Source organism: Micromonospora mangrovicola, from assembly GCF_047200535.1.
In the GTDB taxonomy this organism is placed as follows: Bacteria; Actinomycetota; Actinomycetes; order Mycobacteriales; family Micromonosporaceae; genus Micromonospora.
Map to the genome: position 1 here is coordinate 1 of NZ_JBJZOG010000059.1, position 42,618 is coordinate 42,618.

A 42,618-nucleotide genomic window follows, 5' to 3' on the forward strand; every position below is an offset into this window, starting at 1 on the left:
TGAACGCTGAAGAGTGACCCCCAGGGGTAGTAGCAACGCCTCGAGGTGGGATGCACTCTTCTCGGCTAGCTCAGGATGCTGCCGGTCCCACGGGCCAGTCACCGAGTGTGACCGCGGTCGAGCGGCCCGCGCAGACAGCGGCAAAGAGTGCTTGCCCGCGCGGGAGTTGTCATGGCAAGCGCCGGAGGCGCGGTGTCAGGCACACTTTTCGAGTGGTGTTCGACTTCGGAATCGCTGGGTATCAGCCATGTTGGCTCAACGGGGTCAACGAGGTCGCCAACCGTCACGGTCGCCGGCTGCGCGGGCTCGTTGGCCGCCGGCTGACGGGTACGTGGGTCGTGTGGGATGCCGATGACGACGAGTGGTTTGCTGACTGTCCGGTGGTGCTTGACTTCGCCGGGGAGCGCCTGGAAGTCAATCATCAGAAGTTCGATGATCTGTCGATTACGTGGAACTCGGTAGACGTGACCAGGGCGCCGGCGTGGCCGACATCGGACGGCTTGCGGCTGGTCTGGCGCGACGACGTTCCCGCCGTGTTGGCTGCCCGGCGCGGGCAGTGCCTTGCGGCGGTGGAGCTTCTCGAATGGGCTGGCGGCGACCTGGCGGACGGTGGCGTCGCCCTTGGCCTCCGATTCGCCGACGGCTGGCTGACCCTGTACAACGCCTTGGACGAGAACGGAGTCGCGTTCGGCCAACTCGACCCGCAGTACCGCCGACAGCACCGCCTGCGCGGGACGTCTACGGAGAGTGACGGGAGTTGCTGCCTTCCGGCGCGCCCGCTCGGCGGCAGATCAGTGCACCGGACCAGGCACGACCGAGGGGCGGCGTGAGAGTACGCCGGATCGTGAGCCTGACGGCGTTCCCGGACGTTGGTGTTCAGTCCACGCGCTGCGGGTTTCCCGACGGAAGAATCCGAGTTGGGTCGCTAGCGGGAGGGAAGAAGCCGAGGGAGCTCGGATCGTTGTCTCGCCCGTCGTCTTCAAGCCAGCCGACAGCACTGGTGACAACGTAGTCGAAGTTCCCCGCCGTCTCGATCACAAGAACTCGCAGGGCCTCTCCGGCCAGTCCGGACGACGCAAGAATGCGGTCACGCTCGGCAACGGTCCCACACCGGATGACCAGCCCCTCGTACTCCGTCCGCAGCTTCATGGCCTCGACAGGCTTGAACAAGATGTCGATACGCGGCTGCCCATCAGCCACTCGGGCGCGTAGCAGAAGCTGGCTACGGCTGACGGCGAACGCCCACACAGCGAAGTCGCGCTGCGAGCGGAAGATTTCTCGCCCGGGTACGAACTGGCTGTCGTGGTTCAGCCATGCTGCATCCTGTCATCCTGACATCATGCAACTGCGACCGATGTCTCGCATCCCGCTTACCGTGTGACCCCATCACCGAAGCGCAGGCGCAACTACACGAGCGCCATCAGCGGCATGAGCGATCATCCATGCAGCTCAACCCACCGGGCGGCCGCGTCGAACGTGTCCGCCGGCGTGGCGTTGAATGCGATCGCCGCGTCGGGCGCGCGCCGCCGCACCAGATTGACCACCAGCTCGAACAGTTCCGGCTGGTTGCGCACCCCGCCGCCAATGACGACGCACTCCCAAGGTTGGGCGCAAAGGGCAGTGGTGACGACCGCTTCCACATCGTCGCTGCCGTCGAGGCCGAACAGGCAGAACTCAGCCCCCAGGCCGTGATCGACGAATCGGGCCCGCCCGACTTCGATGCCGTCTGCGACTGGCTTGGGGTCCCACGGCCCCGGCACCCGATACGGATCCAATCCGATCACCAGCACGCGGGGGGTGAGGGCGGTCGTGTCCACTGTTGAAGACTACGTCGCGCGGTGCACGGTCATCGGCAAGGTCGCGCCCCGAGCGTCGCCTGTTACTCAACGTGACGCCCCGACCGGCGGCAGATCCGTGCACGCGATCTCATTGAGTGCCGGGGCGGTGGGCGAGCCGCCGGTGGCGCTGTTACGTGGTCAGCGGTCCTCGGTGTTGAGAGCCGCGATCAGCTCGGCAGCCGGGGTGCTGCGTGGCCGGTCGCTGACCTGGCCGTCGCCGATCTCGACGATTCGCCACCGACCATCGTCACGCAGTGCGAAGTCCGCCGTCACGAACGGCAGGTCCAAGGCCCGCACCGAGGCTTCCACGGCCGCCAGGTCGAACGCAGCGGCTGGCTGGTGTGCCGGGGTATCCGGGTGCGCGGTGACCAGGCGGCAGGAACCCTCGACCCACCAGGTCCGCACCTCCGCCCCGACGAACGACTCGAAGCGGCGCAGGACAAAGCCTCCGGCGTAGTCGTCACCACGCAACTGCCGAAACCGGCTGGCCACCCGCCATGCCGGGTCGCGATCAGCCACGTCCGGGATGAACGACGCCTCATGCCAAGACCCCTCTGGACATCTCACATCCTCCGCCGCTGTTGTCGATCTCTAGATCATGGCGGGTACCTCAAAGTCGTTGTTTGCCCCTAGCATCCGGATGATGCACAGGACTGGGCCAGCGGTTCGGCCGGCGAGCATGGCGGATGTTCCTTCGTTGGTGGACTTACGCCTGGCCAACGCCGTGGCTCATCTCGCCCTCGATCCGCACACCTATCGCGTTCCGCAGCGTGAGGCGGTGGTTCGCCACTTCACCGCAGCGTTGGCCGATGAGTCGGGGCGGAGCGCGGTTCTTGTTGCTGAGGCTCAGGATGGCCGGGTGGTCGGAATGGTCGAGGTGTTGCGGCGCCCCGACCCGCCCGAGCACCAGATCCTGCGCCCTGAGCCGTCGGCGGAGGTGCACACGGTGGTGCTGCCCGATGTCCGGGGGCTCGGGGTGGGATCAGCGTTGCTGCGGGCCGCCCAGCGGTGGGCAACCGACCGGGGGATCAGGTATCTGTCGGCCGGTATCCACCATCGCAACGTCGACGCGGTGCGCTTCTATCGCAGGCACGGCCACACCGATGCTGGTCTTTCGCTGGGCAGGCGCCTGGATCAGGGCCCGTGGGACCGGTCATCGGAGCCAGATGACGGCGGCGCTGAGCCCGGGCTCGCCCGATAGCGGGACGTTCCTCCGGCGTGTCGGACGGCCAGCGCGGTCACCGCCACGCCGGGTCGTTCGGTCCGCCGCGACGCACCACCGGCACATCGTCGACGACCGTCACGGGACGGGCAGGGCAGGCCCTAGTCTCGGTGGATGACCGTGCTGGACTGGTTGCTCGACTCCGATCCGTCGGTCCGGTGGCAGGTGTTGCGTGATCTCGAGGGCGCGCCGGCGGAGGTCGTGGCGGCGGAGCGGGCGCGGGTGGCCACCGAGGGGTGGGGCGCCCGGCTGCTGACCGTGCAGGGCGTCGACGGCCAGTGGGCGGGTGGTGCGTACTTCCCGGCAGGGAGCGGGCCGGCCGAAGACGGGAGCCAGCCGTGGACCGCCACCGCGTACAGTCTCCTGTTGCTACGCGAGCTCGGCGTTGACCCGCGGGATCGCCGGGTGCGCCGGGCGGTGGCGCTGGTCCGCGAGCACTGCCGCTGGGAGGAGGGCGGGCAGCCGTTCTTCGCCGGCGAGGTCGAGCCCTGCATCAACGGCATGACCGTAGCGCTCGGCGCGTACTTCGGCCAGGACGTCGCGGGCGTGGTGGACCGGCTGCTCGGTGAGCAGCTCGCGGACGGCGGGTGGAACTGCTGGGCGGCGTACGGGTCGGTCCGCTCATCGTTCGCGACCACCATCAACGTGCTGGAGGGGTTGCTGGCGCACGAACGCGCGACCGGCGGCACGGCGGAGGCGGTCGCGGCGCGCCGTCGGGGCGAGCAGTACCTGCTCGAACGGCGACTGTTCCGGCGCCGGAGCACGGGCGAGGTGGTCGACCCGGCGTGGCTGTCGTTCTCCTTCCCGACCCGCTGGCACTACGACGTGCTCCGGGCGCTGGAGTACTTCCGCGCCGCGGGCGAGCCGGCGGACCCGCGGGTCGACGAGGCGGTCGGGCTGCTCCGCGACAAGCGGCGGCCCGACGGCCGCTGGCTGTTGGAGCACACCCACCCCGGCGACGTCCACTTCGCGATGGAGGACGGCGACGGCTGGCCCAGCCGGTGGAACACGTTGCGGGCGCTGCGCGTCCTGCGCTGGCACGAGGGATCAGCGGACTGAGACCGGCCGCGCGGTCGGCGGCCGGGGCGGCGGGGCCACCGCTTCTGCGGGCCCGTGTGAGACTCACCGGATGGTGACGGCGGAACGGGTCCGCGAGGCGCGGTCGGTGATCGGCGCGGTGGCCGGGTGGGCGGCGGGGCGCCCCGACGTGCGGGGCGTGGTCGTCGTCGGCTCGTGGGCCCGCGACGCCGCGCGGATGGACTCCGACGTCGACGTCGTGGTCGTCGCCGACAACCCGGGGTACGCGGAGCCCGACGTCTGGACCGGCCTGCTCGGCGGCGAGGTGATCCGGTTGGCCGAGTGGGGACCGCTTCGGGAGGTCCGCCTCCGCTGTCCCTCCGGGTTCGAGGTCGAGCTGGGCGTGGCTCCGGTGAGCTGGGCCGCCATCGACCCGGTCGATCCGGGCACCCGCCGCGTGATCAGCGACGGGCACCAGGTCGTCCACGATCCGGCCGGTCTGCTGGCCGCGCTGTCGGCCGCCTGCCGGTGACCCGCCGCCGGTCCGTACCGGCCGGGCGCCTGGTCAGAGCCCTCGGGTGAGGTCGGCGATGATCTCCGCCGCCGGGGCGGCGCGGGCGGCACGCCAGCCGGTGCCCGCCCACAGGTGCAGCCGCTCGGCGTCACCGGCCCGGCTGGCGGCGGTACGCAGCGGCCGGGTCAGGTGGTGCAGCGCGGGATAGCCCAGCGGGGCGGCGGCGTCGTACCGGTCGATGAAGGCGTTGCGCAGGGCGCGGGCCGGTCGCCCGGTGAACGCCCGGGTGACCACCGTCCGGTCCCGTCCGGGGTCGGCCAGTGCGTCCCGGTGGGTGCGGCTGGTGCCGCTCTCCGCCGCCCGCAGCAGCAGCGTGCCGACCAGGACGGCGGTCGCGCCGGCGGCGAGCGCGGCCTGCACCTCGGCCGAACCGCCGACGCCTCCGGCGCCGAGGACGGGCAGCCCGGTCCGGCCGGCGACGAGGCCGACGAGGTCGGGCAGCGGGCGAAGCGGCGGCGGGGTGGCCGGCGTGAACGTTCCGAAGTGGCCGCCGCCGTGGCCGCTCTGCGCGACCAGCCCGTCGACGCCGAGGTCGGCGGCGGCCGCGGCCTCCGCCGCGTCGGTCACCGTGACCAGCACCCGGCTGCCGGCGCGGCGCAGGTCCCGGACGACGCTTGCCGGCGGGAGGCCGAAGGTGAAGCTGACCACCGGCACCGGGTCGCGGACGAGCAGGTCCAGCTTCGCCGCCCAGTGGTCGTCGTCCTCGATGCGGGCGGCGTCCGCCAGGTCGAGCCCGTAGGGCGCGCCCTCGGCGGCGATCCGGCCCGCGTACCGGCGGAACTCCGACTCCCCGACGGGGACCGGGGTGGGTACGAAGACGTTCACGCCGAACGGCAGGCCGCCGACCCGTGCCGCAGCGATCTCCGCGGCCATCGCGGCCGGTGTCTTGTAGCCGGCCGCCAGGAACGCGAAAGCGCCGGCCGCGCCCACCGCCGCGACCAGCGTGCCGGTGGTCGGTCCTCCGGCCATCGGCGCCGCGACGACCGGCGCGTCCACCCCGAGCAGTTCCCCACGTCGCCTGTCCACGCCCCCAGTCTGCCGTGCGCCGGCGGCACCCGACCGGTGGCGTCCGGAACCGCCGGCGGCGCGACCACCGGTGGACCGGGCGCCGGCGGTGCTGAACGGCCCGAACGGTGCGATCGAAGTCCCGGCGGGGAGGTGCTGGGCGGTCTACGGTGCTGAAAAGCCCGAGCAGTCGATCATCCCACCCAGCCTCCTAGGACGCCGTACGGGTGGTGACCGGGTACCCCGGGCACCGGTCGGGCCGCCGCCGTGGCCTGGCGCAGGCCGCCGCGGACGTGGCCGGTCCGGTCAGCCCGATCCTCGATTTCTCGTGGCCGGCGGCACCTCGTGGGCGGCGACCGCCGGCGACAGCGCCCACGTCACCGCCTGAGGTACGGCCGCGTCGCGCCCGGCTCGCGACCGCGTACGGGACAGTGGGCGGCGCCGATGTCTGGCAGCATCAGGCCGTATCGACGACCGAAGGAGTCAACCGTGCTCGTGGTGCGAGAGGCGACCCTGGCGGATCTGGACGGCGTCGTCGACATCCACCACCGGGCCCGCATCGCCTACTACGGAGCCGGCGGTGTCCCGGTCGGCTCCGTCGAGGCGGCGTCCCAGGATCTGCGAGCACGGTGGACCAGGTCGCTGGAGGCAGCCGAGAAGCGGGTGCGGTGCGCGGTGGCGGACGGTGAGGTGGTCGGCATCGCCGCGATGGGTCCGCCGCTGGCGGCGGACGTCGACGCTCGCGAGGTCGGACAGCTCTACCAGATCCACGTCGTGCCGGGCAGGTGGCGTCGCGGCATCGGGAGCCGCCTGCACTCCGCCTTCCTGCGGTATCTGGCGGAATCGTCCCTGCGCACCGGCCTGCTCGAGGTCTGGGAGCGAAACCGGAGTGCCCAGGCCTTCTACGCCCGGCACGGCTGGCAGCCGGACGGCCGGCGCCGGCCCGGCGGGCCGGACGACACCGACTACGTCTACCTGCGGCTGGAGGTCGCGGGGTAGCGGCGTCGCCCGGGTGCGGTCACCGGTCGGCCGGCGACGGGTGGCCTCGTGCGCGCTCCGTGCCGGCTGACGGGACGGTGTCCGCGGTGAACCGGTCGGTGCGCACGATCGTCACCGGGCGCCTCGGAGCCCTTCGACGTCGGCGAAGACGGCGTCGTGGGCGCTGAGCCGCGCCTCGGCCTCGGGATGACTGCCGGCCCCGCCCCGGAGCCACACCCCACCGGTTGGCCAGCAGCGCGTCGAGGCTGGTTCGTCGGCCGTCAACGACGAGCGGGGCATCGGGCAGCTGCCGGGTGCCGGCCGCGCGGGCGGCACCTAACCGCGCGCGGTGGTCCGAAGGTCGCGGATGGTCACCTGGCCCGGGGCCGCCGCTGCGGCGCTGAGCCACCTTTCCGGGCCGAGCAGCGACCCGTGGTTGCCCGGGCCGGGCTCGCCCGCACCGTCCCAGGGCGCGGACTGATCGTCCTCCACGGTAAAGGCGAGGTCGGCGTGGATCTGCGCGGTGACCCGTGGGGTGTGCGCCGGAGCGACCGAGGTGTCCGGATGGAGGGCATGACCGAGCACCGCGGACAGCACACGGGTTGGGAGTTCCGGATTGGTCCGCGCCACTCCGAAGTGGCCTGGCACGTACGGACTCGTCGAACTCCCGCACCTCGACGTCTTCGGCGCGGTAGGTCGGGATCCTCGCCATGGCTGGCACGTTACCGTCGTCGAGCCCGGGCAGGCTTCCTCTGAGTCACCTACGGCTGCCGCTGCTGACCATGTGGCCGATGACCGCCGAGCCGATGGCCAGAGCCGTGGCGGCGGCGAAGACCCACGGGTAGCCGGCCAGCGCGATCATTCCGGCCAGGAGTCCGGCCGCGCCGAGGCCGAGATCCCAGAACGACGTGTACGCGCCCAGCGCCGCGCCCCGTTCTGCCTCGTCGGCCCGGCCAATCACCACCAACGCCAGCGCGGGATAGAGCAACGTCAGTCCGCCGCCCATCGCCAACGCGCCGATCGCCGCCTGCCACCAGGTGGGTGCGGTGGTGAGAAGGAGCAGTCCCAGCGCTTCGACAGCGCCGCAGAAGATGACGACGCGACCGGGCCCGACACGATCGGGCAGCCGCCCGAACAGGATCCGGACCACCACGTAGGCCCCGCCGAACAGGCTCACCATCGCCGCTCCGTCATGGATGCCGCGAGCGCCCAGGTGCAGCGCGACGAAACCCGTCAGCGCCGCGTACCCGAACGCCGCCATGGCCAGGGCGACGCCGGGCAGCAACACCGCCTTTGGGATCAGCCGCCGGGACACCGCGCCGCCTGTCGCGGGCTGCGGACCGAGCAGGAGCAGCACCCCGACGGCGACCAGTGGCGCGAGTCCGGCGAGCCACCAGACCGACGGCATACCCAGCAGTAGGCCGAGTATCGGTCCCACCGTCCAGCCCGTCCACATCGACAAGCCGTAGTAGCCGACGATCTCGCCGCGCCGGGCTTCGGGGGCGAGCGTGACAACCCACACGGATCCCGCCGTGAACACCATCGCCTCGGCGACACCGGCCAGCAGGCGGGTCGCCACCAGTCCCGGGATGCCGACCGGCAACGCGTACAACCCGCCGGTGACCATCGCGATCAGGCATCCGCCGATCATGATGGTCCGGCTGCCGAAGCGCTGCGCGAGCTGTCCCGCGTAGGGCCGGGCGATCAGCGTGGCGACCCCCGAGGCCGCGAAGGCGAGGCCGACGGCAAAGGCGTTGCCGCCGAGCCGTTCGGTGACCAGCACCGGCAGGACGGGGATGACCACGCCGAACGCCACGAACGGGACGAGCACCGCCACCAGCAGTCCGGCGATCCGCCCGGCCGGGCTGGCAGGGGCGTGCCCGGCGACCGGACCCGGCCGTCGGGGTGCCCGGAAGCGCAGTGTCATCCGATGCCTTTCGTCGCGCCGCCGTCGACCAGCAGGCACGTGCCCGTGATGAACGAGGCGTAGGTGCTGGCGAAGAAGGCCACCACGGCGCCGAAGTCGGCGGCATCGCCGACCCGGCCGACGGGGATGTGGCGGCCGATGTCCGCCAACCGGTCGTCCGCCTCGTCGCCGAGGGAACGCCGCAGACCACCGGTGTCGTGGTAGCCAGGGGCCAGCACGTTCACGGTGATCCCGGAGCTGCCGAGCGAGTGCACGAGGCTGCGGGCGAAGCCGAGCAGGGCCGGCCGCATCGTGCTCGACAGGCCGTACCGGGGGATCGGCTGACGGGCCGTCTCCGAGCCGACCAGCAGTATCCGTCCCCATCCGGCCGCCCGCATGTGCGGCATCGCCGCCAGTGCCAGGCCGATGTGCGGCAGCGTCGACGCCTCGGCCGCCGCCCGATAGTCGTCCAGCGTCATCGCGTCCACCGGCCCGGGCGGGGGACTGCCGCCGTTGGCGACCACGATCTGCGGCGCGGTGTCGTCCACGAACGATGCGAGGGTCCGGCTGTCGGTGATGTCCAGGGCGCGAGTGAGCACGGGACGCCCGCTGAGGACGCTCAACTCCTCGGCGGTCGAGTCCAGCCGCTCGGCGTCGCGGGCGCAGATCGCCAGCGCGCACCCCTCGGCCGCCAGGGACCGGGCGGCGGCCCGGCCCAGACCACTTGTCGCGCCGGTCACCAGCGCGGTGCGTCCCGCGATGCCTAGGTCCATGACGCGTACCCGTATCGGCGCAGAAGTGGCAGCGCGACGGTGGTGGCGCCGAGTCGCGGCAGCAGGGGCAGTTCCGCGCGCCAGGTGTCGTCCGGGGTGAGCGTGATGCGGCCGCGGCGGAGCCGGTCGGGGTTGCCGGTGACGGTGTGGTTGACGCCCAGGGTCACCTGCCCGGCCCGATCGACCGGCGGTTCGTCGGGCAGGTCGCACAGGTCGAGAACGGCGCGCAGGGTCGCCTGCGGATCCGTGACGAAGTCCTCGTAGCGCAGTCGTAGATATCGCCCGCGCGCCTCCTGAGCGATGCGGTCGGACGCGGCGTTGAAGGCCACCCAGTAGGCGGTGCTGCGGATTGCGCCCATCGCCGGGATGTAGGCCTTGGCGCGACGCCACGAGTGTGCCGTCGCCCGCGGGTCCCGCACCATGTGCAGCACTCTCAGGTCGATGTCGGGCCGGTGCAGCAGTGCGGCGGCCTCGGCCGGGTACTTGGAGCCGTCGATGATGAGGCGGGAGCCGGTGACGGCGGCGATGGCCTGATACGTGGCAGCCAGCCGCTCCACCGCCCGGCCTGCGGGACTCGGCAGCCCCTTCAGCCTGCGCCAGGTGTGCCGGGTGCGCAGGCCGCCCGCGAGATCGGCGGTCGCGGAGCGGGCGAACGCGACGGGATCGTCCCCCGCCACCTTGGTCAGGACGTCGCTCCACAAGGGGCAGCGGGCGACGGCGTCGCCGCAGCCGCACGTGCTGTTGGTGCCGCTGTCCAGCACGCCGTTGCGCCACAGGTAGTGCAGTTCGCCGACGTGGACGACGCCGGGCAGCTCGCCGAGGACGTTGCCGAGCACGGTGGTGCCGCTGCGGCACCAGCCGGTGATGTAGAGCACCCTGGTCATGCCGTTTCCACCAGGAGAAGGTGCTGTGGCAGGTGCACTGCCAGGCCCAACCGGACGGTCGCTTCGATGACGCCGTCGCGTAGCGCCAACGTGGACCGTCCCGGCTCCAGCAACGTGACTGCGGCCCGGAAGTCACCGAACAGCAGTTGGTCGGGGCGGACCATCCGGGTGCGGCTGACCCGCACCCCCACCTCGCCCAGCCGGGTCAGCAGGCCGCTGCGGACCATGTCCCAGTACCGCTGGGGATGGGTGACGATGCCGTCGCAGGAGCCACCCATCTCCTCGACCTGCGCGGCGCTGTCGGTGACGATCAGGTCCAGCGGCTCGGCTCGGTCGGCCTTCTGCCGCCGCAGTCCGGGGAGCTGGAGCAGGCCGGTCACCTCGTGATCCGCGCTGCCGTGCAGCAGCGCCTCGTTCTCGACCGTGCAGAGCCGCACCACGACGCGGTGATCGACGAACGCCGCCAGCAGGGCGGGGTCGTCGGGGAGGCCGGCCGGGGCGGGCACGGTAGCCCGCACGGTCGTCAGGCCGGCCTTCGTCAGGGAGGGGCTGAAGTGGGCCTCGGGGGTGCCGGCGTACCGGTCGCCGCTCGACTCGAGCGCACCGACCGCCTCGGACACCACCGAGACCGGTTCCTCGGTCACCGTCGCGGTCTTGAGCAGGTGCCGCACGGTGTACCGGGGTCGGTGCGCCGCAAGTGGGAAGGTGGTGGGCAGCGAGACGGCGAGATCGACGCGTACGTCGGCACCGCGCGAGCCTGCCACGACGCGGGCGAACTCCTCGCCGGGGCTGCGTGTGGTCAGGGCGGGATCAGACAGCAGATAGCGCAACGGGAATCACCTTGTTCACGGCCGTGATGAGCTGGTCACAGTCGGCCTGCGTGAGGTTGGCCGACAGCGGGATGTCGATGGCTTCGTCGAGGTAGGTGGCTGTCTGCGGGTATCGCGCTCGTGCCGCCCGCGCGTCCGGTCCGACGAGGAACCGCCAGTTCCAGAAGACGCGTACGTTGCGGTCGGCCGGGTCGGCCAGGGCCCGCGCACCGATTCCTTCGGCGCGCAGCGCCCCGGCGATCCAGGCCGTCCGCTCGGCGTCGACGCCGGGCACCCGGAACACGAGCGCTTCGCCGAGATATGCCCCGGGCGCGACGGGGCGCCGCAGTGCGATCCCGTCGACGTCGGCCAGTCTGTCGGCCACATGGTCGTAGTTGCGCCGGTGGGCGGCGAGCCGGTCGGGAAGTCGATCCATGAGGGATTCGGCCAGGGCGGCGCGAATCTCGTCCATCCGCATGCTGAAGATCGGGTGGTCCAGGTCGTTGATCGGCGGCCGGCCGTTCGGGAAGTGCCGGGCCAGGCGGCCCTCGTAGGCGCCGCTGTAGACCACGGCCCGGGCGAACAGTTCCTCGTCGTTGGTGAGCAGGAAGCCGCCTTCCCCGGTGTTGAGCGACTTGTCCGACTGGGTGGAGAAGCCTCCCGCTCGGCCCCATGTTCCCGCGGGCCGTCCGTTCAGCACGGCGCCGAGTGCCGGCACGGCGTCCTCGATCACCGGTACCCCGAGGTCGTCGGCGAGCGCGCAGATCGAGGGCATGTCGTCGATGAGTCCCCGCATGTGAACGACCACGATCGCGTCGACGCCCGCCGAGAGCACCTGTCGCAGATTTTCGAGATCCAGGCGCAGGTCCTCCTGGCACTCCACGAGGACGGGGGCGCACCCGGCGAGTTGGATGGCGCTGGGTGTCGCGGCGAAGGTGAAGGCCGGGCAGGCGACCTTGGCGTCGCGGGGCAACTGCATACCGAGCAGCGCCAGGGTGATCGCTGCCGTGCCGCTGCTGCACGCGAGGGCGTACTCCGTGCCGAAATAGCTTTTCAGGCGCTTTTCGAAGCGGCCGGTATAGGTTTTATCGAATGGGCGGTAATCGTACCTGAAGTAAAGGCGCTGCCGTATCGCCTCCAGTGCCGCCTCCTCATCCTGTCTGGACAGCCAAACGTCACCCAGGTCGTAGGCGGGCCAAGGCTCACTTCGCACCGGACGGCCGCCGAGTGCTGCGGGCACACCGGTGGGAGCAGGCAGAGTCACGACGGCTCCTATATAACGATGGATCTACACATCACTCGGCAGACTCTAACCTATTTCAATCTATGAATACCAGGTTCGATGGGCAGGTCATCCCGCGACGTGCTGACAACCGTGTGTAGCCGCCGACGCCGCCAGGATGGCGCGGGGAGCGTCGGATACGACGGGTGGTAAAGAGCCGGACCCCTATCCGAAGGCGGTCCTCCACTGATCAGGTTCATGCTCGTGCGTTGATGACGAGTGTCCGCGGGCGGCTGAGGTGACGGTCGGCACGCCTTCCCCGGCACCGAGTGTCCGACCACTGCGGCCCGACCGGGGTGAGCCGGACCGGGCGCTGCCGCGGCCCGCCGGGTGCGGCATGATCATCGCAGGGGCTTCGAGGGGGGAGACGGACGGATGACCGTGGCGGTGCCGCACGGCGGCAGGGTGCTCTTCATCGGCGACAGCATCACCGACGCCGGACGCGACCGGGCCTGCGGCGACGACCTCGGCACCGGGTACGCGATGATGGCCGGCGCGTGGTTCACCGCCCGCCACCCCGGCCACCGGGTGGGCTTCGTCAACCGGGGAGTGAGCGGCGACCGGGTGCGTGACCTGCGCGCCCGCTGGGAGATCGACTGCCTGGCCCTCGCCCCGAACGTGGTGTCGATCCTGATCGGCGTCAACGACACGTGGCGGCGGTACGACCGGGACGACCCGACCAGTGCCCCCGGGTTCGCCCGCGACTACCGGCACATCCTGGAGTCCACCCGCCGGCTGGGCGCGCGGCTCGTCCTGGTCGAGCCCTTCCTCGTCCCGCTCGACGACGGGCAGCGGGGCTGGCGGGCCGACCTCGACCCGAAGGTCGACGTGGTCCGCCGGCTCGCCGCCGAGTTCGACGCGACGCTGGTCGCGGTGGACGAGCTGTTCCAGGCCGCTGGCGTCGACGGCCGGGTGTGGACCCGCGACGGGGTGCACCCCACCCCGTTCGGGCACGCGCTGATCGCCCAGGCCTGGCTGCGCGCGGTCACCCCGGCAACGTGAGGACCGCCCCGGATGTCCGCGCCCTGCGGCTTCGGTCGGTGGGGAATCTCGCCTGACGGCACGTTGGAGGCGTTGATTTCCGGGTTGCGGAAGCAGTAGGCGTCGCGGGCGACGGTCTTGATGGCGCGGCTCAGACCAGGGACAGGCGGGTGCGGGCGGACAGGCTCGCGCCGAGGGTCACGAGCCAGACGGTCAGAACGAGCTGGCAGCCGGTCACGGCGGCTACTGGAAACAGCCACGGGAACGCGACCAGCAGCTGGGTGATGCCCGCGGCGAGGCCCAGCGCGCCCAGCAGGGTGTTCCGGGCCCGGTCGCAGATCATGCCGGCTCCGATGGCGAGGCCGGCGACGGCCAGGATGAGACTCACCGCGTGGGCTCCCCCGGCCCAGGTGGTGATGACGAGCGCCAGTGCCTGCGGGTCGCCGGCGACGTCGATGCCGTACGCGGGGTAGGTCAACCGGCCGTAGATGACACCGTCGACGACGCTCACTGGCGCGGACAACGCCATCAGCGCGACTCCCGCGGCGGCCCACGGCCGGCTGCGGGCGTTCAGGCCCTGCCACATCCCGACAACCCCCACGGCGAGCAGCGCCGCGCCGATGACCAGGCACTCGTCTATCAGGGCGAGAGTCGCATGATGGGCATCGACCCACATCGGCAGTCCGGCGGATGTCGAGGGCGGCCAAGCAGTGGCCTGAAGCACAGCCGCAGCCCCGGCGAGGAGCCCGGACAGCACCAGGGCGAAGCCGGAGAGGCGGAGGATCCCCGCCCCTCCGAGCGATGAGTCAGCAGCCGAGCCGTGGCCGGCGAGCGGAGTGGCCGAGGGTGGGATCTTGGTCATGGAGTTCGCTCCTGACGTGCGTGGCGGGTCGGCGTCCGATGCCCGCCGGGATGCCGGCCTCATCCGATGTTTCGGTACTAGCGGTTTCTTTTACGGTACTCCGAGTGCCATATCTGGCACTACCCGCCTGCTACGGTGGTCCGGTGCCGCGCCGACGCATGAACGACCGGGAGACCGAGCAACGGATCCTCGATGCCGCCGTCGCGCTCGTGCACGAGCGAGGAATCTCTACGGGTCTGGAGGGGATCGCGTTCGAGGAGGTTGTCCGGCGGGCAGAAGTGTCACGGACGTCCGCGTACCGCCGGTGGCCCCAGCGCGACCGGTTCCACGGCGACGTGCTCCTCAAACTCGCCAGCGGCACCACACTCCCCGCGTCGGACGCGAGCATCATCGGACCCACGGCCGCGGTCGTGGTCGACCGTGCCCAGCGGCTGGGCTCACCTCAGGAACGCCGCAACCTGGTGGTGGAACTGCTCCGCGTGTCCATCGGCAGGGACTTCGAAGTGCTCAGCACGGCTCCCGAGTGGCGTACCTTCACCAGCCTGCTGGCCAGCCATCAGGGCATCGGCGACGCCGGCTTGCGCGCGGCGGTCGCCGCCGAACTGGTCGCCACCCAGCGCCGCTCCGACCAGACCCGAGCGCGCGCGTATGCGCAGTTCACCGCGTTGCTCGGCTACCGTCTCGTCCCGCCGCTGGCCGGGCCCGACGGCTACGAACTCATGAGCCTCGCGGCCGGGGCGACCATGACCGGACTGCTGACCAGGCTCAGCCTCGACGATCCGTCCCTACAGGCTCCACGACGGATGCGAGCCTTCGGCAGCACCGAGCCCGCGGAGTGGACGGCCGCCGTTTACATGATCGCCTCGACGGTCATCGGCTACGTCGAACCCGATCCGAGTATCACCTGGAGTCCCGAACGCGTTGACGACCTGCTGACCGGCATCACCGGATTTACGTCGCAGGCGCCTTGACCGCACCTGTACTCCCGCCCTGGGCCGCGGGCGAGTGCGCAGCGAGTCCTTCGCCGCGGACCTGCGCCTGCCCGACGTGTTCGCGCCGCCCGAGCGGCAACGCGGCTACGAGCCTGGCTCGCGGCCACCGACAGCCCCGCCTCCGCGAACCGGCCGCGACCTGAGCGAGCTGGAACACTTGCGACTGCGGTGGCTGTCGTCGGGTTTAGCCATAGCCACGTCCCTCGACGCGTTGAGCGTCGAGACTCTCCGCGTGCGGTTCGACCCGAAGGCGATGGCGTCCGCGGACATCTACCCAGCGATCTTCCGGCTTCATCGAGTTGCTGCGGGGCCGCTACCCGCGCATGCGGACCGGCGCCTGAGGGCCGGACGGTGCCTCGCCCGACCCCCACGCCGGCCTCAACGGGTCAGGTCGAGCTGGCAGGTGGCGATCTCCCACGCCCGCAGCGGCAGCCGCACCGAGCCGTCACCGTCGACGGGCAGCGCCTCGCCCGGCCGCCCGAGCAGGTCCGCCCGGCACGCGGCGCGTACGGCCCGGCCGGCGCCGATCACCGCCTCGGTGTCCCGGTCCGCCACCACCCGCGCCTCGATCCGGCCGTCCCGGTCCCGGACGCTGGTCAGCGTGACGCCGTCCCCGTCGATGGTCAGCCCGGTCACCGGTGCCGGCAGGCCGGTCGACGGGTCGCCGCCGCCCGGGAAGGCCAGCAGCTCGTGCCGGTACGCCTCGGCCGCCGGCGCCACCCCGGCGGACGCCCGGTCGCCCCGAAACGGCAGCACGGCGAGGTCGACGGTGCGCTCGCCCCGGCACTGCGCCTGCGGCGTGGGCAGCTGCGGGCCGGCGGGCTCGTCGCGCAGGGCGTGCCGGTTGCGCGACAGCATCCCGATCGACCGCAGCACGGTGATCGCCAGTTCCCGGCCGTCGTCGGTCAGCTCGTACTCCGTGGGCTGGGTCAGCAGGACGGCGAGGGACCCGTCGGCGCCACCGGCGGCGACGAACCCGTTGGCGGGGAACGTCGGCAGCGGCAGCTCCCCGCCGCCACCCTCCGCCGTCAGCCCGCGCTCGACGACCGCGAACTGACCCTCCGCTTGCGACGAGCGGGCCGGGGAGGGCAGCGGCAGGTGCAGGCGTACCCGGTGGTCGTCGCAGCGGTTGTCGAACCCGAGCCGCAGCCGGGCGAACGGCTCGCCGGCCCGGACCTCCACCCGGGTGGTGACGACGGTGGTCTCCCGCTCCACCCGGCGCGAGCCGGCGTCCACGTCGGCGCCGACCGGCCAGCGGTACTCGCGGACGACGTCGAGCACGGCGACCACCGGGCCGTCGTGCACCGCCACGGTCCGCACCGCGCGAGGCTTGTCGACCAGCTCGTCGGCGGCCGGCGGGGCGTAGTTGTAGCTGTCGCCGACATCGCCACCGTCGACCAGCCGGCCGATCCCGTCGACGCGCAGCCCGTCCGGGGTGGACAGCCGCAGCGTGCCGTCCTCGGCGACCTCGACGCGGAGCAGCCCGTTGTCGACGCACCGGTCGGTCACCGTGACCGGCGTCGGCGGCGCCGCGACGGCCTCGGGCAGGGCCACCGGCCGGACCGCGGTCAGACCGAGCGCCGGGACCGTGACCCGCGCGGCGACGGTCACCCGTGGCGCGGCGACGATGCGGACCCGCCACCGGTCCGGTCCGGCCGCGGCGGCCAGCGCCAGCCGGACGTCCTCGACGTCGAACGTCGGGTCGCCGTGCCGGGCCACCCGGAAGGTGAGCGTGGCGTCGGCGGGCGACACCGACCAGGCGGTGATCTCCTGCCCGTACAGCTCGGTGCCGTGCACCCGGGTGAGGATCTCCGGCAGCTCGGCCGCCGTCACCAGGTCGTCGGCGAGCAGCGTGCGGGACCGGTCGAGGACCTGGCCGCCGGCGATCCCGCCGCCGGCGTCGACCAGGCCCACCGGCCCGTCCGCCGGGGCCTCGACGTCCAACCGGACCACGGCCGTGCGGGTCGCCGGGGTGGGGTTGAACAGCAGGTACCCGTCGCGCGGCACGTCGGCTGCCAGTCTCGCCCCGACCAGGTCGCAGACCGCCCGGCCGAGCTGGTCCGCCTCGGCCAGCCGGGCGGCCACCTGCTCGGCGGTCTCGTCGCAGCCGCACCCGGTGACCGAGTCGTGGCAGCTCGCGTCGATCAGCCGGGTCCACGCCATGTCCAGGAACCGCTGGACGGACCGGTCGTGGAACAGTGCGGCGAGCGGTTCGGCGTACCGTTCGACGCGCCGCTCGGCCCGCCCCATCGCCTGCTTCAGGTGGGCGCGTACGGAGATCACGCCGGGCAGGATGTTGGCCCGGGCGTGCGAGCGCAGCTCGCCGTCGACCACGGGCAGGCCGGCCACGTCGGTCGGCTGGGTGGCGAAGTACTCGGCGAGGGTGCCCAGCCGCAGGCGCACCCCGTCCACCCCGGCGGCGGCGAGCAGGTCGGGGGAGTCGGGTGCGGGCGCGGCGTGGTCCGCGCCGTACATCGCCAGCACTGGGCTGTCCTCGCCGTCGAGGCGCCAGCCGGTCAGCCGCTCGGCCAGGTCGGCGGCCCGGCGGGTGACCAGGCGCGGGTCGTCCATCAGCCCGGCCGCGTTGCCGTAGCCGCCGGGCAGGTACTCGGTGCGGATCGTGGTGCCGTCCGGGGCGCGCCAGGCGAAGCTGTGCGACCGGACCCGCTGCGGTACGCCCCGGAACACGCAGGCGTGCGCCAGCCCGGCGCCCGCCAGGAGCTGCGGCATCTGCGCGATGTGGCCGAACATGTCGGGCAGGTAGCCGACCGGCATCGCGCCGCCCAGTTGCGTGCTGCGGGCCAGCCCGCGCTCCAGGTTGCGGACGATGTTCTCGCCGGAGCAGAGGAACTCGTCGAGCAGGATCTGCCACGGCCCGATCGCCAGCCGGCCGGCCCGGACCAGCGCCTCGACCTGCTCCCGGCGTTCGGGCCGCACCTCCAGGTAGTCGTCGACGGCGGCCAGCTGACCGTCCAGGGTGAACCGCTGGCGCTCGTCGGCCGCCATCCGGTCGAACACCTCGTCGAGCAGGGCCACCAGGCGCAGCCGGAACCGCTGGAACGGCTCGTACCACTCCCGGTCCCAGTGGGTGTGCGGCACCACGATGATCTCCGTCGGCATCAGTTCCCCGCCTCTCCGCCGATCGCCACCCCGGTCAGCTCCCCGTAGCGGCGTACCATCTGTTGGCTGGTGCGTAGGTCCGCGGCGCCCTCGGCGACGCCGGTCAGTGGGTGTGCGCCCGCGGTCACCATCACGTGGAAGGCGACCAGTTCCTGCTCGAACGCCTCGGTCACCGACCGGAACGCGGTGCGCCGCTCGCCCCCGTCGTGCCGGTCCACCGCGGTCAGCGTGGTCGGCGCGTTGAGCAGGTACGGCGACGGGAAGACCAGCTCCAGCGCGCCCCGGGCGTGGTGCAGGGTCACCGTCTCCCGGTAGGCGGGTACGTCGGGCAGGTTCAGCCAGCGGATGCCGTACCGGCCGCCGGACGGGAGCCGGCCGGAGATCTCCACCGACGGCTCGGCCGGCCCGGCCGGGGCCAGCGGCCAGGTCGCCACATGGTCCACCGTGGCCGGCGCCCCGGTGAACAGCCGCAGCAGGGACAGGTCGTGCGAGATGCTGTTGATCAGGATCTGGTAGAGGGTGCGGGCGCCGGGGTCGGTGCCCACCGCGGCGTCGAGCAGCCGCTCGTCGACCTCCCGCAGCCGGGCCACCGCCCCGGCCGGCAGATCCCGGGGCGCCGGGGGAAGGTTGGCGAAGGTGAGCTGCTGATCCCCGGCGGCGTGCAGGACGGTCACCTCGACCGCGTGCACCGCGGCCGCGCCGCCGAGCCCGTCCAGCAGCCGGGCGGCCTCGGCCACCGCCGGGTCGTACTGCTTCATGTAGCCGACCATCAGCCCGGCGTCGGTCCCGGCCAGCCGCTGCGCCTCGGCGAGGGTGTAGGCGAGCGGCTTCTCGCAGAGCACCGGCAGTCCCTGCCGCAGCGCGGTCGCGGCGAGCTCACCGTGCGAGCCGGAGGTGGCCAGCAGGACGGCGTCGCAGCCGCCTGCGTGGAGCATCGCCGCCGCGTCGGTGTGCCGGCGGGCCGGTTCGACGCCGTACCGGTCGCCGAGCTCCGTCAGCCGGGTCGGCGACAGGTCGCTGAGCGCGACGACGTCGAACAGGTCGGCGCGGCGTTGCAGCAGCGGCAGGTGCACGGTGCGGGCGATGACGCCCAGCCCGGCCACCGCGATCCGGATCCGCTTGCCTGGTTCGGTCATCGCAGCGCCTCCTCGAGCCGGCGCAGGTTGGCGCTCTGGTCGGCGCGGATCCGGGCCAGGTCCCGGCCCTGCGCGGGCGCGTCCTGCTCGATCACCAGCCAGCCGGTGTAGCCGGTTTCGTCCAGGGCCCGGAGCACCCCGGTGAGGTCCACGTCGCCGCTGCCCAGGTCGCAGAACCCGCCGGCCGCGACCACCTCGGTGAGGCCGCCGCCGGCGTCCCGGACCCGGTGGTGCGTGGCCAGGTCGGCGCCCTTGAGGTGCACCTGGCCGATCCGCCCGGACCATTTGTAGGCCGCCGCGACCGGGTCGCCGCCGGCCAGGGCCAGGTGCCCGGTGTCCAGGCAGATCGCCACGTCGGTGAGTTCCAGCAACCGGTCCGCCTCCGCCTCGGTCTCCACCACGGTGCCCAGGTGGTAGTGGAACACCGGTTCCAGGCCCCGGCCGCGGCAGCGGTCGACCGCCTGCTGCACCCGGGCGGCGAAGTCCGGCCAGGCGCTCGCCGGCAGCGCGGCGGCCAGGTCCGGCGGGGTGCCGGGCCGCGCCATCCGGGCCGGGTCGCCCGGGCAGGCCAGGGTCGGGCGGGGCGCGAAGCGCGGGTCGTCGACGGTGACGGCGGTGAACACGTCCAGCGCCGCGTCGAGCTGGGCCAGGTCGGCGGCGAAGCCGTCCGGGTCGGCGAAGCGCAGGTCGACCCAGCCGCCGGCCAGGCCGATCCCGGTCGCGGTGAGCCGCCGGTCCAGCAGCTCGCCGGTGCCGAGGTAGCCGATCGGTCCGGAGTCCACGCCGGTGTAGCCGTCCGCCGCCAGCGAGGCGAGCAGGTCCTCGGGCCCGACCTCCGGGTCGGCCGGCTGGTAGATGCCGTAGTTGACCGGGGCTCCGGCCACTCTGGTACGTCCGCTCAGCTGCACAGTGCGATCACCTCCATGCGGTGGGATTCGAGGATGTGCAGTCCGTCGCCGGCCGGCAGCCGGCACCGGTCCCCCCGGACGACCCGGTGCCGCCCGTCCGGGTAGCCGAGCAACGCGCCGTCCGCGTCCAGGGCCAGCAGCTCGTCGCCGAGCCGCAGCAGCAGGGGCGCGTCGGGGGCGGCGGAGATCGCGGTGCGACCGGCGGCCAGGGCGTCGCGGACCGTGGCCTCGTCGCTCGGGTCGCCGTCGGTGAGGACCCAGGTGGTCGGGGCGCCGGGCAGCGCGTCCGCGCCGGGCCGGTGGAAGTCGCTGCCCCCGACCGGTACGACGTCCGGCCGCCACGCCTGCGCCCAGGCGAGCGGAGCCCCCCAGGTGCGGTCCCACCAGCCGGAGTGCCACACCTCGGCGAGCCGGGTCCGGGTGGTCAGCGGCTGCCGCCAGGCGCAGTCACCACCGAGCGGATGGTTGACCGACATCAGGCCGCCGGCCCGCTGCGCCGCGGCGAGCCAGTGGTCGGCCGGTTCCCGGAAGTCGATCCAGCCCACCGGCCCGAACACGTTGGCGTGCCCCCGGTCGGTGGTCACCTCCTGCCCGGGTACCAGCGTGATGCCGTAACGGCCGGCCGACGCGGGCAGGTGGGAGTGGTGGCTGACCGTGTTGTGGTCGGTGACGGCGAGGAAGTCCAGGCCGCGGGAGACGGCGAGGGCGGCCAGCTCGTCCACGGTGTACGCGCCGTCGCTGTGCACGGTGTGCGCGTGCAGGTCACCGGCGAGCCACCGCCGCCCGTCCAGCTCGGGCAGCTGCGGACGCGGCGGACGCTGCGGCCGGGGCGGCGCGGCCGGTACCGGCGGTGGCGCGGGTGCGGTGGTGGCGGTGGCGGCGGTGACCTCGTAGGGCAGCCCGTCGGGCGGGACCCGGTGCAGCCGCAGCAGTACCTGCCACTCGCCGGGCTCCAGCTCACCGGGGAGGTAGCCGGGGGTGGCCCACCCGGCGGTGATGGTGTATTCGTCGCGGGCGCCACCGGACCAGCCGCGGAAGCCGGCCGGGCCGAGGCAGCCGAGGTCGAGCACGCCCGCGTCGCGGGGATGCTGGAGTCGTACGGTGAGCGCGGCGGTGCCCGGGGGCACGGTGACCGGCAGGGTCCGCAGGATGCTCTCCGCGCGGTCCCGCGGCGTCCAGCTGCCCCGGTGCGTGACCATGCTCAGGCGTCCGCCCCGACGCCGGTACGTGGCGCCGGCACCGGCGGGGCGGCGGTGGCGGTGACCAGTTCGCCGTCGCGGTAGATCAGGGAGCGGCCGGGGCGGGGGACCACCCAGCCGGTGTCGCCGGGCTCCGGTTCCCGGCCCTCCGGCACCACCACCTGCACGCTGGTGGACGCGCCGTCCTCGGCGGGCAGGTCCAGCGACACCAGGGAGAAGCTGCCGAGGTTCTCCACCACGACCACCCGGCCGGTGAGCGCCCCGGGCGCCGGTTCGGGGGAGTAGTCGAGGTACTCGGGCCGGACGCCGTAGACCACGTCCTCCGCGTCGGCGAGGCGGCCGCGCACCTCCTCGGGCACGGGCAGCCGCACCCCGGCAAGGGCGAGGTCGTCGCCGTGCACCCGGGCCGGGACGAGGTTCATCGGGGTGGAGCCGATGAACCCGGCGACGAACGTGTTGGCCGGGCGGCGGAACACCTCGGTGGGGCTGCCCACCTGGCGGATCCGGCCGCCCTCCATGACCGCGATCCGGTCGGCGAGGGCGAGCGCCTCCGCCTGGTCGTGGGTGACGAAGACGGTGGTGACGCCCAGTTCGCGTTGCAGCCGCTTGAGGAACGTGCGCGCCTCCAGCCGCAGCCGCGCGTCGAGGTTGGACAGCGGCTCGTCGAGCAGGAAGACCTGCGGACGGCAGGCCATCGCCCGGGCCAGCGCGACCCGCTGCTGCTGGCCGCCGGAGAGCTGTCCGGGCCGGCGGTCCAGCAGCGCGGACAGGCCCAGCTCGTCGGCGGTGGCCGCCGCCTTGTCGTGCCGGGCGGACCGGCCGACCTTCTTGATCCGCAGCGGATACGCGATGTTGTCCCGCACGGTCATGTGCGGGAACAGCGCGTAGTCCTGGAAGACCATCGCCACGTCCCGCTGTCCGGGGGGCAGGTTCGTCACCGCCCGGTCGCCGATGTGCACGCTGCCGCCCGAGGCGAGTTCCAGGCCGGCGATGGTGCGCAGCAGGGTGGTCTTGCCGCAGCCGGAGGGGCCCAGCAGGGCGAAGAACTCGCCGTCGGCGATCTCCAGGTCGAGGGCGTCCAGGGCGCGTACCCCGTTGGGGTAGACCTTGGTCAGCTCGCGCAGGGTGATGGCGGACATCAGCGCTTGATCCCTCCGTGGAAGCGGAAGCCGTACCTGCTGCTGACGAAGACGAACATCAGCGCCACCGGCAGCGAGTAGAGCAGCGAGAAGGTGGAGAGCAGCCGCAGGTCGGCCTGGCCGCCCTCCGTGTAGAGGGTGTACATGATCACCGCGGCGGGTGCCTTGTCCGGGCCGCGCAGCAGCAGGAACGGCACCAGGAAGTTGCCCCACACGTTCGCCACCGCCCACACCCCGACGGTGGCCAGCCCGGGCCGGACCACCGGCACCACGATGTGCCGCATGATCTGCAGCGGGCCGGCGCCGAACACCCGCGCCGACTCCTCGTACGAGGTCGGGGTGGCGTCCATGAAGTCCTTGAGGATGAAGATGGCCGCCGGCAGCAGGCCGCCGGTGAGGACCAGGATCACGCCGAGCCGGGAGTCGATCAGGTTGAGCCGGAACGCCAGCTCGAACAGCGGCACCATGGTGGCGGTGCCGGTGACGATCGACGACAGCAGCAGCAGGCCGTAGAGGAGCGCGTCGCGGCCCGGCACCCGGACCCGGCTCAGCGCGTACGCGGCCAGCGCGGCGAACACCACCACGAGCAGCGCGGTTCCGCCGGCCAGCCAGACCGAGTTGACCAGTGAGGTCAGCGCGTACGGGTTGTCGAGCAGGGTGCGGAAGTTGTCCAGGGTGAACTTCGGCAGCGATATGCCGATCGTTGGGGTGTCGTCGAACGGCGCGGTGGCCAGCCAGAGCAGCGGCAGGGCGAAGAAGGCGAGCACGAGGCAGAGGAAGACGTACCGGCCGACCCGGGCCAGCACGTGCCGCACGGCCGCCCGGGCCGCCTGGTCGGTCCCGACCCGGTCCGTCACGGTGCTCACGGCGTCACCTTCGTTCGCGACTGCGGGGCTCGCAGGGTCGGCTCACTCCTCGCGCTCACGGCGTCACCTTCGTTCGCGACTGCGGTGCTCGCAGGGTCGGCTCACTCCTCGCGCTCACGCCCGCTCCTTCCGCTGGCCCAGCATGCGCAGGTAGATCAGTGCGATGACCAGGTTGATCAGCAGCATGATGAACGAGATTGCCGCGCCGAAGCCCAGCTCGCCGCCGGAGAGCGCCACCTTGTAGACGTAGACCGCGAGGATCTCCGAGCGCTGCTCGGGCCCGCCCGCCGTGATCAGGAACGGCGTGAAGTCGTTGAACGTCCAGAGGCTGATCAGCAGCAGGTTGGTCAGCACGTGCCCGCGGATGCGCGGGAACACCACGTCGCGCAGCTGCTGCCAGGTGGAGGCGCCGGCCAGCCGCGCGGTCTCCAGGTGGGAGCGGGGCACGTTCTCCAGCGCCGCGGCGTAGAGCATCATCGAGAACGCGGTGCCCCGCCAGGTGTTGAAGATGATGATCGACAGCATCGGGTGATCGAGCAGCCAGGCCATGCCCGGTGTGCCGAGCAGCGCGTTGAGCGTGCCGCCGTCCCGGTCGAGCAACGCGATCCACAGGAACGCGACCACCGAGCTGGGCAGGATCCAGGACAGCAGCACGAACGCCTCGACCACCCGGCGCAGCGGTCCGCGCTTGTCGCGCAGCGCGAACGCGATCGTGAAACCGAGGCCGGCCTGGCCGATCACGGCCGAGCCGAGCACGAACTGCAGCGTCAGCAGCAGTGAGGTGCGGAACCGCTCGTCGCCCAGCGCGGTGGTGTAGTTGTCCAGCCCGACGACCTCGGGATGGGCCGCGGCCAGGCCGGTGAGCCGGTAGTTGGTGACGCCGAGGTAGATCGTCCAGGCAGCCGGCAGCACGAGGAAGAGCAGGATCAGCACCATGCTCGGGACGAGGAACCCGGCGGCCCGGGCCCGGCCCAGCCCGGCCGCGTCGGGGGCCGGGGAGGCGCCCGTTTCCGGGCGCGCTCCCTCGACCGTCTCGTCAGGACGAGACGTTACCTGGACCACCGACGATCCCCTCGACCTTCTTCTGGTACGCCGAGGCCGCCTCGTCGACGCTCTTGCCCGACGCCGCCGCCGCGGTCGCCTCCTGCAGCGCGACCGACACCTGCGGGTAGACGGCCAGCGGCGGCCGGTACGCCGTCAGCGGCAGCACCTTGTCGGCGACGAAGCTGAGCATCGGGTCGCCCGCGAGGACCTCCTTGTTGACGTCGTTGCGGGAGGTGATCCGTGCCGCCCCGGCGAGCTGGGCCTTGGTGGCCTCCGCCGAGTGCATGAACGCCAGCAGCTCGAACGCCTGGGACGGGTACTTCGAGTTGGGGTTGAGCACGTCGACGCCGCCGCCGGACATGCTCACGAAGTCCTGCCCGCGGATGCCCGCGCCGGGCTGCTTGGCCGGGATCATCGCGTACCCGACGGTGCTGTCCCGGTCGGCCATCTTGGCGGTGCCGTCCGTCGGGTTGATGACGCTGCGCCAGAAGTAGTCGCCCTCGGCCAGAATGCCGATCTTGCCGGCGGCGAACTCCTCGAAGGACTTGTCCCGCCCCTTGGCCTCCTGCTGCAGCTTCGGGTCGCCGAGGCCGCCGCCGTAGACCTTGGTGTAGAAGTCGAGCATGTTCTTGACCGGCTGGTTGGCGCCGGCCCACTTGCCGTCCTTCCAGATCTCCCCGCCGGCACCGACCAGCAGCGGCAACGCGCCCTGCATGGTGGTCGCCTCGCCCATCGCCGTACCGGCGTTGATCTGGATCGGGGTCACCCCGGGCAGCGCCTTCAGCTTGGCGCCGGCGTCGAGGATCTCCTGCCAGCTCTTGGGCTGCCAGTCGGCCGGCAGGCCGGCCTGGGCGAAGAGCTTCTTGTTGAAGTAGAGCACCCGGCCGTCGGTGCCCTGCGGGATGCCGTACCGCTTGTCCTCGAACGTGCCCAGGCCCTGCACGCTCTCCGGGATCTGGGACCAGCCGTCCCACTTGTCGGCCTGGTCACCGGCCACGTCGGACAGCGGCTTGAGGTAGCCGGCCTGCACGAACTCGCCGACCCAGATGCCGTCGATCGACATCACGTCGGCGCCGCCCTTGGAGCGCAGGTCCAGGGCCAGTTTGGTCTTGTACTGCTCGTCGTCGACCCCGCTGGCCACGAACGACACCTTGGCGGTGACGCCCTTGGCCTTCTGGGCCTCGACGAACCGGGGGATGACCCATTTCTCGATCCACTCGGCGCCGGCGGAGTTCTTACCGCCGGCGATGGCGTTGGAGGCGATGGTGAGGGTGATGTTCTTGGCGTCCTTGCCGGCGGGCTCGTCGGAGCCACCGCAGGCCGTGGCGGCGAGGGTGACGGCGGTGAGTGCGGCGAGCACGCCTGTGACGCGTCTCGGCGTGACTGACATGGGCTGTTCCCTTCGCAAGAGATGACTTCGAAGAGACTCGCGGGTCGACCGCCGGCCGCAGGTCGATGCCGGCGGTGCTTGTCGGACACAATGTCATGACAGCCTGACGACGTAAATACCTGTCACTGAAATCGACGCGAAACATCCACCGTCACCGCTCGGCGACGGTCACCTCCAGCGCGTACCGGGAGGCACGGTAGATGTGCTCGCCGTGTTCGACGTGCCGACCCTCGTCGTCGTACGCGGTGCGGGACATGGTGAGCAGCGGTGCGTTGCGCCGCTCGCCGAGCATCTGCGCCTCGGCGGCGGTGGCCGCCCGCGCACCGATCCGCTGGTGGGCGCTGCGCACCCGGACGCCGGCCGCGCGCAGGATGGCGTAGAGGCCCCGGGCCTGCAGGGACTCCAGGGAGAGCCGGACCGGGACCGGCGGCAGCCAGTTCTCCATCACCGCGAGGGGCTCGCCGTCGGCGAACCGCAGCCGGCGCAGGTGCTGCACCGGGCTGCCGGCATCCACCCCGAGCGCCGCGGCGACCTTCGCCGGGCACTCCACGGTGGCCAGCTCCAGCACCGAGGTGGACGGTTGCCGCCCGGCCCGGGCCAGGTCGTCGTGCAGGCTGGTCAGTTCGACCCCGCGGCGGACCTCACCCCGCACCACCTGGGTGCCGACGCCCCGGCGGCGCACGATCAGCCCCTTGTCGACCAGGTGCTGGATGGCCTGGCGGACGGTGGGGCGGGACAGTCCCAGCCGGTCGGCGAGGTGCAACTCGCTGTCCAGCCGGTCGCCGGGCACCAGGTCACCGCGCTGGATCGCGGCGGCGAACTGCTCGGCGACCTGGAAGTAGAGCGGGACCGGGCTGCTCCGGTCGACGACGATCTCGGGGCCGGTCACGGGGACCTCCTCGTACGGATGCCGGGGTCGGGGGCACGGTGGATGGGCGCCACTGTACCGAAGCGGTTACCGAACAGAGTCTCCGAATGTCAGGACAACACATTGACACAACCCACGGCCACTGTTACCAATCAATGACCAGGTTCGAGCCGGCGGGGACGCCGTCGCCGGCCCGGCGGAAGGACGCCGCATGCTCGACGTGCTCACCATCGGCCGGGTCGGGGTGGACATCTATCCGCTGCAGATCGCCACGCCGTTGGCCGAGGTCGAGACGTTCGGCAAGTTCCTCGGCGGCAGCCCCACCAACGTCGCGGTCGCCGCCGCCCGGTACGGCCTGCGCGCCGCGGTGGTCACCCGCACCGGCGCCGACGCCTTCGGTGAGTACGTGCACCGGGCGTTGCGCGACTTCGGCGTCGACGACAGCCAGGTACGCCCGGTCGCCGGGCTGCCCACCCCGGTGACGTTCTGCGAGATCTTCCCGCCGGACCACTTCCCGATCTGGTTCTACCGCACCCCGACCGCACCGGACCTGCAGATCCACCCCGACGAGTTGGACCTCGACGCGGTCACCACCGCGCGGATTTTCTGGATCACCGGCACCGGGCTGTGCCAGCGGCCCAGCCGGGACGCGCACGCCACCGCGCTGGCCGCCCGCGCCGGGCGCCCGCACACCGTTCTGGACCTGGACTACCGGCCGATGTTCTGGCCCGGGCCGGCCGCCGCCACGGCCGCGTACGCCGAGGCGCTGCCGCAGGTCACCGCCGCCGTCGGCAACCTCGACGAGGTCGAGGTGGCGGTCGGCAGCCGGGACCCGGAACGCGCCGCCCGGCTGCTGCTCGACCGCGGCCCCCGGCTGGCCGTGGTCAAACTCGGGCCGGACGGCGTGCTGGCCGCCACCGCCGAGGAGACGGTCCGGGTGCCGCCGGTGCCGGTGGAGGTGGTCAACGGGCTCGGCGCCGGGGACGCCTTCGGCGGCGCGCTCTGCCTGGGCCTGCTGCGTGGCTGGCCGCTGGCGCGGACGCTCCGGTTCGCCAACGCGGCCGGTGCCGTCGTCGCCGGCCGGCTGGCGTGCTCGTCCGCGATGCCCGACGAGGCCGAGACCGAGGCGCTGCTGGCCCGCGCGGAGCCGGCCGCAGCGACGGAAGGAGACTGGTGAGCACCGAGTACGAGGCGCTGACCTTCACCCGCGCGCACCGGCCGCAGGCGATCGCCGAGGCCGCCGCCCGGCGGACCCGGCGGCCGTGGCCCGACCGCGGCCGGCCGTTGTTCGTCATCGCCGCCGACCACCCGGCGCGGGCCGCCCTCGGCGTACGGGACCGGCCGATGGCGATGGCCGGCCGGGTGGACCTGCTGGACCGGCTGCGCCTCGCCCTGTCCCGGCCCGGCGTCGACGGGGTGCTCGGCACCCCGGACATCCTGGAGGACCTGCTGCTGCTGGGCGCCCTGGAGGACCGGCTGGCGATCGGCTCGATGAACCGGGGCGGCCTGTCCGGCGCCGCGTTCGAGCTGGACGACCGGTTCACCGCGTACGACGCGGACACCATCGCCGCGATGGGCTACGACGGCGGCAAGATGCTCTGCCGCATCGACCCGGCCGACCACGGCACCGCCTCCACCCTGCAGGCCTGCGCCCGCGCGGTCAGCGCGCTCGCCGCGCGTCGTACGGTGGCGTTGGTCGAGCCGCTGTGGGTCAGCCGCGCCGACGGCCGGGTCCACGTCGACCTGACGCCGGAGGCGGTGATCAAGAGTGTGAGCGTCGGGCAGGCGCTCGGCACGACCTCGGCGTACACCTGGCTGAAGCTGCCGGCGATCGACGAGATGGCGCGGGTGATGGCCGCGACCACCCTGCCGGCGCTGCTGCTCGGCGGCGATCCGACCGAGACCCCGGACGTGGTCTACGCCCGCTGGCAGCGGGCGTTGCGGGTGCCGGGCGTGCGCGGCCTGGTGGTCGGTCGGGCGCTGCTGTACCCACCGGACGACGACGTGGCCGCGGCGGTCGACCTGGCCCACTCGCTGCTGCCCACGAGGCAGGAAGCGTGACGGGCCGGGCGTACCTGCCCTGGGGGGCGACGGCCCGGCAGCCCTGGGCGCTGGAGGTCACCCCGGAGCGGGCCGGCTGGACGTACGCGGGACTGCGGGTGCTGGACCTGCCGGCCGGCGGGCAGGTCACCTTCGCCACCGGCGAGGAGGAGATGCTGGTGCTGCCCCTCGCCGGGTCCGCCGCCGTGCGCTGCGACGGGATCACCCTGGCGCTGGCCGGGCGGTCCTCGGTCTTCGCCGCCGTCACCGACTTCGCCTACCTGCCCCGCGACGCCACCGTCACCGTCGAGGGACAGGGGCGCTTCGCCCTGCCGTCCGCCCGCGCCCGGCGCCGGCTGTCGCCGCGCTACGGCGCGGCCCGGGACGTGCCGGTGGAACTGCGCGGCGCCGGGTCGGCCAGCCGGCAGGTCAACAACTTCTGCGCGCCGGAGGTCTTCGACTGCGACCGCCTCGTGGCCGTCGAGGTGCTCACCCCCGACGGGAACTGGTCGTCGTACCCCCCGCACAAGCACGAGGACGACCGGGTGCACGACGACGGCCGGGTCGAGGCCCGGCTGGAGGAGATCTACTACTTCGAGGTGGCGGGCGGGACGCCGGGCGACGACGACGCGGTCGGCTACCAGCGGGTTTACGGCACCGGCGAGCGGCCGATCGACGTGCTCGCGGAGGTGCGCACCGGGGACGTGGTGCTCGTCCCGTACGGCTACCACGGGCCGTCGATGGCCCCACCCGGCCATCACCTGTACTACCTGAACGTGCTGGCCGGACCCGGCCCGGTCCGCTCCATGGCGTTCGTGGACGATCCGCGGCACGGCTGGATCCGGGACAGCTGGGCCGGGCAGCCGGTGGGCCCGCGGCTGCCGCTGACCCGGGCGGGAGGCGACCGATGCCCAGACTGACGGTGGCGCAGGCGCTGGTGGCGTTCCTGGCCCGGCAGTGGTCCGAACGCGACGGGCAGCGCCGCCGGCTGATCCCGGCCTGCTTCGGCATCTTCGGCCACGGCAACGTCGCCGGACTCGGCGAGGCCCTCGCCGGCGCCGCGGCGGCGGGGGTGGACCTGCCGTACCGGTTGTGTCGCAACGAGCAGGGGATGGTGCACACCGCCGCCGCGTACGCCCGGATGACCGACCGGCTGAGCACCCTGGCCTGCACCACCTCCATCGGGCCGGGCGCCACCAACCTGGTCACCGGCGCCGCCGGGGCCACCATCAACCGGTTGCCGGTGCTGCTGCTGCCCGGCGACATCTTCGCCACCCGGCCGGCCAGCCCGGTGCTGCAGGAGCTGGAGGACGCCCGCTCGTACGACGTGAGCGTCACCGACGCGCTGCGGCCGGTGTCCCGGTACTGGGACCGGATCAACCGGCCCGAGCAACTGCCGGCGGCGCTGCTGGCCGCGATGCGGGTGCTCACCGACCCGGTGGAGACCGGCGCGGTCACCCTGGCCCTGCCGCAGGACGTGCAGGCCGAGGCGTACGACTGGCCGGAGGAGTTGTTCGTCGACCGTACCTGGCACGTGCCCCGCCCCCGGCCGGACGACGCGGCGGTGCGGCGGGCGGCGGAGATCGTCCGCTCGGCCCGCCGGCCGGTGCTGGTGGCCGGCGGCGGGGTGATCTACAGCGGGGCCACCGAGGTGCTGCGCGAGTTCGCCGAGCGGCACGGCGTACCGGTGGTGGAGACCCAGGCCGGCAAGGGCGCGCTGCCGCACGACCATCCGCTCTGCCTCGGTGCGGTCGGGGTGACCGGCACCTCCGCCGCGAACGCGGTGGCCGCCGACGCCGACGTGGTGCTCGGGGTCGGCACCCGCTACAGCGACTTCACCACCGCCTCCGGCACCCTCTTCGGCGACGCCCGCTTCGTGAACCTGAACATCACCGGCTTCGACGCGGCCAAGCTGTCGGGCACTCAGGTGGTCGGCGACGCCCGGGCGAGCCTCGCCGCGCTGGACGTGGCCTGTGGCGACTGGGCCGTCCCGGCGGCGTACCGGTCGACGGTCGCGGAGCAGGCCGCCCGGTGGACGGCCGTGGTGGACCGCGCCCGGCACGGCGAGCCGGACGCCGCCCCGACGCAGGCGGCGGTGATCGGCGCGGTCAACGACGCGGCCGGCCCGCGCGACGTGGTGGTCTGCGCGGCCGGGTCGATGCCGGGTGACCTGCACAAGCTGTGGCGCAGCACCGATCCCAAGGCGTACCACGTCGAGTACGGCTACTCCTGCATGGGCTACGAGATCCCCGGCGGTATCGGGGTGAAGCTGGCGGCGCCGGAGCGGGAGGTGTTCGTCCTGGTCGGCGACGGTTCCTACCTGATGCTGCCGAGCGAGCTGGTCACCGCGGTCGCCGAGGGCGTCAAGCTGGTCGTGGTGCTGGTCGACAACCAGGGTTTCGCCTCGATCGGTCGGCTGTCGGAGAGCGTCGGCGCGCAGCGGCTCGGCACCGCCTACCGGGACCGGGCCGGGGATCCGCTGCCGGTCGACCTGGCGGCGAACGCGGCGAGCCTGGGCGCCGAGGTGATCCGCGCGGGCACCATGGCCGAGCTGCGCGCCGGGCTGGCCGCCGCGAAGGCCGCCGACCGGACCACCGTCGTCCACGTCGCGACCGACCCGCTGGAGCCGGGGCCGGACGGCGGGGCGTGGTGGGACGTGCCGGTAGCCGAGGTGTCCACGGTGGCCGCGACCCGGGCGGCCCGGGCGGCGTACGAGGAGGGCCGCAAGGCACGCCGGAGCCGCCTGCACCCCTCCTGATCAGGCGGGGTGCAGCGGGCGACCACCGGTCAGGGTGAGTTCGGCCTGCCCCTCGCTCGTGCCGGTGAGGACACACGTCTCGCGGGTGTCGAGCAGCCAGCCGATCGGACGACAGCTTCTGCCGTTCTCGGGTGGTGGCCAGCCCTGCTCCGTCAGGTGGTCCCACATCCGGCGGACCACCTCGTCGGACCGCTCGCCCGGCCGGCAGACCAGCCGGTAGCCCACCGCGCAGCCACCGAAACCGCACTCGGTGTCGCCCGCCGCGTCCGGCACGGTGATGTCGTCCGGCAAGGGGCCCAGGTCCGCCACCGACGGGAGGTATCCGTCATCGTTGCCGTCCCACGCCGCCGCCGGCAGGCAGCAGCATGCGATGAAGAGGGCCGAGCCGACCGCGAGGCGCCACGGCCAGGGCCAAGCTGCCGGTTTCTCCGCCTCGCCGCCCTCGCGGAGCCTGCGCCGCTGCACCGACCGCGCGACGAGCAGCACCACGGCGGTTCCGAGGAAGAGCAGCACGTGCGCCTCGACCGCCGCCCGGGGCTGCCAGGCGGCGAGGGCGACGGTGCCGACCGCGAGCACGATCAACACCACCAGTACGGCGCTGGTCAGCCACCGGGCCCGGGCGACGGGCAACCAGGCCAGGTACGCCAGCACGGCGACGACGACCGAGGTGATGAGCACGTGACGATGATCTCTCGCGCTGACCGGGCGCGTTGACCCCGCCGGCCGGGAGCGGTGCCCCGCGAGGTGGTGCGGCGGCCCTACGCTGCGCACGTGTCGATGAAACGTGCTCGCATCCTCGCCCTGCCCGTCGGGTTGCTGGCGTTCGCGCTGCGGTTGGCGGCGATGTTCTGGGTGAGCCCGCTGACCTGGCAGATGCGGCCGGCGGGCGTGAGTCTGCTGGTCTGGGTCGCGGGTCTCGCGGTCAGCCTGGCGGTTCCCGTCGGGCTGTACCAGCTGACCGTCCTCAGAGCCGTCCCGCGCCGCCCCGCGTCGTTCCAGCTCGACGCCGGCGCGTTCGTCGCCCCGGCCGCCCCGCACGACCTCGGTACGGCAGCCATCATCGTGCTGTGGGTCGCGGCGGGCGCGGTGCTGACCGAGCGCGTGCCCGACGGCGACCGGCTGCGGCTGGCCGAGTTCGATGAGGCGGCACTGATCTCGATCGTCATCGTGGGTCTGCTGTCCGTGCTGGCCGTGGCGCTGCTGCTGGTCAGGCGGCCGTGGGTGGCGCTGACCCCGGACGGGATCACGGTGCAGCGGATGACGTCCCGCCGGAGCATCGGCTGGCACGAGCTGGCTCCGGGTGGGCCGCCGCCACCGAGCGGTCGCCGACCCCGCAACCTGTGGCTCTACCGGCGAAACGGCCCCACTCTGGGTGGCCGGCCGAGGCCGGACCTGCTGCCCGTCGGTCAGTTGCAGGTGGATCCCGCGTTCCTGGCGAACACGATTCGCAGCTACCTGGAGCAGCCCGGCCGGCGCCCCGACATCGGCACCGAAGCCGAACTCGCCCGGCTGCGCGGGCGGGTCGGCAGCCAAAGATATGACGAGGCTCCGGCCACGAGTTGACGTCCGGCCGGGGCCGGGCCGTAGGGGTGCGGGCAGCCGGACGTTCGGGACGGTGGTCAAAAGCAGGCCATCAACGTCGCGGTTCTCGGTCACTGTTGAGTGTTCCGGCGGGTGTCGAGGCGAGTTCGACGAGGGTCGGGCGCAGTCGCCCGGCCAGTCCCGGATCCGTGCGGGCGAGTTCGGTGGCGAGAGCTGTCGTGGCGGCGTGCAGCGCGCGGCGTAGCTCCACCTCGTGGAGCGAGCGGACCAGGGTGGTTTCGAGCGCCTCGGTCAGGTCGGGCGGAAGCAGGTGCGCGCCCTTGGCGTAGCTGGTGGGTGGCCCAGGCGTCGGCAGGACAACGCGAGGATCTGGGTGCGGAGGGCTCCAATCCACTGCTCGGCCTGCCACCACCTGCGCCGCTCGATGCTGACTCGGGCGTGCAGGGCGTGGTGCCACGCCAGTCCGGCCAGGTCGGCGTGTCCGGGCGGCGCGGCCGGCTTCGCCGGTGCGGGCTGCCCGAACACGAGGCGCCAACTCGGACCACGTGCCCCGAAGGCGGACGCCGGGCTGAACGCGACGTCGACTTCCAGGCAGCCGGGAAGCAAGAAGACCCGATAGACGGTGGCACCGGTCCGCAGGTCCCAGTGGTGGACCGCGGCGAAGTCGGCGTACAGCCGCTGCGTCCACCGTTGCAGGTCGGCGTCGAGCGGGCCGGAGATCGCGAAGGCCAGGTCGTTGCCGACCGCGGGACGGCGGGCTGGCGGCGAGGCCCGGGACGGGCCAGGGGATCTCAGAGGCAGCACGGTCTGCGGACTTGTGCGCCCGGTGCGGGCGGGTTCACCGGGGCGCGCCGTCGTTGAGGTGTCGGGTGATGGTGGCGCGGAGCTGGTCGTGTCGTGGCCCGAGGGCGGTCGTCGGATCGTTGCGCTGCTCCGGGGGATAGAGCCAGACGGGCATCCCGACGCGTTCGGCCGGCTCCCAGTCGTACCGGGGCCAGATGTGGGCATGCAGGTACGGGTCGGTGTTGCCGAGGATCTCCAGGTTGATGCGGCGGAAGGCCGGATCGAGTTCGGCGCAGGCGCGTTCGACCGCCTCGCCGAGTCGTTCCATGCTGTCCAGGAACGCCAGCCGGGCCGGTCGGGGCAGGTCGGTCAGCCGCCCCACCCCCGGCTTGTCGGTTAGCAGCAGGCAGTAGCCGGGCAGCAGCTGGACGTCGCCGATGACCGCGAAGCCCTCGGGCAGCAGGGCCAGCACGGTCGGGTTCTCCCCGCGCAGGGCCGAGCCGATTCGGTCCGTCCGCCAGTTCGCCATCGCGCCATCCTGGCGTGCCGCCCCGGACAAAATCAACCGGCCGGTACGCCCCGACCGCCTGCGTCAGCGCACTGCCGCCGGACCGCGCGGGCGGGTGGTCAGGCGGCGGTGACGGCCGGTTGCTCCGGGCGGCCAGCCGGGATCAGTGCGGCGGACCACCCGGTCAACGGGTCGTCGCCGCGTGCGTCGGCCGCCCCGGCGGGCGGCGCCGGCGCGGGTTGCGGCGTCCGAGCGACGCGCAGCCCCTCCTGGGCGTTGTTCCAGGCGGCGCACGGCCAGGCCGCGCCGACGCAGCTCGGGCTGACGCACACCCGGTTCTCGTCGGGCTGGTGAGCGTCGGCCACCGCGGCGGCCAACCCCCACAGCAGCGGGTCGGTCACCTCGGCCGGACGGTCGGCGCGGTCTGTGCTGCCTTCGGACATGAATGACCCCCTCTTCGAGCGGACCCACCTTTTCCGGTACGCCGGCCCGGTAAACCTGCTCCGGTGACTTTTCCGGACTCGCGGCCCGGCCGAGCGCGGCATAGGCTTTCCGGCGTGGCGAGGTACTACGACCTGCATCCGGACAACCCGCAACCCCGGGTGCTCCGGCAGATCGTCGACCTGTTGCGCAGCGACGGGCTGATCGCCTACCCGACGGACTCGTGCTACGCCCTCGGCTGCCAGCTCGGCAACCGGGACGGGGTGGCGCGGATCCGGGAGATCCGCAAGCTCGACGACCGTCACCCGTTCACCCTGGTCTGCGCGGAATTCGCCCAGCTCGGCCAGTTCGTCAAGCTCAGCAACTCGGTCTTCCGGCAGGTCAAGGCCGCCATCCCGGGCCGGTACACGTTCATCCTGCCGGCGACCGCCGAGGTGCCGCGCCGGTTGCAGGACCCGCGCCGCCGGACCGTCGGCGTGCGGGTGCCGAAGCACACGGTGACCCAGGCGCTGCTCGCCGAACTCGGCGAGCCGCTGCTGTCCAGCACCCTGCTGCTCCCCGGCGAGGAGGAGCCGATGACCCAGGGCTGGGAGATCAAGGAGCGCCTGGACCATCAGGTCGACGCGGTGGTGGACGCCGGCGACTGTGGCCTGGAGCCGACCACCGTGATCGACCTGTCCGGCCCGGAGCCGGAGATCCTGCGCCGGGGTGCCGGCGATCCCGCCCGCTTCGAGTGACGTCGCCCGGGTCAGCCCGCCTCGGCCGGTGCGGGCATCCACTGCACCAGTTGGAGGATGACCCCGTTGGGGTCGGTGACCTGGAAGAAGCGCTCGCCCCAGGGCTCGGTCTGCAGCGGCGTGGTGATCGGCACTCCGGCCGCCCGGACCCGGGCGTACTCGGCGTCGACGTCGTCCACCACGAAGGCGACGATCAGGCCCTCGGCGCGCTGCCCGCGCAGGCGGTCGGGCTGAATGCTGGGTAGCCCGGTGCGCAGGTAGATCAGGTTGAAGCCGACCCCGTCGCGGGACAGCGAGACGAACCCGTCGGCCGCCATCTCCTGCCGGAAACCGAAGTGCTGCTCGACGAAGGCGGCGGAGGCCGCCACGTCGTCCACGTTGAGTGAGAGGGCCGAGGCGGTGATCTGCACGTGGTCTCCCTGGAGTCGGCGGAAAAACTCCGTACATTGTACATCGTACGTAGTACGGGAATTCGGTCTGAGAGGATCGGCGGGTGCCCAATCACCGCAGCGGAGCCGGCGACCCGGCCCGTACCCTGCGACTGCTCTGGGGGCGGCCCGATGAGGGTCCGCGCCGCGGGCCCCGTCAGGGTCGATCGCCGGACGACATCGTCACGGCCGCGGTCGACCTGGCCGACGCCGAAGGTTTGGACGCGGTGACCATGCGGGCGGTCGCCCAGGCGGTCGGCGTCGCGCCGATGAGCCTCTACACCTACGTGCCGGGCAAGGCCGAACTGCTCGATCTGATGCTGGACCACTGCTACGCCCGGATGCCCCGACCCGACCGCTCCGCCGAGCCCTGGCGGACCCGCGTGGCGGCGCTCGCCAGGGACAACCGGGAGCTGTTCCACGCCCACCCCTGGGCTGCCGAGGTCTCCACGAGCCGGCCGCCGCTCGGCCCGGGGCTGATGGCCAAGTACGAGTACGAGCTGCGCGCCTTCGACGGCACCGGCCTGGACGACGTGCGCCGGGACGCGGCGTTGACCTACGTCCTCGACTTCGTCCGGGCCGCGGCCCGCACGGCGGCGGAGGTGCGGGCCGCGCAGCAGCAGGACACCTGGAGCGACGAACAGTGGTGGGCGGCGAACGCTCCGCTGCTCGCCCAGGTCCTCGACGAGCGGCGGTACCCGACCGCCGTGCGGGTCGGCGCGGCGGCCGGAGCGGCGCAGAACGCCGCGTACCGCCCGGACCACGCGTACGAGTTCGGCCTGGCCCGGGTCCTCGACGGCCTCGGCGTCCTGATCGACGGCACCCGCACCGACTGAACCCAGGCCACCCGCGCTGCGCCTGCGGGCACTTGTGCCATTCCACGACGTGACACACCGCGCATGAGGCAGCGTGGAACCGGGCGGGCTGCTGACGGGGGTACGACGTGGGCGCACTCGTGCTGATCGCGGTGCTGAGTCTCACCGTGCTCATCGGCACCACCATCGGCGGTCGATACCGGGTCGCCCCGCCCGTGCTGCTCATCGCCATGGGTGCCCTGCTCGGTCTGCTGCCGCCCTTCGCCCACGTGATCCTCGAACCCGAGGTGGTGCTGCTGCTCTTCCTGCCCGCGATCCTCTACCGGGAGAGCCTGGCCGTCAGCCTCCGCGAAATCCGGGCCAACTTCGCCGTGATCGCGCTGCTCGCCGTCGTACTGGTGACCATCACGGCGGTCGCCGTCGCGTACACGGCGAAGGCCCTGGGGGTGGAACCGGCGGCGGCCTGGGTGCTCGGCGCGGTCCTCGCGCCCACCGACGCCGCCGCCGTCGCCGGCCTGGCCAAACGGATGCCGCGTGGCATCCTCACCACGCTGCGCGCGGAGAGCCTGATCAACGACGGCACGGCCCTGGTGCTCTTCGCCGTCACCGTCGGGGTGATCGCCGGCGGAGCGGTCCCGGGTGCGCTGGTCCTGGGCGGCCAGTTCATCGGCAAGTCCGTCGGTGGGATCGCCGCCGGCCTGCTCGTCGGCGGGGCGGTCATCCTGGCCCGCAAGCACATCGACGATCCGATGCGCGAGGGCGGGCTGAGCATCCTCACCCCGTTCTTGGCGTTCCTGCTCGCCGAGGTGATCCACTCCAGCGGTGTACTCGCGGTCGTGGTCGCCGGGCTGCTGCTGTCCTACGCCGGACCCCGGGTGATCCGGGCCCGCTCCCGGCTCACCGCGTACGCGTTCTGGGACCTCTCCACGTTCATGATCAACGGCAGCCTCTTCGTGCTGCTCGGCATGCAGGTGCCCCGCTCGCTGCGCGCCATCACCAGCCACTCGCCGATCCAGTCGCTGGGCATCGCGGTGCTGGTCGCCCTGCTGGTGACGGCCGTCCGGATGGCGTGGGTGCACCTGTCGGTCGCCTCCCTGCAGGGCATCGACCGGAGCGAGGCCCGCCAGTCCCGCCGTTTCGACGCCCGGGTCCGCACCGCCGCCGGCTGGGCCGGCTTCCGGGGCGCGGTGTCCCTCGCCGCCGCGCTCGCGGTCCCGGTCACCACCCACGCCGGCGCGCCGATACGCGAGCGCGACCTGATCATCTTCGTCACGGTCGTGGTGATCGTGTTGATCATGTTGGTGCAGGGCACCACCCTGCCCTTCGTGGTGGGCTGGGCCGGGCTGATGGGCGACGAGGAACGCGAGCACGAGGTGCGCTGGGCGCGAATCCGGGCCACCGAGGTGGCCCTCGCCGCGTTGCCGCAGGTCGCCGCCGAGCTGGGCGCCTCGCACGACGCCGTCGACCGGCTCCGCTCCGACTACGAGGAGCACCTGAACGACGTCCGCTCTCCACAGACCGAGGAGAGCGCGCAGGAACGCGAGCTCGCCCGACGGCTGCGCCTTGGCGTGCTCGACCACAAACGGCGCGAGGTCACCCGGCTGCGCGACCGCAACGAGATCGATGACGCGGTGCTGCGCCAGTTGCAGGCGGCCATCGACATCGAGGAGGTCCGGCTGCTCGGGCCGGAGCTCGAGGACTGAGGGGAGTGGGCGCCGGCCGGCCCGTGGCCGGTCCCGCCGGCACGAGCTCCGGCGGCGGAGTCCGCGAGGTGTCTGCGTTGAACCCGTGCGCTCATCCGGGGAGTCTGTTACCGCTAACACCTGCCCTGAACTCCGCGAGAGTCCGGCGGTCGGAGAGGTGACGCCGGGCGGGTCTGCCGCTGCGGGCTGTCGTTGCCATCCGTGGCGTGTCCGGAGCTTGCCCTGGCCCACGAAGCAGGCCCATGTCGCGAACGTCCACACCGGGCGGGACCGCTCCCGCTGGGGCTCGCTGACGGGCTGGCCCTGATTCCCAGCAAGCGGAGCGACCTCAGTGAGGTCTGAGTCAAGCGTCCGGACCGAGCTTGTGACCTGGTCGGCCGGCGCGGGCTCCGTTGCCGACGACGAGCGCCTGACACGCTCGCCCGCCGACGGTGCAAATTGGAGCATGGGAGCGCTTCCGTTACGGGACTGTTGCCTGCAGGTGTCTTGACCCCATCAATGTGAACGCTAACACTGAGACCGTCTTCGGCGGGGAGGTCGAGATGAGTGGTCTGGACGGGCCGGGCGACCGGTACGTCGTCGGCGTCGACTACGGGACGCTGTCGGGCAGAGCGCTGGTGGTCCGGGTCGGCGACGGCGCGGAGCTGGGTACCGCGGTCCACGAGTACCGGCACGCGGTCATCGAGTCGGCGCTCCCGGACGGGGGAGTGCCCCTGGCGCCGGACTGGGCGTTGCAGGACCCCGACGACTACCGGGACGTGCTGCGCCATGCGGTCCCGGCAGCCGTGGCGGCCGCCGGCGTCGATCCGGCCCGGGTCATCGGGATCGCCACCGACTTCACCGCCTGCACGGTCCTGCCGACGCTGGCCGACGGCACGCCGCTGTGCGAGGTGGCCGAGCTGCGCGGCCGGCCGCACGCCTGGGTCAAGCTGTGGAAGCACCACGCCGCCCAGTCGCACGCCGACCGGATCAACGCCCTGGCCCACGAGCGCGGCGAACCCTGGATCGGCCGGTACGGCGGCAAGATCTCGGCCGAGTGGCAGTTCGCCAAGGGCCTGCAACTCCTCGAGGAGGACCCGGAGATCTACCGGCGTGCCGACCGGTTCGTGGAAGCCGCCGACTGGATCGTCTGGCAGCTGTGCGGAGTGGAGACCCGCAACATCTGCACCGCGGGCTACAAGGGCATCCGACAGGACGGCCGGTATCCGTCCCGCGAGTACCTGGCCGCCCTCGATCCCAACTTCGCCGACTTCGTCGCCAAGCTCGACGGCCCGCTGCTGCCGATGGGCGCCCGGGCCGGCGCGCTGACCGCGCCGGCTGCGGCGTGGACCGGGCTGCCCGAGGGCATCGCGGTGGCGGTCGGCAACGTCGACGCCCACGTCACGGCCGCCTCGGCCCAGGCGCTGGTGCCCGGTCACCTGGTGGCCATCATGGGCACCTCGACCTGCCACGTGGTCAACGGCAGCGAACTGGTCGAGGTGCCCGGCATGTGCGGCGTGGTCGACGGTGGGCTCAGCCCGAGCGCCTGGGGCTACGAGGCCGGGCAGAGCGGTGTCGGCGACATCTTCGGCTGGTTCGTCGAGCACGCCGCGCCGGCCGGGGCCTCCCACGAGCGGCTGTCGGAGCTGGCGGCGGCCCAGCCGGTCGGGGCCCACGGCCTGATCGCGCTGGACTGGTGGAACGGCAACCGCTCGCTGCTGGTCAACCACGACCTCAGCGGTCTCATCGTCGGGCTGACCCTGGCCACCCGCCCGCCGGACGTGTACCGGGCGTTGCTGGAGTCGACGGCGTACGGCACCCGCATGATCATCGAGGCGTTCGTCGAGGCGGGGGTGCCGATCCGGGAACTCGTCGTGGCCGGCGGCCTGACCTCCAACCGGCTGCTCATGCAGATCTACGCCGACGTCACCAACCGCCCGTTGAGCATCATCGGCTCGGCGCAGGGGCCCGCGCTGGGTTCGGCGATCCACGCCGCCGTGGCCGCCGGTGCGTACCCGGACGTCTACGCGGCCGCCGCGGCGATGGGCCGGGTGGATCGCGACGTGTACCGGCCGGACGCCGACCGGGCCCGGGCGTACGACGCCCTGTACGCCGAGTACCGGTCGCTGCACGACCACTTCGGTCGGGGCGGCGACGAGGTCATGTCGCGCCTGCGCGCGATTCGCAACGCCGCCGTCGACGGGGCGGCGGAACACGGTACGGCCACACTGGAGGTGGTGGGATGAACGCGGCGGCGAGCCACCAGATCAGGCGGCTGCGGCAGAGCGTGGCCCGGCTGCACGCCGAGCTGACCCGCTACCGACTGGTCGCCTGGACCGCAGGCAACGTGTCCGCGCGGGTGCCGGACCACGACCTGATGGTCATCAAGCCGAGCGGCGTCGACTACGACGATCTCACGCCGGAGAACATGGTCGTCTGCGACCTCGACGGCATGGTCGTCGAAGGCGAGTTCTCCCCGTCCAGCGACACGGCCGCGCACGCCTACGTCTACCGGGCCATGCCCGAGGTCGGCGGGGTCGTGCACACGCACAGCGCGTACGCGACCGCGTGGGCGGCCCGGGGCGAGCCGATTCCCTGTCACCTCACCGCCCAGGCCGACGAGTTCGGCGGTGAGATCCCGGTCGGCCCGTTCGCCCTGATCGGCGGCGACGACATCGGCAAGGGGATCGTCGAGACCCTCACCGGGCACCGCTCACCCGCCGTGCTGATGCGCAACCACGGCGTCTTCACCATCGGCCGTGACGCCCGCGCCGCGGTGAAGGCCGCGGTGATGTGCGAGGACGTCGCCCGTACGGCCCATCTGGCCCGGGCGCTCGGCCAGCCGGTGCCGATGGCGCGCGCCGACGTCGACGCGCTGCACGACCGCTACCAGCATGTCTACGGCCAACATCCCAGCTCACCCGCGAGCCCTTGACGGCCGCCCCCGGTCCCGCGGACGTCCCCCCCGTCCGCGCAGCACCACCCGGTACCGCCCACCCACCACCCCAGCGGGCCGCACGTCCGGCTCCGGCATGCGGCACGGACCGACACATACCCCCGAGGAGAGTCCGGTGAAGAGAATGCGAAACCACCCACCGTCCCGCCGGGTCATCGCGGTGCTCACCGCCGCGCTGCTCGCCACCGGCATGGCGGCCTGCGGCAACAGCGACACCGGTGACAAGGCCGGCGACGGCAAGATCACCCTGGGCTTCTCGCAGGTCGGCGCGGAGAGCGGCTGGCGCACGGCGAACACCACCTCCATCAAGGAGGCGGCGAGCGCGGCCGGCATCGCCCTGAAGTTCGACGACGCGCAGCAGAAGCAGGAGAACCAGATCAAGGCCATCCGCAACTTCATCCAGCAGAAGGTCGACGTGATCGCCTTCTCGCCCGTGGTGGAGTCCGGCTGGGACACGGTCCTCAAGGAGGCCAAGGACGCCGGCATCCCGGTGATCCTGACCGACCGCGCCGTGGACTCCGTCGACAAGTCGCTCTACAAGACCTTCCTCGGCTCCGACTTCGTGAAGGAGGGCCGGCTGGCCGGCGAGTGGCTGGTCGAGCAGGAGAAGTCGGCGACCGGGCCGGTCAACATCGTCGAGTTGCAGGGCACGACGGGCTCCGCGCCGGCCAACGACCGGAAGAAGGGCTTCGCGGAGGCCATCTCGGCCAACCCGAACCTGAAGATCATCGCCTCCCAGTCCGGTGACTTCACCCGGGCGGGCGGCAAGCAGGTCATGGAGCAGTTCCTGAAGGCCAACCCGAAGATCGACGTGCTGTTCGCGCACAACGACGACATGGGCCTGGGGGCGCTCGAGGCGATCACCGCCGCGGGCAAGGTCCCCGGCAAGGACATCACCATCATCACCGTCGACGCGGTCAAGGACGGCATGCAGGCCCTCGCCGACGGCAGGTTCAACTTCATCGCCGAGTGCAGCCCGCTGCTCGGTCCCCAGCTGATGGACCTGGTGAAGAAGGTCCACGCCGGCGAGCAGGTGCCGGCGCGGATCGAGACCCAGGAGACCACCTTCACCCAGGAGCAGGCCAAGGAGGCGCTGCCCAACCGCAAGTACTGAGCCCACCCGACGGGCGGCCGG

43 protein-coding genes are annotated in these 42,618 nt (G+C 72.6%); 18 read left to right on the forward strand and 25 right to left on the reverse strand.

The window, feature by feature from the left end; translation table 11 throughout:
- Positions 1–212: 212 nt before the first annotated feature.
- Positions 213–830, forward strand: a complete 618-nt coding sequence (locus ACL02O_RS21970) for a hypothetical protein (protein ID WP_412820002.1) — start codon at positions 213–215, stop codon at positions 828–830.
- A gap of 46 nt (positions 831–876) precedes the next feature.
- On the opposite strand, the gene ACL02O_RS21975 is transcribed toward ACL02O_RS21970, so the two are convergent.
- The 3 genes from ACL02O_RS21975 to ACL02O_RS21985 form a co-directional block, all read right to left on the reverse strand.
- Positions 877–1,200 (reverse strand): hypothetical protein, encoded by a 324-nt coding sequence (locus ACL02O_RS21975; protein ID WP_412820003.1) that lies wholly within the window; start codon positions 1,198–1,200, stop codon positions 877–879.
- A gap of 236 nt (positions 1,201–1,436) precedes the next feature.
- Positions 1,437–1,817 (reverse strand): hypothetical protein, encoded by a 381-nt coding sequence (locus tag ACL02O_RS21980; protein ID WP_412820004.1) that lies wholly within the window; start codon positions 1,815–1,817, stop codon positions 1,437–1,439.
- 159 nt (positions 1,818–1,976) lie between these two features.
- Positions 1,977–2,405 (reverse strand): ATP-grasp domain-containing protein, encoded by a 429-nt coding sequence (locus tag ACL02O_RS21985; RefSeq protein ID WP_412820005.1) that lies wholly within the window; start codon positions 2,403–2,405, stop codon positions 1,977–1,979.
- A gap of 76 nt (positions 2,406–2,481) precedes the next feature.
- On the opposite strand from ACL02O_RS21985, the gene ACL02O_RS21990 reads away from it, so the two are divergent.
- The 3 genes from ACL02O_RS21990 (at position 2,482) to ACL02O_RS22000 (ending at position 4,609) form a co-directional block, all read left to right on the forward strand.
- Positions 2,482–3,039, forward strand: coding sequence for a GNAT family N-acetyltransferase (locus ACL02O_RS21990; protein ID WP_412820006.1), 558 nt, complete (start codon positions 2,482–2,484; stop codon positions 3,037–3,039).
- A 135-nt stretch (positions 3,040–3,174) separates the two neighbouring features.
- Positions 3,175–4,119, forward strand: a complete 945-nt coding sequence (locus tag ACL02O_RS21995) for a hypothetical protein (protein ID WP_412820007.1) — start codon at positions 3,175–3,177, stop codon at positions 4,117–4,119.
- A gap of 70 nt (positions 4,120–4,189) precedes the next feature.
- Positions 4,190–4,609 carry a nucleotidyltransferase domain-containing protein gene (locus ACL02O_RS22000; RefSeq protein WP_412820008.1) on the forward strand — a complete coding sequence of 140 codons (420 nt, stop codon included), beginning with the start codon at positions 4,190–4,192 and terminating at the stop codon, positions 4,607–4,609.
- Between the two features lie 33 nt (positions 4,610–4,642).
- Here ACL02O_RS22000 and ACL02O_RS22005 read toward each other — a convergent pair whose 3' ends face one another.
- Positions 4,643–5,677 carry a nitronate monooxygenase gene (locus ACL02O_RS22005; protein ID WP_412820009.1) on the reverse strand — a complete coding sequence of 345 codons (1,035 nt, stop codon included), beginning with the start codon at positions 5,675–5,677 and terminating at the stop codon, positions 4,643–4,645.
- A gap of 468 nt (positions 5,678–6,145) precedes the next feature.
- Here ACL02O_RS22005 and ACL02O_RS22010 point away from each other — a divergent pair, with 468 nt between their 5' ends.
- Positions 6,146–6,655, forward strand: a complete 510-nt coding sequence (locus ACL02O_RS22010; protein ID WP_412820010.1) for a GNAT family N-acetyltransferase — start codon at positions 6,146–6,148, stop codon at positions 6,653–6,655.
- Between the two features lie 315 nt (positions 6,656–6,970).
- Here ACL02O_RS22010 and ACL02O_RS22015 read toward each other — a convergent pair whose 3' ends face one another.
- From ACL02O_RS22015 to ACL02O_RS22040, 6 genes are all read right to left on the reverse strand, one after another.
- Entirely contained in the window at positions 6,971–7,219 is a 249-nt protein-coding gene (locus ACL02O_RS22015; protein ID WP_412820011.1) for a hypothetical protein, read from the reverse strand.
- A 172-nt stretch (positions 7,220–7,391) separates the two neighbouring features.
- The gene (locus ACL02O_RS22020) at positions 7,392–8,561 is read right to left on the reverse strand and encodes an MFS transporter (RefSeq protein WP_412820012.1); all 1,170 of its coding nucleotides are present in this window, start codon (positions 8,559–8,561) and stop codon (positions 7,392–7,394) included.
- Positions 8,558–9,313 (reverse strand): SDR family oxidoreductase, encoded by a 756-nt coding sequence (locus ACL02O_RS22025; RefSeq protein WP_412820013.1) that lies wholly within the window; start codon positions 9,311–9,313, stop codon positions 8,558–8,560. The genes ACL02O_RS22020 and ACL02O_RS22025 overlap by 4 nt, the downstream gene beginning before the upstream one ends.
- Positions 9,304–10,197, reverse strand: coding sequence for a sulfotransferase family protein (locus tag ACL02O_RS22030; RefSeq protein WP_412820014.1), 894 nt, complete (start codon positions 10,195–10,197; stop codon positions 9,304–9,306). The genes ACL02O_RS22025 and ACL02O_RS22030 overlap by 10 nt, the downstream gene beginning before the upstream one ends.
- Positions 10,194–11,027, reverse strand: coding sequence for a family 3 encapsulin nanocompartment shell protein (locus ACL02O_RS22035; protein ID WP_412820015.1), 834 nt, complete (start codon positions 11,025–11,027; stop codon positions 10,194–10,196). The genes ACL02O_RS22030 and ACL02O_RS22035 overlap by 4 nt, the downstream gene beginning before the upstream one ends.
- Entirely contained in the window at positions 11,008–12,270 is a 1,263-nt protein-coding gene (locus ACL02O_RS22040; protein ID WP_412820016.1) for a DegT/DnrJ/EryC1/StrS family aminotransferase, read from the reverse strand. Before ACL02O_RS22040 ends, ACL02O_RS22035 begins: the two co-directional genes overlap by 20 nt.
- A gap of 393 nt (positions 12,271–12,663) precedes the next feature.
- On the opposite strand from ACL02O_RS22040, the gene ACL02O_RS22045 reads away from it, so the two are divergent.
- The gene (locus tag ACL02O_RS22045; RefSeq protein ID WP_412820017.1) at positions 12,664–13,290 is read left to right on the forward strand and encodes an SGNH/GDSL hydrolase family protein; all 627 of its coding nucleotides are present in this window, start codon (positions 12,664–12,666) and stop codon (positions 13,288–13,290) included.
- Positions 13,291–13,420: 130 nt separating this feature from the next.
- Here the strand turns inward: ACL02O_RS22045 and ACL02O_RS22050 are convergent, their stop codons facing one another.
- Positions 13,421–14,131, reverse strand: a complete 711-nt coding sequence (locus tag ACL02O_RS22050; RefSeq protein ID WP_412820018.1) for a hypothetical protein — start codon at positions 14,129–14,131, stop codon at positions 13,421–13,423.
- Positions 14,132–14,289: 158 nt separating this feature from the next.
- Between ACL02O_RS22050 and ACL02O_RS22055 the strand changes: the two genes are divergently transcribed.
- On the forward strand, positions 14,290–15,102 hold the full coding sequence (locus ACL02O_RS22055) for a hypothetical protein (protein ID WP_412820019.1): 813 nt from the start codon (positions 14,290–14,292) through the stop codon (positions 15,100–15,102).
- A 399-nt stretch (positions 15,103–15,501) separates the two neighbouring features.
- Here ACL02O_RS22055 and ACL02O_RS22060 read toward each other — a convergent pair whose 3' ends face one another.
- From ACL02O_RS22060 to ACL02O_RS22100, 9 genes are all read right to left on the reverse strand, one after another.
- Positions 15,502–18,243: a glycoside hydrolase family 38 N-terminal domain-containing protein gene (locus tag ACL02O_RS22060; protein WP_412820020.1), complete on the reverse strand. Its 2,742-nt coding sequence runs from the start codon at positions 18,241–18,243 to the stop codon at positions 15,502–15,504.
- Complete coding sequence (locus tag ACL02O_RS22065; protein ID WP_412820021.1) at positions 18,243–19,379, reverse strand: Gfo/Idh/MocA family protein; 1,137 nt, start codon at positions 19,377–19,379, stop codon at positions 18,243–18,245. The genes ACL02O_RS22060 and ACL02O_RS22065 overlap by 1 nt, the downstream gene beginning before the upstream one ends.
- Positions 19,376–20,287, reverse strand: a complete 912-nt coding sequence (locus ACL02O_RS22070) for a sugar phosphate isomerase/epimerase family protein (protein WP_412820022.1) — start codon at positions 20,285–20,287, stop codon at positions 19,376–19,378. Before ACL02O_RS22070 ends, ACL02O_RS22065 begins: the two co-directional genes overlap by 4 nt.
- The gene (locus ACL02O_RS22075; RefSeq protein ID WP_412820023.1) at positions 20,278–21,486 is read right to left on the reverse strand and encodes a CehA/McbA family metallohydrolase; all 1,209 of its coding nucleotides are present in this window, start codon (positions 21,484–21,486) and stop codon (positions 20,278–20,280) included. The genes ACL02O_RS22070 and ACL02O_RS22075 overlap by 10 nt, the downstream gene beginning before the upstream one ends.
- A gap of 2 nt (positions 21,487–21,488) precedes the next feature.
- Entirely contained in the window at positions 21,489–22,625 is a 1,137-nt protein-coding gene (locus tag ACL02O_RS22080) for an ABC transporter ATP-binding protein (RefSeq protein ID WP_412820024.1), read from the reverse strand.
- Positions 22,625–23,491, reverse strand: a complete 867-nt coding sequence (locus ACL02O_RS22085) for a carbohydrate ABC transporter permease (protein WP_412820025.1) — start codon at positions 23,489–23,491, stop codon at positions 22,625–22,627. The genes ACL02O_RS22080 and ACL02O_RS22085 overlap by 1 nt, the downstream gene beginning before the upstream one ends.
- 114 nt (positions 23,492–23,605) lie before the next feature.
- Positions 23,606–24,553, reverse strand: a complete 948-nt coding sequence (locus tag ACL02O_RS22090) for a carbohydrate ABC transporter permease (RefSeq protein WP_412820026.1) — start codon at positions 24,551–24,553, stop codon at positions 23,606–23,608.
- Positions 24,528–25,925, reverse strand: coding sequence for an extracellular solute-binding protein (locus tag ACL02O_RS22095; RefSeq protein WP_412820027.1), 1,398 nt, complete (start codon positions 25,923–25,925; stop codon positions 24,528–24,530). The genes ACL02O_RS22090 and ACL02O_RS22095 overlap by 26 nt, the downstream gene beginning before the upstream one ends.
- 151 nt (positions 25,926–26,076) lie before the next feature.
- Positions 26,077–26,814, reverse strand: coding sequence for a GntR family transcriptional regulator (locus ACL02O_RS22100; RefSeq protein WP_412820028.1), 738 nt, complete (start codon positions 26,812–26,814; stop codon positions 26,077–26,079).
- A gap of 190 nt (positions 26,815–27,004) precedes the next feature.
- On the opposite strand from ACL02O_RS22100, the gene iolC reads away from it, so the two are divergent.
- From iolC to iolD, 4 genes are read left to right on the forward strand one after another with little or no spacing between them, the layout of a single operon-like run.
- Positions 27,005–27,970, forward strand: coding sequence for a 5-dehydro-2-deoxygluconokinase (gene iolC / locus ACL02O_RS22105; protein WP_412820029.1), 966 nt, complete (start codon positions 27,005–27,007; stop codon positions 27,968–27,970).
- Entirely contained in the window at positions 27,967–28,854 is an 888-nt protein-coding gene (locus tag ACL02O_RS22110) for a Cgl0159 family (beta/alpha)8-fold protein (protein ID WP_412820030.1), read from the forward strand. Before iolC ends, ACL02O_RS22110 begins: the two co-directional genes overlap by 4 nt.
- Entirely contained in the window at positions 28,851–29,753 is a 903-nt protein-coding gene (iolB, locus tag ACL02O_RS22115) for a 5-deoxy-glucuronate isomerase (RefSeq protein ID WP_412820031.1), read from the forward strand. Before ACL02O_RS22110 ends, iolB begins: the two co-directional genes overlap by 4 nt.
- Positions 29,741–31,591: a 3D-(3,5/4)-trihydroxycyclohexane-1,2-dione acylhydrolase (decyclizing) gene (iolD, locus tag ACL02O_RS22120; protein ID WP_412820032.1), complete on the forward strand. Its 1,851-nt coding sequence runs from the start codon at positions 29,741–29,743 to the stop codon at positions 31,589–31,591. The genes iolB and iolD overlap by 13 nt, the downstream gene beginning before the upstream one ends.
- On the opposite strand, the gene ACL02O_RS22125 is transcribed toward iolD, so the two are convergent.
- Positions 31,592–32,269 carry a hypothetical protein gene (locus ACL02O_RS22125; protein ID WP_412820033.1) on the reverse strand — a complete coding sequence of 226 codons (678 nt, stop codon included), beginning with the start codon at positions 32,267–32,269 and terminating at the stop codon, positions 31,592–31,594.
- A 93-nt stretch (positions 32,270–32,362) separates the two neighbouring features.
- Here ACL02O_RS22125 and ACL02O_RS22130 point away from each other — a divergent pair, with 93 nt between their 5' ends.
- The gene (locus ACL02O_RS22130) at positions 32,363–33,154 is read left to right on the forward strand and encodes a hypothetical protein (RefSeq protein ID WP_412820034.1); all 792 of its coding nucleotides are present in this window, start codon (positions 32,363–32,365) and stop codon (positions 33,152–33,154) included.
- A gap of 270 nt (positions 33,155–33,424) precedes the next feature.
- On the opposite strand, the gene ACL02O_RS22135 is transcribed toward ACL02O_RS22130, so the two are convergent.
- The 3 genes from ACL02O_RS22135 to ACL02O_RS22145 form a co-directional block, all read right to left on the reverse strand.
- Positions 33,425–33,937 (reverse strand): hypothetical protein, encoded by a 513-nt coding sequence (locus ACL02O_RS22135; protein ID WP_412820035.1) that lies wholly within the window; start codon positions 33,935–33,937, stop codon positions 33,425–33,427.
- Positions 33,938–33,971: 34 nt separating this feature from the next.
- The gene (locus tag ACL02O_RS22140) at positions 33,972–34,445 is read right to left on the reverse strand and encodes an HIT family protein (protein WP_412820036.1); all 474 of its coding nucleotides are present in this window, start codon (positions 34,443–34,445) and stop codon (positions 33,972–33,974) included.
- A gap of 98 nt (positions 34,446–34,543) precedes the next feature.
- Positions 34,544–34,867 (reverse strand): hypothetical protein, encoded by a 324-nt coding sequence (locus ACL02O_RS22145; protein ID WP_412820037.1) that lies wholly within the window; start codon positions 34,865–34,867, stop codon positions 34,544–34,546.
- Positions 34,868–34,981: 114 nt separating this feature from the next.
- Between ACL02O_RS22145 and ACL02O_RS22150 the strand changes: the two genes are divergently transcribed.
- Positions 34,982–35,602 carry an L-threonylcarbamoyladenylate synthase gene (locus ACL02O_RS22150; protein ID WP_412820038.1) on the forward strand — a complete coding sequence of 207 codons (621 nt, stop codon included), beginning with the start codon at positions 34,982–34,984 and terminating at the stop codon, positions 35,600–35,602.
- Positions 35,603–35,613: 11 nt separating this feature from the next.
- On the opposite strand, the gene ACL02O_RS22155 is transcribed toward ACL02O_RS22150, so the two are convergent.
- The gene (locus ACL02O_RS22155; protein ID WP_412820039.1) at positions 35,614–36,012 is read right to left on the reverse strand and encodes a VOC family protein; all 399 of its coding nucleotides are present in this window, start codon (positions 36,010–36,012) and stop codon (positions 35,614–35,616) included.
- Positions 36,013–36,095: 83 nt separating this feature from the next.
- Here ACL02O_RS22155 and ACL02O_RS22160 point away from each other — a divergent pair, with 83 nt between their 5' ends.
- From ACL02O_RS22160 to ACL02O_RS22180, 5 genes are all read left to right on the forward strand, one after another.
- On the forward strand, positions 36,096–36,866 hold the full coding sequence (locus ACL02O_RS22160; RefSeq protein ID WP_412820040.1) for a TetR/AcrR family transcriptional regulator: 771 nt from the start codon (positions 36,096–36,098) through the stop codon (positions 36,864–36,866).
- Positions 36,867–36,973: 107 nt separating this feature from the next.
- A complete protein-coding gene (locus ACL02O_RS22165; protein ID WP_412820041.1) occupies positions 36,974–38,548 on the forward strand; it encodes a Na+/H+ antiporter in 1,575 nt (524 codons plus the stop codon).
- 542 nt (positions 38,549–39,090) lie between these two features.
- The gene (gene araB / locus ACL02O_RS22170) at positions 39,091–40,773 is read left to right on the forward strand and encodes a ribulokinase (protein WP_412820042.1); all 1,683 of its coding nucleotides are present in this window, start codon (positions 39,091–39,093) and stop codon (positions 40,771–40,773) included.
- Positions 40,770–41,462: an L-ribulose-5-phosphate 4-epimerase gene (locus ACL02O_RS22175; protein ID WP_412820043.1), complete on the forward strand. Its 693-nt coding sequence runs from the start codon at positions 40,770–40,772 to the stop codon at positions 41,460–41,462. The genes araB and ACL02O_RS22175 overlap by 4 nt, the downstream gene beginning before the upstream one ends.
- A gap of 145 nt (positions 41,463–41,607) precedes the next feature.
- On the forward strand, positions 41,608–42,597 hold the full coding sequence (locus tag ACL02O_RS22180; protein ID WP_412820044.1) for an ABC transporter substrate-binding protein: 990 nt from the start codon (positions 41,608–41,610) through the stop codon (positions 42,595–42,597).
- Positions 42,598–42,618: the final 21 nt, after the last annotated feature.

Coding starts and splice junctions, on each gene's coding strand:
- ACL02O_RS22095 (WP_412820027.1), bottom strand. CDS start 25,925: ATGTCAGTCACGCCGAGACGCGTCACAGGCGTGCTCGCCGCACTCACC.
- ACL02O_RS22025 (WP_412820013.1), bottom strand. CDS start 9,313: ATGGACCTAGGCATCGCGGGACGCACCGCGCTGGTGACCGGCGCGACA.
- ACL02O_RS22080 (WP_412820024.1), bottom strand. CDS start 22,625: ATGTCCGCCATCACCCTGCGCGAGCTGACCAAGGTCTACCCCAACGGG.
- ACL02O_RS22175 (WP_412820043.1), top strand. CDS start 40,770: ATGAACGCGGCGGCGAGCCACCAGATCAGGCGGCTGCGGCAGAGCGTG.
- ACL02O_RS22065 (WP_412820021.1), bottom strand. CDS start 19,379: ATGACCGAACCAGGCAAGCGGATCCGGATCGCGGTGGCCGGGCTGGGC.
- ACL02O_RS22030 (WP_412820014.1), bottom strand. CDS start 10,197: ATGACCAGGGTGCTCTACATCACCGGCTGGTGCCGCAGCGGCACCACC.
- ACL02O_RS22045 (WP_412820017.1), top strand. CDS start 12,664: ATGACCGTGGCGGTGCCGCACGGCGGCAGGGTGCTCTTCATCGGCGAC.
- ACL02O_RS22180 (WP_412820044.1), top strand. CDS start 41,608: ATGCGAAACCACCCACCGTCCCGCCGGGTCATCGCGGTGCTCACCGCC.
- araB (WP_412820042.1), top strand. CDS start 39,091: ATGAGTGGTCTGGACGGGCCGGGCGACCGGTACGTCGTCGGCGTCGAC.
- ACL02O_RS22145 (WP_412820037.1), bottom strand. CDS start 34,867: ATGTCCGAAGGCAGCACAGACCGCGCCGACCGTCCGGCCGAGGTGACC.
- ACL02O_RS21990 (WP_412820006.1), top strand. CDS start 2,482: ATGCACAGGACTGGGCCAGCGGTTCGGCCGGCGAGCATGGCGGATGTT.
- ACL02O_RS22000 (WP_412820008.1), top strand. CDS start 4,190: ATGGTGACGGCGGAACGGGTCCGCGAGGCGCGGTCGGTGATCGGCGCG.
- ACL02O_RS22055 (WP_412820019.1), top strand. CDS start 14,290: ATGAACGACCGGGAGACCGAGCAACGGATCCTCGATGCCGCCGTCGCG.
- ACL02O_RS22140 (WP_412820036.1), bottom strand. CDS start 34,445: ATGGCGAACTGGCGGACGGACCGAATCGGCTCGGCCCTGCGCGGGGAG.
- iolD (WP_412820032.1), top strand. CDS start 29,741: ATGCCCAGACTGACGGTGGCGCAGGCGCTGGTGGCGTTCCTGGCCCGG.
- ACL02O_RS21995 (WP_412820007.1), top strand. CDS start 3,175: ATGACCGTGCTGGACTGGTTGCTCGACTCCGATCCGTCGGTCCGGTGG.
- ACL02O_RS22075 (WP_412820023.1), bottom strand. CDS start 21,486: ATGGTCACGCACCGGGGCAGCTGGACGCCGCGGGACCGCGCGGAGAGC.
- iolC (WP_412820029.1), top strand. CDS start 27,005: ATGCTCGACGTGCTCACCATCGGCCGGGTCGGGGTGGACATCTATCCG.
- ACL02O_RS22060 (WP_412820020.1), bottom strand. CDS start 18,243: ATGCCGACGGAGATCATCGTGGTGCCGCACACCCACTGGGACCGGGAG.
- ACL02O_RS22020 (WP_412820012.1), bottom strand. CDS start 8,561: ATGACACTGCGCTTCCGGGCACCCCGACGGCCGGGTCCGGTCGCCGGG.
- ACL02O_RS22050 (WP_412820018.1), bottom strand. CDS start 14,131: ATGACCAAGATCCCACCCTCGGCCACTCCGCTCGCCGGCCACGGCTCG.